Source organism: uncultured Muriicola sp., assembly GCF_947258935.1.
GTDB lineage: Bacteria > Bacteroidota > Bacteroidia > Flavobacteriales > Flavobacteriaceae > Muriicola.
Genome location: NZ_CAMYKH010000003.1, coordinates 1 through 57,671 on the forward strand (window position 1 = coordinate 1; position 57,671 = coordinate 57,671).

General features: G+C 38.7%; 53 protein-coding genes (1 of these 53 running past the window's edge). 9 read left to right on the forward strand and 44 right to left on the reverse strand.

All coding sequences use genetic code 11. The annotated features are described in order from the left end of the window. The coding region (locus Q0X72_RS00590) for a Rossmann-like fold-containing protein (RefSeq protein ID WP_367180399.1) at window positions 1-461 on the forward strand (461 nt) is incomplete at its 5' end. A 41-nt stretch (window positions 462-502) separates the two neighbouring features. Here Q0X72_RS00590 and Q0X72_RS00595 read toward each other — a convergent pair. From Q0X72_RS00595 to Q0X72_RS00730, 28 genes are all read right to left on the reverse strand, one after another. Continuing rightward, on the reverse strand, window positions 503-850 hold the full coding sequence (locus tag Q0X72_RS00595; protein ID WP_297760490.1) for a VOC family protein: 348 nt from the start codon (window positions 848-850) through the stop codon (window positions 503-505). A gap of 70 nt (window positions 851-920) precedes the next feature. Then, the gene (locus Q0X72_RS00600) at window positions 921-1,709 is read right to left on the reverse strand and encodes a class I SAM-dependent methyltransferase (protein ID WP_297760494.1); all 789 of its coding nucleotides are present in this window, start codon (window positions 1,707-1,709) and stop codon (window positions 921-923) included. A 40-nt stretch (window positions 1,710-1,749) separates the two neighbouring features. Then, the gene (locus Q0X72_RS00605; protein ID WP_297760497.1) at window positions 1,750-2,832 is read right to left on the reverse strand and encodes an ABC transporter substrate-binding protein; all 1,083 of its coding nucleotides are present in this window, start codon (window positions 2,830-2,832) and stop codon (window positions 1,750-1,752) included. Next, complete coding sequence (locus Q0X72_RS00610; protein WP_297760500.1) at window positions 2,829-5,774, reverse strand: two-component regulator propeller domain-containing protein; 2,946 nt, start codon at window positions 5,772-5,774, stop codon at window positions 2,829-2,831. The genes Q0X72_RS00605 and Q0X72_RS00610 overlap by 4 nt, the downstream gene beginning before the upstream one ends. Before the next feature lie 137 nt (window positions 5,775-5,911). Next, the gene (locus Q0X72_RS00615; RefSeq protein ID WP_297760503.1) at window positions 5,912-6,421 is read right to left on the reverse strand and encodes a DUF3124 domain-containing protein; all 510 of its coding nucleotides are present in this window, start codon (window positions 6,419-6,421) and stop codon (window positions 5,912-5,914) included. A gap of 170 nt (window positions 6,422-6,591) precedes the next feature. Next, a complete protein-coding gene (locus Q0X72_RS00620; RefSeq protein WP_297760506.1) occupies window positions 6,592-7,086 on the reverse strand; it encodes a hypothetical protein in 495 nt (164 codons plus the stop codon). 24 nt (window positions 7,087-7,110) lie between these two features. Then, entirely contained in the window at window positions 7,111-7,953 is an 843-nt protein-coding gene (locus Q0X72_RS00625; RefSeq protein ID WP_297760509.1) for a C-GCAxxG-C-C family (seleno)protein, read from the reverse strand. A 211-nt stretch (window positions 7,954-8,164) separates the two neighbouring features. Beyond that, window positions 8,165-8,458 carry a hypothetical protein gene (locus tag Q0X72_RS00630; RefSeq protein ID WP_297760514.1) on the reverse strand — a complete coding sequence of 98 codons (294 nt, stop codon included), beginning with the start codon at window positions 8,456-8,458 and terminating at the stop codon, window positions 8,165-8,167. Between the two features lie 3 nt (window positions 8,459-8,461). Beyond that, the gene (locus Q0X72_RS00635) at window positions 8,462-8,857 is read right to left on the reverse strand and encodes a hypothetical protein (protein WP_297760517.1); all 396 of its coding nucleotides are present in this window, start codon (window positions 8,855-8,857) and stop codon (window positions 8,462-8,464) included. A 269-nt stretch (window positions 8,858-9,126) separates the two neighbouring features. Next, window positions 9,127-10,122, reverse strand: a complete 996-nt coding sequence (gene lpxD, locus Q0X72_RS00640; protein ID WP_297760520.1) for a UDP-3-O-(3-hydroxymyristoyl)glucosamine N-acyltransferase — start codon at window positions 10,120-10,122, stop codon at window positions 9,127-9,129. A gap of 222 nt (window positions 10,123-10,344) precedes the next feature. Further along, a complete protein-coding gene (gene arsB / locus Q0X72_RS00645; RefSeq protein WP_297760523.1) occupies window positions 10,345-11,394 on the reverse strand; it encodes an ACR3 family arsenite efflux transporter in 1,050 nt (349 codons plus the stop codon). A gap of 131 nt (window positions 11,395-11,525) precedes the next feature. Beyond that, entirely contained in the window at window positions 11,526-11,918 is a 393-nt protein-coding gene (locus Q0X72_RS00650) for a DUF302 domain-containing protein (protein WP_297760526.1), read from the reverse strand. A 25-nt stretch (window positions 11,919-11,943) separates the two neighbouring features. Beyond that, a complete protein-coding gene (rluF, locus tag Q0X72_RS00655) occupies window positions 11,944-12,684 on the reverse strand; it encodes a 23S rRNA pseudouridine(2604) synthase RluF (RefSeq protein WP_297760529.1) in 741 nt (246 codons plus the stop codon). 34 nt (window positions 12,685-12,718) lie between these two features. Further along, the gene (locus Q0X72_RS00660; protein WP_297760532.1) at window positions 12,719-14,044 is read right to left on the reverse strand and encodes an APC family permease; all 1,326 of its coding nucleotides are present in this window, start codon (window positions 14,042-14,044) and stop codon (window positions 12,719-12,721) included. Between the two features lie 496 nt (window positions 14,045-14,540). Continuing rightward, window positions 14,541-15,716, reverse strand: coding sequence for a P1 family peptidase (locus Q0X72_RS00665; RefSeq protein WP_297760535.1), 1,176 nt, complete (start codon window positions 15,714-15,716; stop codon window positions 14,541-14,543). 118 nt (window positions 15,717-15,834) lie between these two features. Next, on the reverse strand, window positions 15,835-16,938 hold the full coding sequence (locus Q0X72_RS00670; RefSeq protein ID WP_297760538.1) for a hypothetical protein: 1,104 nt from the start codon (window positions 16,936-16,938) through the stop codon (window positions 15,835-15,837). A 228-nt stretch (window positions 16,939-17,166) separates the two neighbouring features. Next, a complete protein-coding gene (locus Q0X72_RS00675) occupies window positions 17,167-17,412 on the reverse strand; it encodes an ACT domain-containing protein (protein ID WP_367180401.1) in 246 nt (81 codons plus the stop codon). A 19-nt stretch (window positions 17,413-17,431) separates the two neighbouring features. Further along, entirely contained in the window at window positions 17,432-17,563 is a 132-nt protein-coding gene (locus Q0X72_RS00680; protein WP_367180400.1) for an ACT domain-containing protein, read from the reverse strand. Between the two features lie 96 nt (window positions 17,564-17,659). Continuing rightward, window positions 17,660-18,109 (reverse strand): DUF6265 family protein, encoded by a 450-nt coding sequence (locus Q0X72_RS00685; RefSeq protein ID WP_297760541.1) that lies wholly within the window; start codon window positions 18,107-18,109, stop codon window positions 17,660-17,662. Window positions 18,110-18,158: 49 nt separating this feature from the next. Continuing rightward, entirely contained in the window at window positions 18,159-18,908 is a 750-nt protein-coding gene (locus Q0X72_RS00690; protein WP_297760544.1) for a type II CAAX endopeptidase family protein, read from the reverse strand. A gap of 174 nt (window positions 18,909-19,082) precedes the next feature. Continuing rightward, complete coding sequence (locus Q0X72_RS00695; RefSeq protein WP_297760547.1) at window positions 19,083-19,946, reverse strand: hypothetical protein; 864 nt, start codon at window positions 19,944-19,946, stop codon at window positions 19,083-19,085. An 83-nt stretch (window positions 19,947-20,029) separates the two neighbouring features. Continuing rightward, complete coding sequence (locus Q0X72_RS00700; protein ID WP_297760550.1) at window positions 20,030-21,445, reverse strand: hypothetical protein; 1,416 nt, start codon at window positions 21,443-21,445, stop codon at window positions 20,030-20,032. A 16-nt stretch (window positions 21,446-21,461) separates the two neighbouring features. Continuing rightward, complete coding sequence (locus Q0X72_RS00705; protein ID WP_297760553.1) at window positions 21,462-22,823, reverse strand: serine hydrolase; 1,362 nt, start codon at window positions 22,821-22,823, stop codon at window positions 21,462-21,464. A gap of 355 nt (window positions 22,824-23,178) precedes the next feature. Next, entirely contained in the window at window positions 23,179-23,619 is a 441-nt protein-coding gene (locus Q0X72_RS00710; RefSeq protein ID WP_297760556.1) for a hypothetical protein, read from the reverse strand. Window positions 23,620-23,766: 147 nt separating this feature from the next. Continuing rightward, window positions 23,767-24,195: a VOC family protein gene (locus Q0X72_RS00715; protein ID WP_297760559.1), complete on the reverse strand. Its 429-nt coding sequence runs from the start codon at window positions 24,193-24,195 to the stop codon at window positions 23,767-23,769. Window positions 24,196-24,260: 65 nt separating this feature from the next. Continuing rightward, window positions 24,261-25,343 (reverse strand): dienelactone hydrolase family protein, encoded by a 1,083-nt coding sequence (locus Q0X72_RS00720; RefSeq protein WP_297760562.1) that lies wholly within the window; start codon window positions 25,341-25,343, stop codon window positions 24,261-24,263. Window positions 25,344-25,430: 87 nt separating this feature from the next. Further along, complete coding sequence (locus tag Q0X72_RS00725; protein WP_297760565.1) at window positions 25,431-26,744, reverse strand: amidohydrolase family protein; 1,314 nt, start codon at window positions 26,742-26,744, stop codon at window positions 25,431-25,433. A 231-nt stretch (window positions 26,745-26,975) separates the two neighbouring features. Then, entirely contained in the window at window positions 26,976-27,788 is an 813-nt protein-coding gene (locus tag Q0X72_RS00730) for a DUF6090 family protein (RefSeq protein ID WP_297760568.1), read from the reverse strand. Window positions 27,789-28,240: 452 nt separating this feature from the next. On the opposite strand from Q0X72_RS00730, the gene Q0X72_RS00735 reads away from it, so the two are divergent. Continuing rightward, complete coding sequence (locus Q0X72_RS00735) at window positions 28,241-29,608, forward strand: hypothetical protein (protein ID WP_297760571.1); 1,368 nt, start codon at window positions 28,241-28,243, stop codon at window positions 29,606-29,608. Window positions 29,609-29,732: 124 nt separating this feature from the next. Here the strand turns inward: Q0X72_RS00735 and Q0X72_RS00740 are convergent, their stop codons facing one another. The 8 genes from Q0X72_RS00740 to Q0X72_RS00775 form a co-directional block, all read right to left on the reverse strand. Next, window positions 29,733-30,692, reverse strand: a complete 960-nt coding sequence (locus Q0X72_RS00740; protein ID WP_297760574.1) for a hypothetical protein — start codon at window positions 30,690-30,692, stop codon at window positions 29,733-29,735. A gap of 170 nt (window positions 30,693-30,862) precedes the next feature. Then, complete coding sequence (locus Q0X72_RS00745) at window positions 30,863-31,420, reverse strand: dihydrofolate reductase family protein (protein WP_297760577.1); 558 nt, start codon at window positions 31,418-31,420, stop codon at window positions 30,863-30,865. A gap of 128 nt (window positions 31,421-31,548) precedes the next feature. Beyond that, a complete protein-coding gene (locus Q0X72_RS00750; protein ID WP_297760580.1) occupies window positions 31,549-32,124 on the reverse strand; it encodes a hypothetical protein in 576 nt (191 codons plus the stop codon). A 101-nt stretch (window positions 32,125-32,225) separates the two neighbouring features. Then, window positions 32,226-32,672 (reverse strand): Coq4 family protein, encoded by a 447-nt coding sequence (locus Q0X72_RS00755; RefSeq protein ID WP_297760583.1) that lies wholly within the window; start codon window positions 32,670-32,672, stop codon window positions 32,226-32,228. Between the two features lie 293 nt (window positions 32,673-32,965). Continuing rightward, window positions 32,966-33,442, reverse strand: a complete 477-nt coding sequence (locus tag Q0X72_RS00760) for a cupin domain-containing protein (protein ID WP_297760586.1) — start codon at window positions 33,440-33,442, stop codon at window positions 32,966-32,968. A 120-nt stretch (window positions 33,443-33,562) separates the two neighbouring features. After that, window positions 33,563-34,009 carry a DUF1801 domain-containing protein gene (locus tag Q0X72_RS00765; RefSeq protein ID WP_297760589.1) on the reverse strand — a complete coding sequence of 149 codons (447 nt, stop codon included), beginning with the start codon at window positions 34,007-34,009 and terminating at the stop codon, window positions 33,563-33,565. Window positions 34,010-34,208: 199 nt separating this feature from the next. After that, window positions 34,209-37,355 carry a glycosyl hydrolase gene (locus Q0X72_RS00770; RefSeq protein WP_297760592.1) on the reverse strand — a complete coding sequence of 1,049 codons (3,147 nt, stop codon included), beginning with the start codon at window positions 37,353-37,355 and terminating at the stop codon, window positions 34,209-34,211. A 149-nt stretch (window positions 37,356-37,504) separates the two neighbouring features. Then, window positions 37,505-39,049, reverse strand: a complete 1,545-nt coding sequence (locus tag Q0X72_RS00775; RefSeq protein ID WP_297760594.1) for a M20/M25/M40 family metallo-hydrolase — start codon at window positions 39,047-39,049, stop codon at window positions 37,505-37,507. A 238-nt stretch (window positions 39,050-39,287) separates the two neighbouring features. Between Q0X72_RS00775 and Q0X72_RS00780 the strand changes: the two genes are divergently transcribed. Continuing rightward, window positions 39,288-39,623 carry a single-stranded DNA-binding protein gene (locus tag Q0X72_RS00780; protein WP_297760597.1) on the forward strand — a complete coding sequence of 112 codons (336 nt, stop codon included), beginning with the start codon at window positions 39,288-39,290 and terminating at the stop codon, window positions 39,621-39,623. A gap of 130 nt (window positions 39,624-39,753) precedes the next feature. Then, window positions 39,754-40,182, forward strand: coding sequence for a hypothetical protein (locus tag Q0X72_RS00785; RefSeq protein ID WP_297760600.1), 429 nt, complete (start codon window positions 39,754-39,756; stop codon window positions 40,180-40,182). A gap of 218 nt (window positions 40,183-40,400) precedes the next feature. Here the strand turns inward: Q0X72_RS00785 and Q0X72_RS00790 are convergent, their stop codons facing one another. The 4 genes from Q0X72_RS00790 to Q0X72_RS00805 form a co-directional block, all read right to left on the reverse strand. Further along, window positions 40,401-40,919 (reverse strand): ferritin, encoded by a 519-nt coding sequence (locus tag Q0X72_RS00790; protein WP_297760603.1) that lies wholly within the window; start codon window positions 40,917-40,919, stop codon window positions 40,401-40,403. Between the two features lie 206 nt (window positions 40,920-41,125). After that, a complete protein-coding gene (gene metG, locus Q0X72_RS00795) occupies window positions 41,126-43,204 on the reverse strand; it encodes a methionine--tRNA ligase (protein WP_297760606.1) in 2,079 nt (692 codons plus the stop codon). 148 nt (window positions 43,205-43,352) lie between these two features. Next, on the reverse strand, window positions 43,353-45,047 hold the full coding sequence (locus Q0X72_RS00800; RefSeq protein ID WP_297760609.1) for a DUF1501 domain-containing protein: 1,695 nt from the start codon (window positions 45,045-45,047) through the stop codon (window positions 43,353-43,355). Window positions 45,048-45,058: 11 nt separating this feature from the next. Then, window positions 45,059-46,567, reverse strand: coding sequence for a DUF1800 domain-containing protein (locus Q0X72_RS00805; RefSeq protein ID WP_297760612.1), 1,509 nt, complete (start codon window positions 46,565-46,567; stop codon window positions 45,059-45,061). Window positions 46,568-46,759: 192 nt separating this feature from the next. On the opposite strand from Q0X72_RS00805, the gene Q0X72_RS00810 reads away from it, so the two are divergent. Both Q0X72_RS00810 and Q0X72_RS00815 read left to right on the forward strand, forming a co-directional pair. Beyond that, window positions 46,760-47,119: a YraN family protein gene (locus tag Q0X72_RS00810; RefSeq protein WP_297760615.1), complete on the forward strand. Its 360-nt coding sequence runs from the start codon at window positions 46,760-46,762 to the stop codon at window positions 47,117-47,119. A 45-nt stretch (window positions 47,120-47,164) separates the two neighbouring features. Continuing rightward, the gene (locus Q0X72_RS00815) at window positions 47,165-47,824 is read left to right on the forward strand and encodes an aspartate kinase (RefSeq protein WP_297760617.1); all 660 of its coding nucleotides are present in this window, start codon (window positions 47,165-47,167) and stop codon (window positions 47,822-47,824) included. 22 nt (window positions 47,825-47,846) lie between these two features. Here Q0X72_RS00815 and mfd read toward each other — a convergent pair whose 3' ends face one another. The 3 genes from mfd to Q0X72_RS00830 are packed head-to-tail and all read right to left on the reverse strand — an operon-like array spanning window position 47,847 to window position 54,405. Continuing rightward, window positions 47,847-51,218 (reverse strand): transcription-repair coupling factor, encoded by a 3,372-nt coding sequence (gene mfd, locus Q0X72_RS00820; protein WP_297760619.1) that lies wholly within the window; start codon window positions 51,216-51,218, stop codon window positions 47,847-47,849. A 52-nt stretch (window positions 51,219-51,270) separates the two neighbouring features. Further along, a complete protein-coding gene (pdeM, locus tag Q0X72_RS00825) occupies window positions 51,271-51,906 on the reverse strand; it encodes a ligase-associated DNA damage response endonuclease PdeM (RefSeq protein ID WP_297760622.1) in 636 nt (211 codons plus the stop codon). Between the two features lie 36 nt (window positions 51,907-51,942). Further along, the gene (locus Q0X72_RS00830) at window positions 51,943-54,405 is read right to left on the reverse strand and encodes a ligase-associated DNA damage response DEXH box helicase (RefSeq protein ID WP_297760625.1); all 2,463 of its coding nucleotides are present in this window, start codon (window positions 54,403-54,405) and stop codon (window positions 51,943-51,945) included. Window positions 54,406-54,690: 285 nt separating this feature from the next. On the opposite strand from Q0X72_RS00830, the gene Q0X72_RS00835 reads away from it, so the two are divergent. Continuing rightward, complete coding sequence (locus Q0X72_RS00835; protein ID WP_297760628.1) at window positions 54,691-55,122, forward strand: TerB family tellurite resistance protein; 432 nt, start codon at window positions 54,691-54,693, stop codon at window positions 55,120-55,122. 26 nt (window positions 55,123-55,148) lie between these two features. On the opposite strand, the gene fbp is transcribed toward Q0X72_RS00835, so the two are convergent. Further along, entirely contained in the window at window positions 55,149-56,156 is a 1,008-nt protein-coding gene (gene fbp / locus Q0X72_RS00840; protein WP_297760631.1) for a class 1 fructose-bisphosphatase, read from the reverse strand. Between the two features lie 112 nt (window positions 56,157-56,268). On the opposite strand from fbp, the gene Q0X72_RS00845 reads away from it, so the two are divergent. After that, window positions 56,269-56,748, forward strand: a complete 480-nt coding sequence (locus tag Q0X72_RS00845; RefSeq protein ID WP_297760633.1) for a GNAT family N-acetyltransferase — start codon at window positions 56,269-56,271, stop codon at window positions 56,746-56,748. After that, window positions 56,745-57,671 carry the 5' portion of an aspartate kinase gene (locus Q0X72_RS00850; protein ID WP_297760636.1) on the forward strand. 324 nt of this gene lie beyond the right edge of the window, so 927 of the gene's 1,251 nt are visible here — the first part of the coding sequence; the start codon lies at window positions 56,745-56,747; its stop codon lies off the right edge, out of view. Before Q0X72_RS00845 ends, Q0X72_RS00850 begins: the two co-directional genes overlap by 4 nt.

Below are 57,671 nucleotides of genomic sequence, written 5' to 3' on the forward strand. Positions count from 1 at the left end.
GGACAGATACAAATCCTAATGCAATTGTAGGATTAACCGAGTTTATGGGCAACACAAAGTTATCCCGAAAGATAGAATTAGATTTTAAACCTCTTTTTGGTAGGTTTGAAAAGCAGACCGAACTAATTGTGTTTAACCCGCCCTGGTTACCGGCATCTCAAAAACTGGATAGTATTGATGAAGCTATTTATTACAATAAGAACCTATTCTCTGATTTTTTTGCAGGGGCAAAACAACGACTTTTACCAGACGGAAAATTGCTACTCATATTCTCTAATCTGGCACAAATAACCAATGTGACCAGGGAGCATCCAATAGAAAAGGAACTTGCCCAAGGTGGCCGATTTCAATTGGAAAGATGCTTTAAAAAGAAAGTGAAGGCCGCTTCTAAAAAAACCAAGCGCGATCTGCATTGGCGTTCTTCTGAAGAGGTAGAGCTTTGGGTACTGACCAACAAGTAAATATTTATTCTACAAGAGTTTTAGATAGTCTTTTCATTATTTTATTTATCGGACCATACTGCTAATTCATTCTCTGAGGGATCAATAAAATGGAATCTACGTCCGCCTGGAAAAGAAAAAATATCTTTTGTGATCTTACCACCAGCGGCTTTGATCTTACTTTTTATCAATTTTAGATCGTTGTGATATAGCACTATCAACGCGCCATTTATAATGTCATTTTCTGTTTTCTCAAAACCACCTTCAAGTCCGCTATCTGAAAAGGATATATACGTTGGGCCATAATCTGTAAAGGTCCAATCAAAGCACTTTGAATAGAATTCCTTCGTTTTTTCAAGATCTTTCGCCTTAAACTCAATGTAATTTATGTGGTTGTCTTTTAGGTCCATAGTTTGATGATTAACCGACTAGAAATAATAGGTGATCAATGTACACAAATGCTCCGGGCATATTGATTCTTTATTTTTTTACCCTGTAACTTGTTAGATAAGTCATTCCGTTAATTGTTGTCTTTTCTGTCTTAAATGTTGAATACAATTTTTGTGAAACTTTGTCGTGGAGCCCGTTGTTCCCAAAAGAATTTAGTAATAGGGTGTAGTTGTCCTTTACAGATAACACTAGATGAGCGAGATCTGATAGAGACATTTCTACCGAAACCGATGTATGTAGCTCCTTTTCAATTTGTATTTGTTTTTGATCCAAACCAGAGAAATTTGTTCGATGGTCATATTCCGATTGTGGATTAGAATCAGCATCAATTTGTAGCATTCTAAGTGCTTCCTCTAGAAACAGTTCAAAATCATAAACCACTATGCCGGAATCCCTAGTACAGACCCTTACCGTTTCATTGAGAATTTGCTGAGATTTTGTGTAGTAAAGAGATCCCGCATATGTCACTACATCAAAAGTATCATCCGCAAATTCTAATTTTTCTCGATGCTGTAATTGGTATGCTACACCTGGGTGTGCGATAGACTTTTCTAACATGTCCTTACTTGGGTCAATACCAATTACCTTTTCGCAAAAATTCGTCAAGGCAATTGCAGAATGCCCTGTCCCACAACCTATATCTAATCCCATTCCATATTTTCCCTGTTCTCCAAAGAATTCAGTTAGGATTTCTGAATGCAGTGAAGGTCTGTATACAGAGTAATGGTATGCGGTACTATGATCATAATCCTTTGTCATGTTTTTCTGCCCCAAGGTGCTATTCGGAATTAATCTTCTACCACTTTCCAGGTACCCCATATGTGCTTACGGGACGATCTGAAGATAGTTGAATCTTTTCTTATTTCCCTTTAACATCATACTTCCTTTGCAATTCTCCCCAGCGTTCCTTCTGGATCTCCTTCATCAAACCAACATTGATCCGGTCAAAATCTGGATGGTTCTTTGGTAACATAAAACTTTGGTAGTGCTCTTTCAAGGTGAAGGGGAGTAGTTTCACCTTTTCATCTAAAGAAAGGCGATTAATATAATACTGCAAAATGGTCCGATCGTATAGCAGTACATCATTTTCTTTTTTGGCAAGTGCTCTTAGTGCAAGTATTGGAGAGGCATACGTTTTATGGACAGGGATATTTTCCTCCAATAAATAGGACTCTCCGGTTGTAGCTCCTACAACCGAAATATTTTTCACCAATCTAATATCCTCGGCATTTTGTATGTCGGTTTGTAATCCACTAATAGTTAGAGTGGAAGCAATTCCTGCAGTAAAACTAGAAATAATGATCACCGCAGTAAACATCCAGATAATTGCTATCGCTTTTCCTATATTCGACTTGGGAGCTTTGTCACCATAACCCACAGTTGTCATGGTTACTGCAGACCACCATAACCCGTCGAAAAGACCTAACACGCCGGGACGAAATTGAAATTTATTGTGCCTTCTTTCAACAAGCCATAGAAAAAAACCAAAAATAAAAATGACAAAAATGAGTAACACTATGATTTCTAAAAAAGGGAGCGAGAAAATATTGCTGACAAAAACGGCCAAGGGAGAGCGGTTTAAGTAAGGGATTGCTACTCCAATACTAGAAATAAAATAGGGCTGAGTCATATCAAACTTATTAACCCGCGAATAATTAACATCCATTGGATTAATGGTTAGATCTATATCCTGATACTCAAGTCTCTTTAAAATACCGACGAAATCAGAATATATTTCATAACGGAAAGTCAGATCGGCAGACTGGGCTATATTTTCCCATAACTCAATACTCAAACCTTCAAAACCATCATCTTCCGTTTTTATTACAAAAGGTGGATTATGGTAAATCCCTACAACAATTGTATCTTTTTCTGCATAGGCCTGCAAATTATTACCCCAAAAGAATAACACGATTAATATGTGAAACCATTGATTCTTCATACCTCTTTTGTTATTTCAGCCTTAATAGAAAAGTAGATAAACTGGGCTAAAATTCTAAACATGACCAGATCATTAGGGTCAAATTGATCTTTCTGGATACTGTAAGCACATAACACTACGGGCTGATCATTCTCTAAGTTAAAAGGAATAAACAATAAAGAACTAAAACGGTAGGCAGCCTTTTCTGCAATGTACATTGTATGCTCCTTATGGAAGTCATTAATTAAGACTTCCTGATTGTTGGACATAGCCCAGCATGTTAAACTGGTTTTAGGGTTGAAGGATTTGCTTCTAAAGGTATAACCACTTCGTTCCTGATTGGAAAACCCCTTATGTACGATTTCATTTTTTTCCTTAAATGCAATTTCAAAAGCATTTATATCAGTAGATTGGTTAACGGCTTTACCCATCGCAGTGATGATGTCATTCCAGGATGCCTTTTTGGGAATTTCCTTGATAAAAAGTTTAAGGGTGTGGATATTCGAATTGGCACTATCCAATTCTTCTTGCTGTTCTCTAAATTCTCGAATCTTTTGATTGAGTTGTGCTTCCTTTATCGCCAACTTTTCATTGGAGTATTTCAAAACTTGTTGCAATCTGCTGAAGCGTTGTTTTACATAGAATCTAAAGTAATATGATATAAATAAGATCAACAGACCAAGCGAACCATAAATGAACCAGGTTTGCAAATAAAAGGGCAGAAATACATTTAACTCAATTTCCAAAGGGGTACTCCATTGGTAGCCTCCAGCTTGTCTAGCTCGTAATTCCAGGTAGTAATCACCTGTTTCAACCTGGGGTAATCCTAGTACATTGTTATTTCCGTTAGATTGCCAGGGCCGTTCTTCCAATATGATCTGTCTATCTTCTTTGGGAACTAGTCTGTATTGGTATTGAACATTTTTAGCCGGAAAGGATAAATTTGTAATGTGCAAGTTGAGCTCATCACCTTTTTTTATTTTTAAAACATCCTTGAAGCCCTTGGTAAATTCACTTTGATCGATCATAATTTTCCTTATCCTAGGCGAATTGGAATATGGAAGGGTTGCCGCAGAACTACGTGAGTATACCAGGCCTTCTGCTGTGCCAGCCCAAAGGCGTCCCTGAGCATCTGTAGTGATACATCGGTAAGCACTAATGACGGCAGGTAATCCTTCTGTCTCCCCTAAAACGGTGGAGGTATTTTGTTGGTGAAAAACCAGTCCTTTAGTGGCCGTGGAGATCCAAATATTATTATTGGAGTAGTGCGTTACTCCCCTTACCTCTTCCTGTCCTAAAATATCATTTTGGATCAGTGTAATTTTTTCAGCATCGTATCGGAGCAAGCCATCTGTAGTTGCTAACCATACGATACCGCGATCGTCAATGGTCAAATCATGGGCTTCAAAATTGAGCATGGCTGTAAAAGGAAGGGCAGGGCTAAGGTTCACAAATTGATCTTGCTCCGGATCAAATCGATACAAGTAACTTTTTTCGCCGATACCAACGGCATATATTTCACCTCGGGCACTTTCTTTTATCGCCAGAACCCTGCTGGAAAAACCTTTCGTCTCATCGTAATACTTAATTTCCCCTTTTGCATTGATTTTTGCGATGCCGATAATGGGTTTATTCAAAGGGGCCTGGCAAAACCAAAGGTTCCCTTTACTGTCCGGGTAAAGATTGAAAATGGCCTCTCCCCGGTCATGGAAATCATCGTATCGTTTAATTATCTTGTTATTGGTATATTTTAATAATTCAACTGTTGGGGTAGATGTGGTAACCCATAGGAACCCGGCCTTGTCTTGAGCAACCGCATTTGCTTGTAATTTGTTATAAACAGGCTCGGCAGTGAATTCATCTTCCTGGGGAGAGATTTCATATAAATAGTTAATGGGTGCCCAGGCTTTCCCATCATTTCCCATAGCTATACTGATAGGGTTATTTAAGGGTAAATTTTTCACGGTTTTGAAAAAGCGTTGCTGGAGCAGCCAAAGTCCGGTATCTGAACCAACCCAAAGTTTATCATTATTACTTTTACTATCCTTAGTTACATAAATTTCATAGATATGTCCAAAATCTAATTCTTCCACCCTGTGAGCTTCATTGGCTCCATATATAGTTTGAGGAGTATCGTTTACATCAGACACTATAAATAACTTTCCTTTCCTGGTCCCGATGATGTATTGATCATTTTGATCTGCATACATCGCAGTAATCTGGTCATTATCTAGCGCAATAGTTTTGAGTGGTTGGAGCTTGTCATCCTGAATTGTATAGACGTGAAGTGCATCGCTACCCACCAAAAGCTGATCCTTGTGAATTAATAGGGATATCCCATTTTTTATATTCAGCTTTTTTTCAAAAGTATCAGTGGCCTTGTCAAAGTAGAATAATCCATCTAATGGACTCAACACCCAAATGCCGCCATTTGGATCGTTATAAATGGCAAGCTTTTCTGCTTTATCCGTTTTGGAAAATCGATAGTTTTTAAAATCTCCTTGTTGCAACCTCCCAATGCTGTGATTGGATTGAGCCAGCCATATGTCTTGATCTTTACCCGGCGTAAAATCATTAGGATAAAAAGGAAGCTCCTTTGTTTCAATTATTGTGCCCTCCAATAATGGAATTACCTTGGGCTGGTTAAGCAAATTGTTAATTTGATAGATGCCCATATCATTAACAAACAGCAAATTATCTCCACGTTCATGGATCTGATGAATGAATTGGCTTTTGGTATGCATGCTAAAAACGTCAAATTGGATTCCATCAAATCGATACAAACCGTTATGACTGCCAATCCATATAAAACCCTCCTGATCCTGAAGTACTGAGGATACCTGGTCAAAAGGGGCTCCGGACTCAGAATTGTATTGAACATAGCTATACTGTTGCGCAGAAATATGAATAGAAATGCCACACAAATAAAGGCAGAGAAGTAATTTGATCAATTTATACAACATCTGAGACTAATATAGAAAAATAATCAGTCGATCTCAGCATACGATCTGAGACCAATGTGTCATTTTATCAACCTGTGTCCAAATGAGTTATAGCTGTTGCAGTAAACCTATTTATACAAATCAAAACAATTGCATTGTTATTTGATCCTTTTTGATTGTGTAGAGAAGGATAATCCTTGCTGCCCCTTAGTTGAACTCATAATTCCTTCGAACAAAGGCACTGGAGAGTTTTTTGGAGTCTTCCATTCAATTAAGAAATTGGATCCTGTTCCGCCTTCAACATCAACTTCGTCTATTATTATTTCCGTTGTTTCCATTGGAGCCATATATATTGGTTGATTAAAGTATGTACGTACAAGCTTTCCGTGAGTATCAAAATATTCTGCTTTAAGCAGGTAAATAGTATCCAGATCGCTTGTATTACGCATACTTACCATGGCGGTCAGATTATGTGTTCTATGTTCAGAATTGCTATAGATCTGCGAATAGATAGAAAGATATGATTTTCCATATTCGAGGGAATCCTTTGAACTAATATCTACCTGTCTTTTAGTCCAATTTTCGGGGTTTGTAGAACTAATTTCCTTTTGCTCATTACACCCAAAAATCAAAATAGTAATTAATAAAATTAGCGTATATTTTTTCATTTCTTTATTTCAATTGACATTCAAGGTTTGTGTATAGTTTGGTGCGTGGTACTAAAGATAGCAAAAGGGACGAACCAATTATACAGCAGCATGGATTTTCTGAAAGGAAAATAAGACGAATTGAATTCTACACATTGTTTGCTCTTGTGATAGCTCTATGATGGGTACTACTAATTACTGAGATTTGAATTCTTTGTTCTAAAATACCACAAGTAATTTAAATCATCATTTTTCAAAATAAAATAAATAGCCACTGATGTTATTATGGTAGCTGGAAAACCCGATCCGATCCCAAGTGGTGTAATTGCCAAGAAAAAAACAACAGCGCCAAAACATGCAAGACGAAATACCCAACCTTTTAGCAACATGCCAATCGCAATTAATCCCTGTCCGAATGCGATAAGCTTAACCATAGTGGTAATGTGTGACTTAAACCATCCATTTATAAAATCAGCGTATAGATCAAAGGGAGAAAAAACTGCATATTCTAAATATTCATTCGGATTATTCTGAGCTGTAGTATAGTTTATCCAGAACGCCCAAAAGAACAATAGAGAAAAAAGCAATCGTGCTAATTTTGGTTTTTGAATAGCGCTAATTAAAAATAGAATAGCAAGGCTATTAGATATTAACCATGGGGTTAAGTATTCTTTTAAAAGTTCCATCTATTTTATTTAGAAAATCATAAATTACGATTTAGCCAGCGTTTCAATCAGTTTACCACAACCACCATTTTTAATAAATTTTGTATGCTCATCTATGCTCTCAAAATGCTCACCTGTTATATCAGAACATAATATTTTTGAATTCGTTGCTTGATAGAATATGTTTAGTGTTTTTTTTGAATATGGGTTTTTCAAAGGTGATTTCTTTAATTCTTCTCTACACCAAATAAGAGATTTCATCCAAATGGCTGCACTCAATGCACCACATGCTGCACCACTTAAACCAAGTCCGCCAGCGAAACCTGCAACCATAATCATTTCTTCATCACTTGCGCCCATTTTTCTAGCAACTTCTGTGGCACAACTCATACATTCATTAGCTGATAAAATTTCTTTGTTTGACACCCCTTCAATTGCTGATTTTACTGCTTCTGGTGCCCATTGCTCAGCAAGGTTAAAACAGTGTAAGAATCTGCCGGAGAAAAAATACTTAGCCATACTCAATTTATTTGAAAAGTCACAATGAGTAATATCGCTGCAATTAATTGTGTTTTCTCTTTTTGAAAATGATGTCATTATTTTTTGTGTGGCATTAACGGCAACAGCAATTGCTTTATTTTGATCTTCGCATGTTCTGTATGCTTCTGCACCTACTGCTAAAGAAGCTCCCCAAAGCATTCCACATTGATGGCCTTTCTGCATTATTCCTCCTGCCAATGAATCAGCAGCACGTTCTTCCAGTTCTTTTTGATGACCAAATTCTCGGTTTAAAATATAGAAAAAGGTACGAGAGCATGTCCCCAACTTCCTAAACACTTTTTTTCCGTCTTTAGGACCATCGTTAATATTATATACAGCAGGATCCATTTGAATGTATTGTGATTTATATCAAGTAAGATATATAGGATTCATACGTAATCCTATGACATTCATCAGTTTACAGAGATGGGTTAAGTGGCCAACGGTCTTGTATCGGCAAAGTAGCGTGCAGATTAGTGCGATCTTATTTGGAAATATAAATGTATAAAAAAACGTAAGTTTTAGTTGCCTGTGCTTGGGGAGTTATTTTATTATAAATTCATTTTTTAACGTATTCAATTAATTCTAAAACTATAAAGTCAACTAAAACAATTACGGCAATTATCAATACCCAATGCCACCATTTTAATTTAATATTCTTTGCAATCTTAATCTCAATAAATGTCCAGAGAGCAAAATAAATATACCAGATCCACCACGTACTGACCTCATAAAAGAGAAGTAAAGCCATTCCAATTGTAAATACAATCATTACAAAAACGAAGCGCTTAATTTCTTTTTTTTGCATTTCATCAGGACCTGTATTCCTGGTTTCTGTTTTGCTGCTTCCCATAGTTTATTTCTGCTCCAATTCTTTGTTCCTTGTAAAGGCATAAATAAGAAAGCCTCCAAATGCAATTGCAAGCAGACCACTTAAAGGAGCAAAGGGTACGACTTCAGGAATAAGTGAGGAAATAAAGTGTTTAAAATTCTCTTGACCAATGAAAATTAAAATAATGGCAGCCAGAATGAACAGGTAACCAAAAAATTTAATTACGCCTGTATATCTTGATTCATTTGCAGCCACGATAAATAAAATACCAAAAACTAATCTCACCACTATAGCAGTTATATATAGCGAGGTGTTTTCCATATTATTTTCTATCCAACTTATAATGATCTCTGGCTTAATTAGCAATGATATACCTAAAAGAAGCATTAGTATTCCAAATAATTTGACAGCTAATTTCATGATAGGAATTATTATAAATTGGTTTATTTTTTATGACCACCAAGGTGTTTGTGTATAATTTGCTATACAAGTTCGCAACCATTGTGTGTTGCCTACGGTATAAGTTAGTAAAAAGGAACTGTATTTAGGAAATAAGACAGGATTTCCATGACACACTTCAATCACTTTCTGGCAATAAATTATCCATAGAATTGCAAGTAGTGATTTATCCGAGTTTGAATTATTCGGCTCAATATCTTGTCAATTTTCAATAGTAAAGTGAAGCAATACTATTGATTTTTCATAAACCGTCTTACAGCGACCCATTGTTTTAGCATATCTCTGGCATCTTGCGCAGGGTACCCTAAAACAGTTTTTCCTGCTTCCACATCATTCATAACTCCAGAGCCCGCACCAACTGTAGCACCAGAATGTATGGTGGTATGGTCTTTTATAGAGGCACTTCCGCCAATAATAACGCCATCACCTAAAGTAACAGAACCTGCAAGTCCGCTATGCCCTGCCATAATACAAGAACGCCCCATAATACTGTTATGCGCTATTTGTACCAGGTTGTCTATTTTACAACCATCACCAACAATAGTAGAGCTGAATTTGGCTCTGTCAACACAAGAATTGGCCCCAATTTCAACGTAATGCCCAATTATGACGTTACCTATCTGTGGGATCTTTACCAGTCCCTTGCCATCGTCACTTGGTCTATACCCAAATCCATCAGCCCCAATACTTACATTGGTATGAAAAATACAATGACTACCAACAATACAGCGTTCACGTATAATAGTCCCGGACCAAACAACAGTGTTTTTACCGATAATGGTTTCATCAAACACACAAACATTTGGGTATAAAATTACACCGCTTCCTAATTCAACATCCTTACCTATATAACAGTTTGCACCAATCTTACAGCCATCACCAATTTTTGCGGTTTTATGTATCACGGCAGTTGGATGTATATCTGTGTCAAAAACAGGTGCTGGCGGATTAAAAAGCTCCAATATTTTTGCCATAGCTAAATCGACATTTTTTACTTTGAGAAAAGCACGGTTGTCGCCAGGGTCAATATCTGAATCATAACTTATAAGGGCAGCGCAGGCCTTTGAATCTGGCCAAAACTTGGCGTATTTTGCACTTCCTATGAATGTGATCTGATTGCTGCTTGCTTTTTGTATTTCCTCGGGCCCTTCAATTTTTTGGCTGGTATTACCGATTAATTCACCTTTTACAATGTTGTTGATTTCACTTATGGAGTAAGATGTCATTTGTAATTGTATGGATTGATTAGATAGTTGTAAAGTAAGCAAAAAAGTGAACTCTGTATTATTTTTGAAATTGAACAGCCTGAAAAAACACTCGTTTTAATAGCATTTATTTTTTGTTGACAATTGTTTGTTATAAAAAGTAGGGGAGTACTCAAAGATAAAAAACCTTGAGCATTGTTTATATACGTTGTTAGCCACTGTATTTTTCTGTTCTGCCTGATTTTAAGCGTGGGCTTTTCCGTAGTACTTTTTCCGTAACCAAAATGAAACCCGAACCAATAAAATCAGCGCGGGAACTTCAACCAAAGGACCAATAACTCCTGCAAATGCTTGTCCTGAATTCAAACCAAAAACGGCTATGGCAACTGCAATTGCCAATTCAAAGTTATTTCCTGCTGCTGTAAACGCAACCGAAGCGGTTTTGTCATATTCTGCACCCGTTGCTTTTGTAAAGAAAAAGCCAATGATAAACATTAAACTAAAATAGATTAGAAGTGGAACAGCGATGATCAATACATCCATGGGAATTTCAACAATCAACTCTCCTTTTAACGAGAACATTACTACTATAGTAAATAAAAGTGCAATCAATGTCATTGGTGAAATAGTTGGAATAAATTTTTTCGTATACCATTCTTCGCCTTTGAGTTTAACCAAAACCAATCGGCTCAAAATTCCCAAAACAAACGGAATACCTAAATATATAGCTACACTTTCCGCAATGGTAATAATTGAAATATCCACGATTGCACCGTCAAATCCAAAATAGGGCGGAAGAACAGTAATAAAGATCCAGGCGTAAAAACTATATGCAAAAACTTGAAAAATACTGTTTAATGCTACTAATCCTGCACCGTATTCGCTACTACCTTCGGCAAGGTCGTTCCAAACGAGGACCATTGCAATGCAACGGGCCAACCCAATCAATATGAGTCCAACCATATACTCAGGATAATCCCGTAGAAATGTGATTGCCAAAACGAACATTAAAACAGGTCCAATTATCCAATTGAGGATTAGTGATATAGAAAGGATCTTTGTGTTTCTGAAAACTTTTGGCAAAAGCGAATAATTGACCTTTGCCAATGGGGGATACATCATTACAATTAATCCGATGGCAATGGGGATATTTGTAGTTCCTCTACTGAAAGAGTTTATGATGTCTGGAAATGAAGGAACAAAATACCCAATTCCTATACCCAACGCCATTGCAATGAAAATCCAAAGTGTCAGATAACTGTCGAGAAAACTTAATTTTTTATTGGAGGCCATATTTTAGAATAGATATGAGAGAAAAGGAAAATAGTTATGCGAATTGGCTTTTCAGCTTGTGGGTAACGGCTTTGCAGATGAACCAATAGCCAAAAGGGCTGTGGTTTAGTTGCGTTGTTGAAATGCGGTTTTTAATTCAAATTCTCTATTACGTTTAAAAGTTTTTGCCGGACCTCCAGAGCAAGGCTCCCTAAAGTTTCGTTTTCAACTGCACCCATAGAAGCAATAGGATCCACAACGGAAACTTCAACTTCTCCATTTTCATGTTCTTCAACTATTACATTACAGGGAAGAAGTACACCTATCTTATCTTCACTTGTCAATGCTTTATGAGCGAAATGTGGATTACAAGCACCTAGTATTTTGTATTTTTTAAAGTCCACATCAATTTTCTTTTTTAGAGTTTCTTTCACATCTATTTCGGTTAATATTCCAAAACCTTCATTTTTCAATTCAGCTGTTACTCGTTCGATTGCATCATCGAAGCTTTTTCCAACCAAGACTTTGTTAAAATAATAGCTCATAGTTTTTAATATTTAATATTTTACACTAAGTGATCTCTTCGTTTGTTTTAGACGAATCAGATAAAAGTTCATGAATCTCACTAAGTTCCTTCTTCGTTAAATGTCGCCATTTACCAATAGGGATATCTAAATTAATATTCATTATACGATAACGTTCTAATTGGCGAACACTGTTACCCAGATGTTCACACATACGTCTGATTTGCCTGTTTAGACCCTGGGTAAGGATAATTCTAAACCGGAATTTATCTATCTGTTCCACAAAACATTTCCTCGTAACTATTCCTAAAACAGGAACACCGTTACCCATTTTGTGTATAAACGATTTTGTTATAGGTTGTTTTACGGTGACAAGGTATTCCTTTTCATGATTATTTCTGGCACGAAGAATTTTATTTACTATATCGCCATCGTTCGTTAACAAAATTAAGCCCTGACTATCTTTATCTAGCCTTCCTATAGGGAAAATACGCTCGGGGTAATCAATATAGTCAATTATATTATTTTTCTCTCTTCGTGTGTCTGTCGTACAAACAATTCCCCGTGGTTTATTAAAGGCAATGTAGACCGGTATATTTTCTTTGCCAGTAATAAGTTTACCGTTTAAACGAATTTCGTCTTTGGAGGATACTTTACTTCCAATTTCCGCGACTACACCATTTATTGTTACCTGCTTTAGCCCAATCAACTTATCAGCCTCTCTGCGCGAACAATACCCAATTTCACTAAAATACTTATTTATGCGAACCAACTTCTTATCTTCCATATGTTCACTAAAATTGCTTACTACAGTTTTGGCTTTATTCTTTTTTATAATACTCTTCCCTTTTTTTGATCCATTTCATCACAAAATAGATTACACATATTGCGGTAATAAATATAACGGTTGATATTATTTCCCATGTACTTAAGCTGCTAAGTAACCAAACAATGGATGCAATGCCAATAAATGGAATTACCAATCCGCCGGGTACTTTAAATGTTTTTTCGGAGACATCCTGCTTCTTCATTCTTAATTTGACAGTAGCTAAAATAACAAAGAGGTAAATAAGAAGTATAGCGGCACTTGCCAGTATGGCCAATTGTTTAAATCCGCCAGAAATAGAAAAAAGAAAGATCATTGCTGCGAAGCAGATTATGGACCAGTATGGTGTAGCAAATTTTGGATGAATTTTACTAAGAAATTTTGGAAATAGCCCGTCATTTGCACCGGCGAATAATACACGGGGAGTATTCAGAACATCGGTGCTAACAGCACCAAAACAGGAAATTGCAGCGGCAATCAAGAGTATAGTGCCGCCTAAAGAACCAACAATTCTTTCTGCAACTGCTGCTAAGGGTGCATCTTGGACAGATTCCATCTGCTGCCCCAGAACACCCAGAGTTACTGTCTGCAATAGCAAATACAGGATAAGTACCAAGGCACCACCAATCATAATTCCCAGTGGAATAGTGCGTTTCGGGTTTTTTATTTCACCACTCACGCCAAGTGCAGTTTCGAAGCCGGCAAATGCAAAAAACAAGACAAGGGTTGTGTTGCCAAATGTATTGATCGTAGGTAAATGTTCCCAATGGAGGTTCCCTTCATTAATAAGGCTGAAACCGAAGATAATAATGCCGATCAATGGGAGTAATTTTATGATAGTAATCCCCTTTATAAAAGCAACGCCTTGTTTTGCACCGCGAATATTTGTGAGTACCAAAAAGGCGAGGAGAACAAAATATAATAAACCGCGTATCCATGGATCTGAGAAAACAGGGAAAATTACGGCAAGGGAATCTGCAATAATATTCATTAGTGCAGCACTACCTAGTATGCTCCAGCCAAAAACGGCCAGCCAGTTCACTATAAACCCTGCAAAATCTCCAAATGCAGCTACCACATAAGCATAACTTCCACCAGAATTTGTAATACGTGTTCCTATCTCTGCATAACAAAGCATTATGGCTGCCATCATAATACCACAAAATACATAAGCGAATATGCTGAAGGCACCCAATTCAACACCTACAATTGCGGGCAAAGCAAAAATACCCGCACCTACTGTTATATTAATAATATTAAGTGACAATCCTGTTACACCTACTACACGTTTTAATTCTTTATCACTATTGGTTTTGGCCATGAATGTTGAGTCTAGTGGATTACGCTATATAAATATAATAGGATAGAAGAATACTTGGCATAAATAAGGGTTAATCCTTTTATTATAAATCAGTTTGTGTTCTGTGAATGGATTTATGATTGCAGTTACGATCTCGGCTATGATTTGCTTGCGCTGTTCGCTACGCTCCGAACGTCAGGCCTTGGCTTGATGATTTATAGCCGTTGTTGGCTACAGAGTTTTCATCTGTATTCGACTTCTAAAAAGTCAAAACATTTGCCCATTTAAATAGAAACATTGTTATAAGTGTAAGTGCGACACCATATAATACCACACCTTGCCAATAGTATAATCTGGATGGCCAATGTTTCCACATTGTAGTACCGTATTCTTTTTTCAAATCGCCACTAGTCAGCTTCCAAATGAGGTAAGCAAATATCGAGAAAATTAGAATTGCAATTAATAAAACCCAAATTTTTTCCATTTTCATTTATCTGTTCTTAATTGTTGTACCACGTTATTTTTTAATTCGATTATATTTTTTAAGTGTTTCAATAAGTAAATCGTGTGGTAAAGCATAAGCTTTATTTCCGTTAATTCCTTTCATAGTTTCGGCTGCGACCATTGCATTGATAATTGCTTCCTCTACTGCCTGAACAGTTGCTTCAAAAACTGGCATTAGTTGGTCATTCGACATTGATTCAACAGTTGCGGATTTATCACGATTAAATGCATTTTCATTTGCAGTTGAGAAGGCCAAAAAAATATCTCCAGAACCATTACTTCCTCGTCCACCTACAATTCCAACTCCTAAAGGAATTCTTTGAGCGATTCTTTTTAATTGGTGTGGTAAAAGTGGAACGTCCGTTGCTATAATTACTATAATTGAACCATCTCCTTCTTGTCTCCTCGATTTTGGTGGTCCGTTGAATTCGTAGTTTAAAGTGTCTTTTAATTCAACTCCAACGGGCACACCAGCAATTGATAAGTTCCGCTTTGCCCCAAAATTGGACTGAACGATTGCTCCAACAGTATAAGTTGAATCCTTTATTTTAAAAACTCGTGAAGAAGTTCCTGTTCCTCCTTTATATCCCAAGCACATCATGCCAGTCCCTCCACCAACATTGCCTTCGGCAATCTTTCCGCTTGATGAATTTGCTATAGCCTCTAAAACATTTTCTTCTTTCACGTGAAAACCATAAATGTCATTAAGGAAACCGTCATACGTTTCGGCTACAACAGGATAGGTGTACCACCAATCTTCTCCGCTATACCAATCTGTATCCACGTACCATTTCAAAACTGCATCTCGAACAACTCCGACACTATTAGTGTTTGTAATCATAATGGGGGTTTCCAAAAATCCAGATTCGGTTACCCAGGTTGTACCTGTCATTTCCCCATTTCCATTTAAGCTATACCAATTGGCATAAACTGGACTGAATTTTTTAGCTTTTCCTCTCGGGAATATTGCAGTAACACCTGTTCTAATGGGACCTTTGCCTACAATATTTTCTCCTTCACCAGATATTAATGTGCTATAACCTACTTCAACTCCTTTAACATCTGTAATGGCATTGAATTCTCCTGTTTTACCAACAAATGGAACACCTAAATCTCTTGCTCTTGGTTTTTGTCCGTAGGATTGGAAACAAATGAGCATTACTATAAAAACGATAAGTGTTCTTTTCATATTGGTTGGTTTTTAATGTGGTACAACTTGTTATATCCGCACTAAAATAGTCTTTATCCCTTAACCTTTCCCGGATAGTATTTCCTTTAATGAATAAAGAAATAACAGGTAAATAGGCTTAGTCATTTTTTTTCAATCCCTTGATCACAATATTTCCAGTCCCCGATCTATCGCAAGGATAGCTAAATGCCTTTAGGGCTTTTTTCGGATCATTTATAGTTTCATAGAACTGATCGAGAAACTTTAGGGTTTGACTTTGGTAACTACTGCTTAGTAATGGGTTGCCGTCGTAGAGTGCATAAAAATCATCTTTCAGTTGATTGAAAGTTTCAAACACCGCCGTGAATTGATTCATTTCCGGCATACAATACCCTCTGTATCTTCGATGTAATGTAGAGCTTAATTTAAGTTCCGGAGCTGGCTTGGCATAAGGTGCTCTCACAATTCCGGCATGATCAAAATCATAAGGTACTGTAACAGGTAAGCTTGTGGAATCTGACAAGATCAGCTTAATATTTTGTCGGTACTGTACTGACCAATCTGTATTACCAATCATATATTCAAAAACAGCCATTTTTAAAAAGTCCGCTTTTTGAGTGCTCTCAGGACGCAGTCCAATTTTCTCCAGGGAGCTAGACAGATTTCGCTTAGCCATCTGCTCTTCTTCTTCCAGTATAATTCCGTAATAGGGTAGCGAGCTTTTGTTTTTTACAGTATCTTGAAATACGACCTTCACCAGCCTCGCTTTAAAACTCTTTGGCGTAATAAGATTATACAATTTGTAAACTAAGTATTCATGAATAACATACTTTTCACCTCGGCAAGGTGTTACCAATTTTACTTTGTCCATACCCTCAAAAACAGAACTTTTTGGGATAGATGAATTTTTAAAATTCAGTAATATTGGAGGGTACTTGCAATTGGAAGACATCTTTCGAAAGTGCCCTCGTGTTTTAATTTTAATAGGGATATTAATTGTTTGTAGATCCGATTTGTATTGAAGAGTTGCCGGGTGGTATTGGGGATCCTCTCCACGGTCTTTGAATACGGTCTTAAAATCGCCTCGCAAATTCAACGCTATTACTTCATCGGTATCAAAAAGATTTGATGACTGGCCCAGGGCAGGGCTCAACAGGAAGAAACACAACAAGAAAAGAAGAGTATGTTTTAATTCTATATGTAAGAACCCATCGAAATTGGTAACTACGGTACTATTTTTCATTAAGGAGGCAGTGGTTAGTTACCCTTAAATATAATCAATTAATGACCTGAAGTCTTTTAGTTATACTGTAAATCATACTGCTTCGTTATGAAATCCTGCTAATGTTCTATGTCTCCATTAAGTTCTTCAGTTCTTTTTATGAAAAAATCAAAAGTGTTTATTTCATGACCAAAGGCAGCCGCAATTGCGTAAATACTTTTGTTAGCGGTTAGGGACACCAAAGCTGAATTATTCTTGTGAAAACTTATTGAGAATTTCCATTGCTTTTTCCGCATCCTTTTTGTCCACAAATATATGGTCATGGAAAAATGCAGCAACAACATTGCAACTAATTCCTTGTTCGGAAAGGGCTGAGGAAAAAGCTGCTGTTAAACCTACCGCTTCTAATGAAGAATGAACAGTAAGTGTAATCCAGGCAGCAACAAATGAATATTTAAGGTTTTTAGCATCTGCCAGTTCCTTTTTAATAATAATAGTGTTTCCTTCCTGTTCTTTAAAAGATTAAAATGGTTTGAGAAATATCTATTGTTGTTAAATCTTTGATACTACAAAAAACATAATCTCCTGGATTAAGTTCTGGCTTCATTTTTGTCAATAAGATTGCAAAATCAATTTCACCGGTCATAGATCTGTCCAATTTTAAAGTAATGCCAATAAATGCTTATCGCAACGGTCTTGTATATGAGCCGTTTTAATGGCTTATATATATTGTTGTATGCTGTTACTTTGTTCTTTGTTTTAGTTGCTTATAAGAAAACCCTTCTCCCTCATCTCCTAATACAGTAACCTCAATTTCATTATTATTTAATCTTTTATATTGAATTTTTTTTGGAAAATCGTGGTCAATATTTTCAAATGATAAATAGTCTTTAATTTCATTATTTAAAGTAAACGGAATTGTTCTCCCCTCATTTTGGTCTGGAACTGTAGCTTCAAAAATGACTGTTTTCCTCAATATTTTTATAGAAAGAGTTTCTGTAATTATTTTTTGACTATCCTTAATCTTATATGAATATCCAATTAGGTCTTTGTTATTGGATAATTCCCAATTTTCATATTGTTCTTTTCCTTCCATTTTCCATGTGCCAATTAAAAAATCAACTCTCGATAATTTGTTTTCTGAGCAGGCAAGTAAAAGGCAAAGAATGCATACGGATGTTAGTGTTTTCATGTTTCAACTTTAAAAATTATGCTCAGATTTATTTTCCCTGTTTTCTGTTTTAATTACTTGCCATATACATTTGTATCATTAGTATGGTATCCATGTAAGCATGTGCTAAAATCAAAATCCAAAGTCTCCTTTTTAATTTGATATAACAGATACCCAAAGCTAATCCCATAAATCCTGTTTGTACCATTCCCATTGGCCCCCACGCGTAATGAATAAGCCCGAAAATAATTGAACTAATGATTACTGCAATATTCTGTGCTTTTTTAGAGTCGGCTCCAATCTGCGAGATTCTCGTTATTAAAAATCCTCGATAAATAACTTCTTCTCCAAATGAAGAAACGATATAAACACCTGCCAATGTTAAAAGTAGCATTCCAATATTATCTTTTAAATAATCATAAGCAGTCATGTTTGCACCTTCTGGAATGCCTGTTATATTGGCCATGATAATAGATCCTATTATAAAACCGGCTAATGCAAGAACAAGAACTAAAAGAGAAAGCAGTAACAGTTTAATGCCGCCTCTCCAAGAAATGGATTTAAAGGTCAATCCAAAGTCTTTCCAACTTTCGTCGCGGAGTTTAAGTCCGATCCAAACGTAAATCAGCATAAGAATATTTGCGATCCAAAGAACTGCTTGTATTAAAGTAGGATTATCTCCAGCGAGAGGAATTATTAGTTTAATGAAGGCATATGCAAGAATGAAAAGGAATAAAATTTCTCCTATTTTAACTAGTTTATTTTTATGCAGTTGATTTCCAAGTTTGGTCAAAGAAGCTTTATTCGCTTTTTCTTTCATGGTTGCATTTTTTTAATTTGAGCATAACGGTCTGGTGTATGATTTGTACGTCAGAGAATCCACAGGATTTTCCGTCGTTTTATATCAGTTATTTAAAGTTAGGAATTAATTTGGAGTAGGGAAGGAGTATATATTATAGAGGTTGTAGGCAGTTTTTTATCTTAAAAGCGATATTTAACTTCCATATAGAGTGTGTTTTCCATCTACGCTAATTTTTCTTACGCGTGTTTTATTTCTTCTAGAAAACTCCATTATCCATTGTGAACCATCCGGAGCATTCAATCCGCCTGTGGGAGACCAAAACGTTTTCGATTCAAAAATCGTTGTCATTTCTCCGGTTGTGTTAATCTTCATTACTTTTCCTGCCCCATAAATTGCTACGTACAGATCCTTTTTCTCATCGGACCACATTCCAGATATATAATGACGATCTGCTACGCCACCTATTGAAATTTTGGAATCTTTTAGATTCTCTGCTATCACCGTTACGTCTCCTTTGGGAGTCACTTTTTTAATTTTCAAATGATCTACTACATAGAGGTTATTATCATATTTTGAAAAATACATCCAGCGAACATCATCGAAATAATGTTCAGTAGCAAAATAGCTCTGACCATTTAATGTTTGTTTTTTCAACATTTCACGGTCACCAGACTTATCTACCCAATAGGTGCTATTTTCTGTATCTCTTACCAGGGTATTGTTGTCGAGAAAACCTTCAATATCTTGTATGGTTTTTTCAAATACGCCATCATTACCTAAACACCAAACGTAGTTTCCCCACTTATCTGTAGCTTCTCCTTCATACCATTGGTGCTCTCCATAAAGATTATCCTCTTCGTCTATATATAGTTCATGTGTATGAACATTTCTAACAGCAATAGACTGCTCACCACTAGTTGATATTTTCCAAACATGATCTAAGTCGGTATAGAATACATTGCCCTTACTGTCCATAACGATCCCAACTCCTGGATGAGCCTCAATAACAGCTGAATTAAAGATGAGACAGAAAAAGAATACTAAAAACCTATACATTTAATATATTTTTCCAAATTACTGCCAACGGTCTTGTATATGGGCCGATTTAATGGCTTATATACGTTGTTGGCAATAGTAATTTATTTATTAATCTCTAATTTCAATTCTTTTGTTGGTACGCTATAAATATCCTCACCGTTTGTGTAAATAAATTGGCTGCCATCGTTTATTATATGAGCACTCCAACCATAAGGAAGCATAGATAATTTCTTTGGTATTGACCATTTTGGGTTATTGAAACCACCTTCATTATAGCTTATAAAAAAGCCTTGATTAGATTTGTTCCCTTCTTCATATCTGGAATAAATAAGAAATCGCTTTTCTCTGTCAACAAATGGACTAAACTCCGTGCCCGCTTTTGTATTTAAGATACTTAATGAATCTCTGATTGTCAGATTACCTTTATTTATTTCACCCTGAACAATATCGCCACTGTTTTTATTCTGATAGAAATAAATCTCTGTTTCACTCAACCAATAAAAATAACCACCCCGAATATTTGATGCTTCAGTCAAGTTAATTTTATTGGACCATTGATTATTTTCCTTACTGATAAGCCATATTTCTTCATCGTCTTCTTTTCTAATACTGTATATTATTTTGTCTCCATTTGGCGATATAGCTCCATTGTATACTGTATCTAGCTCTTCAATTCGAATAGTTTCCGTAAATAAACCATTTTTCGCATAAGCAATAAAGGCTAATTGGTCTGTCCAGTCTGATGTTCTTGTTAGGAACATAACTGATTCATCCGCAGAAAAATTGATAACATTTTCTGATAATTCCCCAGTTGAAACAATCCCTTCGTAAAACTTTCCATTATCAGAAACAAAATTATTATCGTAATAGACTTCCCTTTTATGAAGTTCTCTGATGGTATCTTGCATTATTTTTTTTCTTTCTACCCATTTTCCATTATTATATATAGAATCATATTTGAATATTCTATCATTAAGGACCTTCCCTTTTGTATTTGTAAAGAATATTCTTTTCTCAAACCCATCTTTTGTGTAAAAGGTAGAATCGTAGCCATGTAGTTTATCGCCAATAAATGCAGCGCGGTATGTTTTTTTATCCTTGTTAAGATTATCTATCATCCTATAATAAACCTGGCCAATAGAATCAATCCATTCGGTTATTTTTGTGCTGTCGTTTTCAAATCTTACTTTTTCTATCGAAAAGTCAATAGCACTTTCTTCTCGGTAGCGAGCACCTGTTTGTTTCCGGTGGCTATCATATTCATAGATATAATCTGTTGTTACACGTCCAAAAGAGTCCAATTCCATCCATCTATGTGGTACTCCATCTTCATAATAATAAGTCAATCTATATTGAAAAGGCTCAGCGCTATGTGAAGCTGAATATTTGTAGTAGTTGATTTTTTCAAATCTAAGGGTTGGACCCACTATCTCTTTCTTATTCTCCTTTTGACAGGAAAAATTAAAGCATAATATTATTATAATATATAGTAGATTATTCTTCATTCTTGCGGTCATGTATTTTTGACAACGATTATTCTTTTATTCCTTCAAAACTATTCCCATCATTATTCGTCCAAATCATTTTAATTATTTTCCCCTCATTATCATTTATAAACTCAATATATGAATATAAGGTTCTGCTGAAGAATCGCTTATCTTTTAAAAGTATCAATTCGGAATACCCTCCCTCATTTGCTCTAGCCTGGACCCTCCCTTCAAGTTCCTCAACATATACTTTAAAATTCGGACCAAATGAATAAGTCCCAAGAATCCTTCCTTTGTCAGCTATAAGTTCCTTTTCAGGTGGGATGGTTTTAGCCCTGCTTTTGTATTCTCGCTGGAACACAATTGCGGCAATGTCTCTTCTGAAAAAATCAGCCACACCGGTTTGAATGTTTCCAAGAATGATTATTGATATGTCCGATTTCTTATAGTACAGGTAATCTGCAATATATCCATTGACCCTACCATCATGACCAAAAACTTCCTGGTCAAAAGATTTGTATAAGGATATTCCAAAACCATAATTATTCCCGTAATTGGTAAGGAATTTATCGTACGACTCTGTAGTCAAGAGAGATCTGTTTTTGATTGAATTTATCCAAATTTGCAAATCGTTGACAGTACTGTAAAGAGACCCTGAACCTTTCAATAACTCGGGGTCGAGTAAATCAGTAATTTTAACCCTATCGTAATCCAAAGGGTCATAACCTACAGCAAGATTCGGAATCACCTCATTAATACTATTATGACCTGTAGAGATCATGTTCAACGGTATGAATATATGTTTGGTCAAAAAATCTTGATATGTGACGCCGCTCACCTTTTCAATTATTTCAGCTAAAACCGCATATCCACCATTTGAGTATTGGTATTGGGTTCCGGGTTCAAATTCAAGTTCCGCATCCAAAACTAAATTTGACAATTCAGAAACTGTTTTATTTTGATTTGAAAGTTTATTGAAATTAGGAACATTATAAATATCAGGGATTCCCGATGTATGAGTTAAAAGTTGTTGAATGATAATCCTTTTGGCATTTATGTTATTGGGAAAAAATTTGGATAATGTATCTGTTGTTTTTAATAAACCCTGTTGTTCCATTATTAGTATGGCTGAAGCAGTAAACTGCTTGGAAACTGACCCTATTTTGAATTTGGTATTTTGCTCATTTGGAACTGTGAAGGATTGGTTGGCAAAACCATAACAATTTTCAAAAATGATTTTGTCATTTTCTGAAATAAGAATACAACCGCTAAAATCGCCTGTTTTGACATACGAATTCGTATAGTCATTTATACGTTTAGAAATGGCTTGAGCTTGAGTTTGAATATTAACTAAAAGGATTAATATAACTATAATGTAATTCATTTTCTTTTCTCTAATTGCAGCCAACGGTCCCGGCTGTTATTTGCTTGCGCTGTTGGCTACGCTCGGAACGTTACGCCTGGGGTATGATGGATTATGGCCATTGTTCTATGACGTTTTAGTTTTTTCTTTTTTATAGAATACATAGAGATTCATTGCGAATCCCAGAGCACAGATCACGCCAGCTATTGTACTCATTATGTTTGAATCTGGTGAATAGATTAGTAAAACAATACAAATAAAAAGGAGTATCAGGCTAAAGAAGTAGATCGAAGTAATATTTTTCATTTGCTAGTTATAAATTATTATCTGTTCTTTTAAAATTACATAAAACAGCCTGGAATATGAGCCGTATCCCGCGGGGGATGGCTTATATATGTTGTTAGCTACAGTTATTCTTGATCTTTTCAAGTGCTTTTGGCAATCTTTCTGACATGAATTCCAAATGCTCATCAAGGACATCAATATCAACTGTAAGTGTGTTGGTGTCAGTACCTTCAGTAAGGGTATACATTTCCGTGGCACCCGACCATTTTTTTGTTTCATCATCTATGGGTTGCTCCTTTCCTTTTACCACATTTCCGCAATGCTCAAACATCATAATTTTATTTGGAATGTGTTTTTTGATGATACTGTAGATACCACTTTGATCTGGTGAGAGGAATAGTACTTTACTCCCTTCTTCCCAGTTCTCGGATATGGCATAAGATCCTTCAGAGAATACGCTCGCCCAATTGCGATAAGAGCTATCGCTCCAAAGTGCATCCCAGATCTTAGCTTTCTCTGCCTTAATATCTATCGAAAATTTCAATCGATTAATCATGGTTGTATAATTATAGCCAACGGTTCCGGATACGATCTTGTCACGCCGGGGCTTGATGAATTATGGCCATTGTTGGCAGTAGTTATTTTTATATTTTCCTTCTCATTTATTTCTCTAAGAAGGGGGGGCTTATATCATAATTAGAATTTATTCTGAAAGGTTAAGTTGCCATGAAATGCCATATTTGTCTTCACACCATCCGAATTTTTTACCAAAGCCGTAATCCCCTGAACCTTCGTAGTTGTCTAGAGGAACCATAATCTGGCCTCCATTTGAAGAAAGTTCTTCAAACAAAGTTTGTATCACATTTTCAGAGTTGCATGCAACAAACAGTGATACTCCCGGTGTAAATGACCAAGCGTGATTAAAATTACTTTCGGAAACCATGTACTCTGTACCATTTAATGTAAATACCCCATGTTTGATAAGCTCGGGAGTTCCTCCAGCCTCTCCTTCAGAGTATTTTGTTATGCTTTTAATTTCCGAATGCGGAAAGATAGAAGTGTAAAATTTTATCGCTTCTTCGGCCCTTCCGCATTGATCACCTACAAATGTTAGAAATGTTGTTGTTTTCATTTTATGTTCATATTTTCTTTCAAGTACGTACTCCGCTATTTTTTATACAATGTTGTTTACAGTTTTTATTGATTTTTTACCATTTTGACAAACTCCATATCTTTATTCTTTTCATAAAAGCCTGTTTCGCCTAATAAGTATTCTTTAAAGAAATCTGTTAGTAAAGTTCGGCTGATCTCAAGGGCTTTTTTGGGATCTATCTCGTACCCGAAATTTTTAGGGTAGATATATGGATTGTCGGTCATTGAATTATGCCCAAAGTCGACTAACTCGGTCATATAGATAATACTATTACGATTATCGATAAAACTATTGTAATTATCCACAGCATATTTTAGCGTTCCTGAACCACACATCATTAAAGAAGGAACAACTATTTTCCCTTCGTATCTCACATCCCTCGGCGGTATACCTTCCATAGTAGCTAGTGCTTTTACTTTTTCAGATTTGGCAGTTAATTCACCTGCTATTCGTCCTCCCAAAGAATGACCAAAAACACCAATATTTCTTAAGGTTATTTTACTATCAAAGACATAGGTATTTAGTTCTGTAATTTTATTAATAACGAATAATAAATCTTGATACCCCATTTCGGTTGGCTTTTCAAAAAAAGCATCTACTCGTTCGTACGGACCGGCCATCATTCCACTTGGTGTTTTAAAATCATCAGATGGATACAATGTAAATCCGTCCTGATAAAGCACATACCCTATTTCAGGCATATCTACTGAAGCAACCACAAAACCCTGACTTGCCAATTCTTCGGCAATTGTTGTGTAGAGGAATCTTTCTGTTCCTCTTCCGGGGACAATTAATACCAAAGGGACTTTATCAATTTCTTGGGCAATCGAAGCTCTTAAAAATGAATTGGTCAGTGTTTTTTGGTAATCTTTGGATAGTGAACCATATGGGGCATTTATTAAATTAGAGTCAGAATCCACGGGATACCAAAATTGAGAAATTATCACTCTTTTTTGCGTGAATTCAGGTCGTATTTTCATTTCCCTTGATTCATCTGTCCACTCATAAACCGATGTTCCTACGGTGTAGTTCCCTGTCGGACTAAGCAAATGAACGGTATCCAATTGACAATAGCTTTGAAATGATAAAGCAAAGAGAAGAATTATAGTAAGTGTGCTTTTTATCATTGGATTTTTCCTAATTGTACACAACCGTCTTTTATAACCGTCAGTTTTAATTGCGGATATGCATTGTTGGGCTACGTTTTAAAATTTCTATTTCAATGTTATTCCATTTTTCACTCTCATTTCAATATTTTCTATATTATTCATATCTATTAATGGGTTATTATTTAAAACCAAAAAAGTTGCTTCATAACCATTCTTCAATGCTCCAATTTTTCTATTTGGAAAGATTATTTTCGGAGTCTGTGTCAAAATATTCAATAATTCAAGATTGCTAAAAGCATCAATTTTTTTTACATCATTAATTTCTTCACGAAGAGTCGAATAACCTTGGTCTGCTCCTAATGCAATTACAATGTTGGCTTCCCTATAACGGATCAGCTGTTTTTTCAAAAATTCATTCTTTTTCTGAAGTAGTAAAGTGTCTAAACTCATTTTGGAGCCATCCCATTGGTTAGCATAGTATTTTGCAAATGAAACCGTTGGAGTAATGACAGCTCCATTTTTTCCTGCTAGATCAAGGATCGAATCCGAAATTTGTAACGCCTCTAAATCTGGGTCACCTATGCCTCCTCCATAACCGGGCATATGTGCAAAGTATTTTATATTGTAATTAAGAGCTATTTTAAAATCCGAAACTGTCTCAACGTGGGCAACTATTCTGATATTATTTCTTTTTGCCTTTCTCGCTATTTCGGCCAAAACTTCTTCTGATAACCCATACAAACCGATATTTTTATTCTCAATATTTTTCTTTCTATCAGCTATGTTTGAAAGATAAAGCTTCAGAAAATCAGGTTTATTGGACATTATTTTGCTCCAATTTTCATCAATATCTGAGACTGAATCTATTAGATAATAGGCATCATCCTTTTTTATTGTACTAGATAAAATTTCTTCTTTCTTATCAGGGTCCAGCATGGCTCGCCACGAATAATTGAGTGCTTGTGTTTCATATAAACTATGTGGATGACCGCCGGAACTAGTGATTCCGCCGTGTGCAAACTTAGCATCAATCTTTCCCGCAGAGTTCAAAGAATCCTTGATTTTTAAATAGTTGGAATAGTGATTCGTAAGTACTTGAACATAAAAAGTTCCTTCATCAATATATGCTTTATATATACTGTCAAATTTTGCAACATCGTCAAAATTATGTGTGTGCGCATCTCCAAATGCAGGTATTACATATTTGCCGGTAAGGTCCACTTCAGTATTAAATTTAGCCGAAGTACTAAAATCCAATTCCCCATGTTTAACTACAAAGCTTGCTTTATTAAAATCAACACCATTGAATACATATCCGTTAGAATATTTAGTGACTTTTGTTTGATTTGATTGACAGGCGCCAAAAATCGCCGTAATTATTATGAGTAATTTGATTTCAAAGTTTTTGAGTTGAATCATCTTTTTGATTAATGTTGCCGCGGTCTTGGCTATGATTCCTGCCTGCCATGCCTGCGGCACGTAAACCGGCAGGCAGGTTCGTAAAAGTGAGACCTGGTCACTAAGCGATTAAGCCATTCTTGTTTCTAATAAATGTAAGAAATTCAGAAGCAATGAATATACACATTGTTGTGCCTGCCTGCCTGTCCTCCGTACGAGACTTCGGAAGGCGGGTCGGCAGGCAGAATTTCGTTATTTTTTATGCAAATCAATCTCTTCATTAAGTAATTTTAAGAGTTGTAATGATTTATCTTTGATTGCTTCGTTTCCTGATTTTTGCAGACTTGATATAGTATTCCTATATACAATTTTGTTAATTATCTCAAGTTTGTTTTTCGGTTCATTTATTACTTGAATTAATGTTTTTTTCAGGTCACTATCATCAATTATTTTGTTTTGAAAAGGATAAAAGTCATTAAACTTTTGAATCATTCTATTCGAATTTCCAAACGAAGCAAATCCACCTGTTGAGATGAATGTTCCAGTTGTTAAATTGTCTACAAGATTCGTATTGTTGATATTGGTGTTTCTTGTAAATAAATCAATTTGTTGATTAAAGCTTATCAGTTCCTCTTTTAGTCTTGTATTTTGAATGATATTAATTTGATTTGAATTGAGCATTTGTAAGAGAGTTGTATTTGCATTTGTAAAAGTCCAACGAGTTGTTAAATCATTCAACTTTGGAAATACACTATCCATATCATTAAAGCCATCATTCAATTCGTAATGTTTTATAATATCATTTGAATGGTCGATAATAATATTTTCATAATCAATATAAACATCTAACATATTTATTTGAGTGCTTAAATCGTCCCTTAAATTGTTCAGATATGTTAATTCTTGATTATATAATTTTTGGTTTTCTCTCCAATTGTTTATTGCTAGTGCGATTAAAATTCCAATAACTACCAAAATTATTTCTCCGATTGCATAAACGAAATATTTACTGAATTTGTTATCAGTAATTAATTGTTGTCGAATTTTTCGAAAGAATTTTATCATTGGTTATTTGTTGGTCATAATGAAGAATAACGGTGGGGCTATGGCTCGTGGCGGGCGGTCTTAATGCTGCGTCCGATGGAAACGAATAGCCTGGTTGGGTTCATGAATATTTTTACTTTTTTAGTACTACTACACTAGCCATGAGCTATAGCCGATGTTAGCAACATTCTTTAATTCGTATTTAATTTTAGCATTTTCATTTTATTCTTAAAAAGTATCCTATTTTGGAATAATCGGGGTCTTTTAAGTTTCACTCCTGATCACTTGCCAGGCATAAACCGTTATTACTTACATTTGTTGTTGGCAAAAAAATGATCATCATTTTCTTTGCTTTTTTATGTAAAATGTTCCCCTATTTACAAACAATTCCGGTAAAACGCAATTTTAGCGTTCACATCTTGCATCTAACCTTGCTCTTAAGAGAACTATCAACTTGAATTAACTCTAATCACATGAGAATAATACAACTTTTATTGATTCTGACATTTCTTTCCTTTCATCCTCCTGCAATCAGTCAAACATTAATTGATAATTACAGCCCTCCCAATAAACTCGGTGTGTTTATTGATGGCTGTGAACGGGGAGATGGAGGCTGTGATTTAGATTTTATAAGAACGGAAATTACGGCGGTTGACTTCTACAGGGATAACCAAAAGGCTGATGTCTTTCTGCTGATTAACAGAAACAGATCCGGTGGAGGAGGAAGACAATATCAACTGATTTTTATTGGTCAACAAAACATTCATGCGGGAAGAACAGACACCCTCTATGTAAATAATAGACAGCTTGACACCGACTTTGAAGTGCGGGATAAACTAACCCGGTATATCAAATTAGGTTTAGCTCCGTATGTTGCGAAAACCAAAGCTGGAGAGGAGATCGAAATCAACATGAAGACCGACTCTGCCATTCTGGAAGATTCAATTCAGGAAACTATTGATCCCTGGAATTACTGGGTTTTTAATGTGGGGGGTGATGCTAACATTGAATTAGAGGAATTGAGCAGTGACATCAATATTGGTGGAGACATCAATATTAATCGTATAACAGATGAATGGAAAATATCCCTATCCGGGAGAATAGATGAAAGGCTTAGAAGAACGATTCAAAAAGTGCCAAGAGTAGATGACAATGGCGATCCGGTTCTTGATGGAGATGGTAACCAGATTGTCGATGAAGTTGCGAATAATTTTGATGTTTCAGAATTTGGATTTAATCATCAGCTTGTGAAGTCTATTTCACCCCAATGGTCTTATGGTTATGATATTGCAGGGCGTCAGAACACCCGACTTAATTATCAGTTTCAGACCAGCTTCAGACCGGCGGTAGAGTACAATTTTTTTCCGGAAGCTGTGCAGAATACCAGATTTCTAAGAATGAACTATGGGATTGAACTCAGGAATAATCGATATGTCGAAGAAACGATTAGCGGCATCCTTAAAGAAACCAGGGTCCTCCATAGTTTGAGAATTAGCCTGGGATTTAATAAACGTTGGGGAAACCTAGAGGTGGGATATCGTCTGAGAAATTATCTGGATGATTTTAGTTCTTGGTCCACAGGTTTGAATATTAGAGCAGATGTCCGTGTCACTGGGAATTTATCTTTTTATGTGAGGGCAGAAGGCAACTATGTAAAGGACCAGATTTACCTGGCCTCCGGAGACTTCACCGAACAGGATATTTTGAGCGGGAGGGTAACCCTACCCTCAGCTTATATCATCGATACCAGATTTGGATTTAATTATAGGTTTGGTTCTAATCTCAATAACTTCATAAACCGAAGATTTTTTGGAAGGGCCAATTTTGTTGGGACTGATTAATTTATCATTATTAATTTTAAATTGTTGCTAACGGTTCCGGCTATGATTTGCTTGCGCTGTTCGCTACGCTCGGAACGTCACGCCTGGGGCGTGATGAATTATAGCCGTTGTTAGGCAACGTTTTTTATTCAAATATTTTTTCCAAATTCAGATATTTCGTCTCTACAAAGAAAATGCTCCATTCCCCATATTCATAATTTCCTAAATTCTCTGCGCGACTAAAAAAGAAATATTTACCGTCTCTCGAGAATCTCGGACTACTTTCTTCGTTTTTTGAATTCACTAATTGTCCGATTGGTTTTGCTTTACTCCATCCATTTTCAGTCTTTTTACAAACAAAAATATCTTCGCCACCACTTCCACCAGGCGCATCGTAAGAATTGAATAACAAGTATTTACCATTGGGTGAAATTACTGCTGAATAAACCCAAAATTTTTCATCGTCCCAAATTCCGTCTATCGCTTTTGGTTCAGAAAAATCTTCTCCGTCAAATTTTGTTTCATAAAGTTTTATACTTTTTGTTCCACGCATCATAGTTGTGAAATAAAAAGTTTCGTTATCATTCGTGAAAAAGAAATTATTGTTTGAGGAGGGCCACTTTTCATTTTCTAATTGAACAGCATTAATTGGTTCGGGTAAGGGTTTTGGTTCACTCCAACCATTAACTGTTTTTTCCATCATCCAGATGTTCATATCGAAGTTTCCTTTATTTGGTTTGTCAGGTATTGGACGTTCTGAACCAAAAAATAAATATTTTCCGTCTGGTGTTATTGAAGCAGTTTCATCTCGGTCAATCGAGAAGTCGGCAAGCATAGGCTCTGTCCATTTTCCATTTTCGATGTTACTAACGTAAATTTTTTGCTTTTTTTCAGGTGCTCTTCTTGAAAAGTAAACTGTTCGTCCATTCTCTGAAAATGTAAGTTCAAATTCACTATTGTCATCTGTAGAAATTACTCCTTTTGCAAATTGAATAGGACTTGAAACTACTTCTTTAGAGTACTCAACTCTTGGAATTTCAGTTTCAGTTTTACAGCTGAAAAGCCCAAATACTGAAATTATTAAGATGATATTTATTCTTCTCACATTTGTTTGTTTTAATGTTGCCTAACGGTCTCGTATAACCGTCAGTTACGGGTTAATATGCGACAATTTTCGGTTTAGCACTGACTTTAGCAATTCCGAGTGGATTCGGACCTAGTCGTCCCGATAGCTATCGGGACGCCGTAATTGCGGTTATACATTGTTAGCCACAGTTATTCTTCTTTATTTATTTCATAAACCATCTCAACCATTCCATCTTTAAATGCTGTCACATCTTTTAAATGCAATGGGATTTCCTTATCAATGTAATCAAAAAAGAGTTTTCCATTCCCCAAAAGCGTTGGTATAATTGTAATAATTATTTCATCCGCTAATCCAAGTCGAAGAAATTCTTTTGTCAGCATAGTTCCGCCAACCATCCAAATATTATTGAATTTAGGTTTCAATTGGTCAGATAAAATTTCATTCAAGTCGCCAGATAGAAACTGCACAGTTTTTTTGTCCGATTTCAGGTTTCTTTCTGTGAGTACGAAAACAGGAACTTCTCCATAAGGCCATCCAAGTTCAACAGCATGCTCATAAGTCCGTGAACCCATAACGTAACAATCTATTGATTTAACGAATTCAGCAATATATTCCTTTGTCAGCTCTATTCCTTTTTCGTAGGTATCTTTTGAACGCATCCAAGAGACAGTTCCATCTTTCTTTGCGATATAGCCATCAAGACTGGAAACCATATGAATAGTTATTTTCGGATTTTTAGTTTTCATTGCTCTAATTGTGGCTAACGTTGATGTATAAGATTAGTTGCGTGTTTTAATCATTAAGGTTAGCAAATAAATCGCAGATAGAAAGTCCGCGAGGACTTTCGTAAATTGGCTAAGACAAGCAATTAATTTTATACGGTGTTAGCACTTGTTTTTCTGTTTAATACTTTAATTCCAAGTGTTATTAAGACTATTATTAATGCAATAAAAAATATACTTGTTGAAATGCTTTTTATAACTGACAATATATTAGTTGTATAAACTATAGTCTCTTTCAATTCGGGATAGTTTTTGAGCATTGAGATAATTCCGATATTTTCCAAATAATCTGCAATTCCGGCAATTATCGGTATTAGGCAGAGATAAATATATGGGGAATTTAATTTGTTCAATTTTTTCAAGAAATATCCCAAAAGCAAACAGTAAGAAAGTCCGAATAGTAGCGGGTAAATCATATCAACAGGTATTTGGTTGGTTAGATATGTCAAACGTCCATTTTCTCCAAGCGAAGTAAATAGTTCACTTACATAATTCAAATCATATCCTGTGGGCATCATATCCAATAATTTCATTCCGTCAGAGAATTCCATTGTTTTGGGAATTGTAACAGTCAGCATAAAGGTGTAAACAAGATTGGTCAAGATAAAAAGACCTAAAACCTTTTTTCCTGAAATATTCTTTTCTATGAAATTTATTAATCGTTTCATTTTTTTCTCAAATAAGTGCTAACGGTTTGGCTATGCGCAGTGTCCCGTAAGGCATTGCGTATAGGTGTTGTTGTGCGTTCGTGTTTTACATTTCACTATTATCATCTCAAGACCTTGATGTTAAATTCTTTTCTGATTTCAGAAATAGAAGTATCTAAATAGGGTTCATAGTTAGTCCAAGGCCATGGTTTGTTCATTTTCTTTGATCTTACAATAAGCACTGGAATGGATATTAAGAACTTGAAAATATTATTTACAACATGTGAAAGACTAAAATTTCTAGATAATTCATAGGCATTGGCTTTTTTATAAGCACTGATGTGTTTCCAAAATCCTAAAGTTGTACCAAATATTGTCCATATTTTGACAGAGCCCTCTCCGTAAAGTGATATGTCACAACCAAATAAAACGTGAGCAATATCATGAGACCTAAAGAAAGATTTAACTTCTTTAGGAATTCCTTCTTTCTTGTGACTGAGATGGCTTTTGTATTCTTCATAGAACCCCTCTAAGCCTTGTCTAAGTGTGATATTTATTTCTTCTATCATTTCCGTTGGATTTCTTCTGACGAACGATATATTCATGACGCACAACGGTCTTGGCTATGATTCTGTTTTGGTTGAGTAGTTTTGTGCCGTGGGCTGCGCCGAAACGAACCGCAAACTTGCTGAGGCGCTTTAGATGGTGAACAAAACTGCTAAGCAAAAGGCATCAAGCCATTTGTTTATTTAAAAGTAAGATAATTTTAGAAGTTGCGATCCACCCAAAATGAATTATAGCCGTTGTTGTACGCTGGCATTTTTTAAATCGAATTTACTGCCTGAACATTTTTTGGTAATAATTAGTCTCTTTTTAGCTTATCAGCCACCTTATCATAATATTCTTGAGTTAGTACCTCTGTCCAAATAGTAGGCTGTTCACCGCCATAGAAAGCCAAGTACGTTACATCACTGTCCTTGGTAGAGGAATGCCAATGTTCGATATCTTTCTCACACTTAATTACGTCACCTTCTTTCAGAATTGCAGGTTCTTTTCCTCTCTCCTGATAATAGGCTTTGCCATCTACGATTATTAAAACCTGCACAGAACTATGTTTATGCCAATCCAGGGTTGAGTTGGCTCTAAAGGTTGCTTTCGTAATGTTATAACCTAAGTCGGCATCATCATGAATTATGGCATTCAACCAAGCTTCTCCAATGTAATGCGTATTTGGTGCCTTCGTACCCTCCGTGAGATAAGAGGAAACGGTATAATCAGAACTTTGGGCAAATAGACATAGAGGGGCTAAAATAAATAGTGTGAAAATTGAATTTCTCATTTTATACTTTTTAAATTAATTATTTTATTTGGTCGTGCGGAGTTCAATGCTTGCGCACAACGGTTGGGCTATGGGGCGTGTCCCGCAGGGCATGCACTATAGCCCTTGTTGTGTGTAGCTTTATTTATTATATTTCTTCCTGCAAGAGCACTCGTTATGTTCATTTATGTATTTTATAGACTCTATACAAAGTTCTTTGAGAACTGGAATATTGATGTCTGCAAGTTTGTTAGCATAAATACAGGCTTTTCCCATTTTGAATTTTCCGAGGTCAGTTATGATTGAATTACTTTTTTCTGTGTCAGAATAAATATAGAGCGAAAAGGCTGCCTTTCTCGGGGAGAATCCAAGAATGGGAGCATCGCCTTCGTGTCCGCTTTCGTATTTGTAATGATAACTACCGAAGCCGATAATTGTCGGTCCCCACATTTTGGGTTCTTCGCCCGTAATGGCTTGTAGTATATTTATCAATTCGTAACTGTCATTTTTCTTTTGTTCTGAGTTAGCAAATGAGTTTATAAACTCGTAGACATCCGCGTCTGTTTCTTTCGTTTTCGTTTTTGCCATAACTCCGATTTTGATTACTGTATTAAAATCTTTTCCATCTTTTTGTCTTTCGCCAATTCTCCTAACGATGACTTTACAAGGTAACGTGATTGCCCTGTCGTCTAACATTGCAGGTACCGTGTTCGCGTATGGTTTCGTTGCGTAGAGACTAAGATAGAGAATAAAGAGAAACCCACTGTTCAGCGGCAATGGTTTTCCATTACTCCTCCATTATAATAGCAGGCAGGTTCAACGACTTATAAAGTGCATTATACGCGTTCATCCCTGACGATACAATATCATTTTTCTCTTGTTCAAAAGTGTTCCATTGCCCCAGCAGATCTGCCAGGCGTTCCTGTGCACCCTTTGTAACCTTAGGCTCTGCAGCATCTACATAATCCCGCAGGTTCATAAACTCAGCATTTAACTGGTTGTGGAAATTGATCACATCCTGAAAGGTCTTTTGCTTAGGTTGTATTAAGTTTTCCTCCCAGGTATTGATCCGTTCCAGCAATTCCTTGCCTTTGGCTACCAGGTCCGCAGCAGCTGCATTGTCCTTAAGCAGTTTTTCATAGGCAGTAAGCTGGTTTTTGGCAGACCGCATCTGGTTTACCGCCTCATGCATATTCGTAATAGCAGACGCAATTTGATCCAGGACCTTTTGCTGCTCTGCATATTCGGCCGCCGTGGCTGCTACCTTCGGATTAGGTAAGATATTGGCGGTAGTCTCAGACACCGCCTCCCCTAAAGTAAGCCGTATGCCATAGGTGCCGGGGGCAACCCGCGAGCCTTCGTAACTTCCATAGACAAAAACCTTGTCTACAGAAGGCAGATCGTCCTTCCTGAAATCCCAGGTAAAACGGTTGTACCCTTTCTTCGCCGGTAAGATTTCAGGTTTTGATGGCCCACCCGGCCAGGAACTAAAATCTTCAGGCTTTTTACTAGAGTAGGTTCTAATTACCTCATTATTTTGAAGCACTTCCAGAGTGAGCTCCGTACTATCCAGCTTTTGTCCCAGATAATAATCTATTGTTACCCCTTGCTTTGGATTCTGACCAAGGCCGGGTACCGGTTTTTCTGTGCTCCCGCCAAAAAGTAAATAGGTGTTTTTAGGTTGTACAACTGCTACCGTTGCAGAAGTCATTGGAGCACTTTGTAGGGCACCAACATCATCTAATATCCAGAAAGATCTTCCTGCCGTTGCCACTACCAGGTCATTGTCCTGGAAGATCATATCATTGATAGGAACCACCGGTAAATTGAGTTGAAAAGGTTGCCAGTTCAGTCCGTCATTCAGTGAGATATAAAGTCCGGTTTCGGTACCGGCATATAACAAGCCTCGCCGCTTGGGATCTTCTCTAACTACCCTTACAAAGGTGTGTGGATCCGTAATGCCATTCACGATCTTGGTCCAGGTCTCGCCATAATCTGAGGTTTTATAAATATAAGGTTTAAGGTCCATGGTCTTATAACGCATCACCGCTACATAGGCGGTGGCAGGATCGTGCGGAGAAACTTCAATGCTATTTACTATGCCTTCACCCAGATCCTTAGGGGTAGCATTTACCCAGTTCTCTCCTCCATCTTTGGTAAGGTGTACAAGGCCATCATCCGAGCCTGCCCAAAGCACCCCTTCTTCGTGCGGCGATTCTACCAGGTACATGAGGGTGTTGTAATTTTCTCCCCCGGCTGCTTCGTTGGTATACGGCCCACCACCAGGGCCCTGTTTGCTTTTGTCATTCCGGGTAAGATCCGGGCTAATGACTTCCCAACTTTGGCCTTCATCGGTACTCTTAAATACGACGTTTCCTGCATGGTAAATGGTGCTCCTGTCATGTGGGGAACTGATGATAGGGGCATTCCAATTATAGCGGTATTTAAAGTTGACCGGGACATTCCCAAGGGCTAGCTCCGGATATTCTTTAATAGATTTGCCTTCTCTGGAAGCCTTTACCCATTTCTCAATAATGCCCTGATAGCATCCTCCATATATTACTTTAGGATCATCCGGATCAAAGGCGAGGTAAGCACTTTCACAACCGGCAACAGAATACCAGTCTTTCCAGTCTATTCCCCGATCATTGGTTCGGCTGGCGATAGAGATAGCCGAGTTGTCTTGCTGACCTCCATAGACCCTATAGGGAACCTGATTGTCTGTAATGACCCTGTAGAACTGCGCAGTGGGTTGTATGGTCTGTGTACTCCAGCTTTCACCTCCATTGTTGGATACATTGGCGCCTCCGTCATTGGAGTTGATCATTTTCTGATTGTCCTTGGGGTGGATCCACAAATGGTGGTTATCCCCGTGAGGCGTAGAGAGGCCGGAAAAGGACTTGCCCCCATCGATCGATTTCATCACAGGGGCGTTCAATACATAGACCACATTTTCATTTTGGGGATCTGCGAAGATCTCCATATAGTACCAGGAACGGGCAATATTTACCCTGTCCTTATTGATCTGCACCCATTTTTTGCCCGCATCGTCTGAGCGGTAGACGCCTCCTTTGTCTCCTTCTGCTTCGATCACTGCAAACACACGTTCCGGGTTGGCTCTGGATACAGAGATCCCTGCCTTACCAAATTCCTTTGGTAGCCCTTCCTTCATTTTGTCCCAGGTGGTGCCTCCATCCGCAGATTTAAAGAGGCCAGACATGGCGCCACCAGATTCCATGGTCCATGGATAACGGCGGTGTTGCCACATGGCGGCATATAAAATAAGAGGGTTCTTCATGTCCATTGACAAGGATGCGGCCCCTGTAGTGGTATCGAGATAGAGGACCTTTTCCCAGTTTGTTCCACCATTGTTAGAACGGTAAATTCCACGGTCTTCCGTAGGGCCATACTGGGCACCCTGTGCGGTGACAAAGATGATATCCGGATTGGTTGGGTGAATCACGATGTCTGAAATATGTCTTGTGTTATCCAGGCCCATATGGGTCCAGGTCTTGCCAGCATCGGTAGATTTATATACGCCATCTCCCATAGAGGTCATAACCCCTCTGGCAGCGTGTTCTCCCATGCCTGCAATAACGATATTCGGGTTGCTTTCAGACACTGCCAACGCTCCTACACTCCCTGTTTTTAGAAAGCCATCAGAGACGTTTTTCCAGGTGATGCCATCATCGGTTGTTTTCCAGATACCGCCTCCGGTACTGCCCATATAATAGGTCATAGGCTGGCCCACAACCCCGGTTGAAGTTACACTTCGGCCACCCCGAAAAGGCCCAATATTACGCCATTGGAGGCCGTGAAACAGCGAGTCTTCCAGCACAGGTATGGGAGCTGCGTTTCGAGATTTTCTTCTCTGACTTTCAACAGAAGAAGGAAGTAGTAATAGTCCAATGATCAGGAGTTGAATAAGTTTCATAGCAAGTGTTTACAAAGTTATGTTATTGGATATTTTTTTGGGAGTTACCTCTATTCTTTTACAGAAGCAAAAGTCATCTGGCGGAATTTACACCCTGTATTTTCATCCCATTTATTTTGGGTTGGTTTCATAAATATGATGGTTTAGTTTTAATTCCCTCCTTCCCGGGTAGGCGATCTAGGAGTAGGCCAGTTGCGTCTTTCACCCGTTCTTGGATTGATAGATAGTACTGCTTTTTCTCTGGAACTTCTTTCCGGATCTTCACTGGCCATATAGGTGAGTATAGCTGTTAGGATCACATTGTTGCGAACATCATCAAAAACGATCTTGTCATAGGTATCCAGGTTGGTGTGCCAGGTATAGTTTCTGTAGCTCCAACTCAGGGAGCTAAGTGAAAATGCGGGAACACCGGCAGCCACGAAGGAGGCATAGTCCGAGCCACCACCACCAGGATTTCCCGGAAAGGTCGTTTCTATATGTTTGGTAATGCTTTCGGGAACCGTTTCCATCCATCGGCCCAGATAGGCATAGGAATTTAAAAATCCTTGTCCGGACAGGTTTACTACCCTTCCGGTGCCATTATCCTGATTGAATAAGGCTTGCAGGCCTTCTACAACCTCCGGATGGTCCTCTACAAAAGCGCGTGAACCATTGAGGCCCTGTTCTTCGCTACCCCACAATCCTATGATGATAGTGCGTTTTGGGTTTGGGTATAATTTTTTGAGGATACGTGCGGTTTCCATCATGGTGATGGTGCCTGTACCATTATCTGTAGCGCCGGTTCCCCCGTCCCAGGAATCAAAATGGGCAGAAAGGATAATGTACTCATCCGGGAATTCTGTACCCGGAATAGTGGCAATTGTGTTAAAAGTAGGTACCCTGCCTAATTCCTTAGACTCTGCCACTACTTTTATAACGGGGTTGCCACCGTGTTCCACCATACGGTAGAGCATGCCGTAGTCTTCCAGGGAAAGGTCCACTACCGGAATTTTTTTAGTGTTGGCACTAAAGATCTTGTTGGCTCCAAAGCCGTTGGACCAGCGAGATTGGATGATGCCCAAGGCACCAGCTGCTTCGAGGGCCTCATTGATGGTTCTGCTGCTATAGCCAGTAGCTCTGATCTTTTGGCTCCAGGCCTTTTCGAGTTCATCGCGTTCCTTCTTCATTTTTTCAAAGGACTCTGGGGTAGCAAATTCTTCCCAGTTATAATCTGGTCGGCCTGTGGGTTGGGGCATGGAAACAAGTACAAATTTTCCTTTAACGTTAGACACCCAGGTTTTAAAGGCCAGGGAATCTGCCAGGGTAGGGATGGTTATTAGTCCGGCAGTAATTCCTTTAGATGAGGTGCCGGGGCTCCAGGCCAGTTGTCTGCCAGTTAGAGATACTACGCGTGGTGATATCATATCTATATGGGTGATACCGCGTTCCCATCCGCGCCACGTTCCCCATGTTTCATTTGTTGCAGAAATACCCCATTTGGCATAGGTTTTCACGGCCCAATCGTGTGCATTTTTCATTTGAGGTGTTCCCACCAGTCTGGGGCCAATAATATCCATTAGCTCATGTGCCAGGACGGTGAGTTGAGAATTCTCATTCGCCTCTTTTTCTATGGCGGTTGCTATATCTTGAGCGGTTTGCGCGTGTACACATATAAAACTGATCAAAAAGATAAAAAGGGTGCATAGTTTTTTCATGGTGAGGGTCTAGTTTTATAAAGAGTCCCTAATATAAAAAGAAAACCCATGCTGCGGAACAATAGGCGCTTTATTAAATGCTCATTTGAATATTCTAATACGTATACAAACGACTACAAACGATAACAAACGAAAATAAACAAGTAACAACCAACTATTGCTTTTTATGAGTCTATGTTTGACGTGTCGGATATAGCAACCGATAGTATTAACTGTTTAACCTTAAAATTTAGTAATCATGAATGCACTTAAAAACAAAGTACAGTTGATTGGAAACCTGGGGCAGGACCCGGAAGTAGTAAATCTTGACAGTGGTAGTAAACTCGCGAAATTTTCTATAGCGACCAATGAGACCTACCGGAACACCAAAGGAGAGAAGGTCACGGACACCCAATGGCACAATATTGTCGTATGGGGCAAACTGGCAGATGTGGTGGAAAAGTTCCTTTTCAAAGGAAGCGAAGTTGCCGTAGAGGGTAAATTGATTCACAGATCGTATGAGAACAAGGATGGTGAAAAGCGATTTATCTCGGAGATCAAATGTAATGAGCTTTTGATGTTAGGGAAACAATAAAAAGGTAACATCTGGTCGATAAAGGGGGCATTTTGCCCCTTTTTCTATTAATAACGTAAATGTTTTACTATCTTTTATATCCAGTTATTTCGAATTTCCTAGAAAAAAACGGAGTAGTAAATAAGGACTGATGAAACGTAGTATAACACTCTTACTCATTTTAATTACCTGCCTTCCGTGGGGCCTTCGCGCACAGGAAGAGAAGGGAGGAGAGTCTGTGATCAGTTTCTATCGCAGTATGGCAATTGAAGATGCTCTTTTGGAACAATCACTCAATTTTGCCCTGGAAGAAGATGAAATGGATTATTGGAAAGATCAGCGCAATTTTGAAAATAACTTAAAACAAGAGAATTATACAGCTTACAAAACCTATATTTTCTTTAAAAGTAGATCTTATCTGGAACATAAGCAGGGCTGTGATATTGCAACCAAACATGGCAAGGGTTATAAAAAGCAGGCGTCCTTCTACGCTACTCATGCACAAAGATCTCTTAGCGATAAGGATATAGCAGCCAAGGATCTCATTGTTTCTCCATCTTTGGTATCCCAAAGACACTAGTAAGTAAGAATTTAAGCCACTTTTTTCAACACGTCAATACAGGGGCAGCGTTTACAGCGCTTAGATCTGCACTTTTTGTATTTGTCGCAACACTTAGATTTACATTCCTTGCAGGAAAGGGCCCGCATCAGAGCCTTCTGTGCTTTTTTTGCCTTATTTTTTTCTTTTTTCTTTTCCCCCATAAGGTTGCTGTAGGTGCGAAAATAGATTGTTATTTCTTACTCGGTCGTATTGGAGTCAGCGTTCCCTGCCGTGATTTGCTGCACATCCCTGTCAAACAGGTATAATCCCCCTTTATCATTCCCAATAAGGTTTATCTTGTCCAATATATTTCTAGCCAGAGCTTCTTCCTCTATCTGTTCAGCTACATACCACTGTAGGAAATTGTGGGTAGCATAATCCTTTTCTTCCAGAGATACATGAACCAGCTCATTGATGCTCTTTGAAACAAAAATCTCATGTTCGTAGAGTTCCTGAAACATTTTCTGGAAGCTGCCGAAGTCTTTATCAGGTGCTTTAAGATCGCTGATATGGGCGTGTCCGCCTCGTTCATTGACGTATTTAATCAGTTTTAGCATATGCATTCTTTCCTCATCGGAATGTCCGTACATAAACAAAGAAATCCCTTCCAGTCCTTTTACCTCAGCCCAGGATGCCATAGATAGGTACACCTGCGAAGATTCTGCCTCTAAACGTATTTGTCCGTTGAGGGCTTTTTCCATATTTTTAGTCAACATATCTTATGTTTTCTATAAAAATACACAAACATGTATTTTAATTCAATGACATTCATCAGTATTAACCCGCTAAGGGTCATAAACATTTATCAGGATGACGCCTTCAGAAAAAATACTTACTGAGCCAACCGAAGGGTATTAGCATGGGCTACTTACAAAAAACAAAAATATTTGAATTCACTTTATGGTTATATACATCGCCTTCACTAGCTGATAGTGGCGCCATTGTCCACCTCAGAATTGTCCGGATTTAGAAATACCAGTTTCCCTTCCTCACTTTCGGTCATAAGGATCATCCCCTGACTTTCAACGCCTCGCAGGGGTCTTGGGGCCAGGTTAACCAATACGGTCACTTTTTTACCTACGATCTCTTCAGGAGTAAAACTTTCGGCGATCCCGGATACAATAGTTCTTACATCTATGCCGGTATCTACTTTGAGGACCATCAGTTTCTTAGTCTTAGGCATTTTTTCCGCTTCCAGGATGGTCCCTACACGCATATCCATTTTAGAGAATTCTTCAAAACTGATCGTTTCTTTTTGAGGCATAACATTTTTATTTTCAGATTCGTTGGCTTTTTTAGTGGCTTTTAATTTTTCGAGTTGAGCGGTGATCTCCTCATCTTCGATCTTGCGGAATAACAATTCTGATTTCCCCAATACATGTCCGGAGGGAAGTAACGATGATTGGATCGCAATGCTCTCCCATCCTAAAGAAGGTTTGCAGTTCTCTAATAAGAGCATTTTCTTAAGTTTTGCAGAGGTAAACGGCAGAAAGGGTTCACTAAGGATCGCCAGGGCCGTAGCCAGTTGCAGGGCGGTATTCATAATTGTAGCCACCCTTGCCTCATCTTCCTTGATCACTTTCCAGGGCTCCTCATCTGCCAGGTATTTGTTCCCTAATCTGGCCAGGTTCATTAGTTCTTGTCCGGCTTCCCTGAAGCGGTAGCGTTCAATAGAATCAGTAATAGAGGCTGGAAAGTTTTGCATGGCCTTTAAGGCATCATTATCTGCCTGGGTAAGTTTCCCGGTCACAGGTACGACGCCATTATAATATTTTTGGGAAAGCACTACAACACGATTGATAAAATTCCCGAAGATAGCAACCAGTTCGTTGTTATTACGCGCCTGAAAATCGGCCCAGGTAAAATCGTTATCCTTGGTCTCCGGAGCATTAGCGGTAAGGGTATATCTGAGTACATCCTGAGCATCCGGAAAGGCTTCTAAATATTCATGCAACCAAACGGCCCAATTCTTTGAGGTAGACAGTTTTTGTCCTTCAAGATTTAAAAATTCATTGGCGGGGACATTCTCGGGGAGAATGAAATCTCCGTGGGCTTTTAGCATGCTGGGAAAGATGATACAGTGAAAAACAATATTGTCTTTCCCTATAAAATGGACCAATTTGGTATCCTTGGATTGCCAGTAAGGTTTCCAGTCCTTTCCTTCTCGTTGTGCCCATTCTTTGGTTGAGGATATATATCCAATAGGCGCATCGAACCAGACATATAAAACTTTCCCTTCACCTCCCTTTACTGGAACAGGGATCCCCCAGTCTAGATCGCGCGTCACCGCTCTTGGTTTTAGTCCATCATCTATCCATGATTTGCATTGCCCGTATACGTTGGGTTTCCAATCCGATTTATGATCTACCAGGATCCACTGTTTAAGAAAATCTTCGTAGCGGTCCAGAGGTAAGAACCAGTGTTTGGTCTCTTTTAAAGTGGGAACTGCGCCAGACAGGGTAGACTTTGGATTGATCAGATCTGTGGCATTTAAAGAAGAGCCACAATTTTCACATTGGTCGCCGTAGGCTTCTTCATTTCCACACTTGGGGCAGGTACCGGTCACAAAACGATCTGCCAGGAATTGCCCTTCTTGTTCATCGTATAGCTGGGCGGTGGTCTCCTCAATAAAATCGCCTTGCTTGTACAACTTTACAAAGAAATCGCTGGCTGTTTGATGATGAATTTCGGCTGAGGTACGGGAATAATTGTCAAAAGTGATCCCAAAGTCCTGAAAGGATTGTTTAATGATCCCGTGGTATTTATCGATCAGTACTTTGGGGGAGACTCCTTCCTTTTTGGCCTTCATTGGGATAGCAACACCGTGCTCATCACTGCCACAAACAAATGCTACTTCCTTGCCAATCAACCGCAGGTAACGGGCATAAATATCCGCCGGGACATAGACCCCGGCCAAATGGCCTATATGGATAGGACCATTGGTATAAGGAAGCGCCGCCGTAATAGTGTATCGGGCAAATTTTTGGGATGCTGCTGCCATCAAGCTCTTTGATTAGGGCACAAAAATAACCATTTTTTAATGCCCCTTCCCCTGAGGAGAAGAAAAAAGAAAACCCTCGTATGTCCAGGCGCAAAGTTTGATTCTTGAACCGGAAATACGAGGGTTGCTATAGCAAAGTAGGGGCAGCTTATGCCACCATTACGGATTTAGACATTTTTTTATCCTGCACCTGGATACGGTAGATGTATTTTCCGGTGGACAAATGACTTGGCATTCGTTCACGGATGTTGATCTCTACAGACCCTTCAAACATCATTTCATTGTAAATGGTCCCCACATTCTGACCCAGAATATTGTAGAGTTGAATATCTACATGTGCACTAAATGGCATTTCAAGATATATATGCGGTGTTTGTTGTGTTGGATAGAATGGTTTGTGAACAATAGCGTTCAACATTTCTTCACTAGGATCTTCAGCATTAGGATCCATGGGATTCGGTGGTATAAACGGCTCATCGCTATACGCAATATCCGGAAATTCAACACCACTACAATTAAATCCTAGATTCACAGGAGCGTACGGATGATCTAATAAGTGTTGTTCCACAAGAGGAATAGGTACACATAACCATTCTGCCAGGACAGTGGCATATAGATCCCTAAAGTCCATGGTGTATTCAAGATTTCCTCTTCCGTTCGGATTCTCCAATGAAGGATGATCTCCAACAAAGGCACTTCCATTTAAGCCTGAGCCAAAGAAAAGGGTAGGAGCTGCTTTTCCGTGATCGGTACCATTAGAACCGTTCTCAAAGATCCTTCTACCAAATTCGGAGAAGGTCATACTCAATACCTTATCATCTTGTTGCGTAAAAGCAATATCCTCGTAAAAATTGTTGATGGCAATAGACAAGTTAGACATAAGTCGCTCGTGTGCCAAAGGCTGGTTTCCGTGTGTATCAAAACCTCCCATGGAGATCATATATACTTTGGTTCCCAGATTTCCTTTTATCAATCTAGCAAGCAGCGCTAATTGTCTGGCAAAGCCATTATCCTGGTATTGTACCTGGTTTTGACCTCTTTCATACGCTTCATGAATAAGTCCGGAGTATTCATAGGTAGTATTCGCTACCCCTCTCAGGAATCTTAACTGATCTCCATACATACAATCATTAAAGAGGGCAGGATCCAAACTGTATTGCACTCCGGTCTCGGCGATCTCTTCCAATTGATCAATGTTAGAAGTTACAAAGGCGTAATTGGTCTCTTCGCCCTGAAAAACTAAACTACCAAAGTTGCCTATCTGAATAGCAGCAGGTGACGCTGGTGGATTCACCAGATAATCTGGGTAAATATTTTCAAAATAACGTCCCATCCACCCGGTATTCAAACCTGAAAATCCTGTGGTGGTAAGATCTGTATTTGCATAGATGTCTGATCCTGTAAAATGCGAAAGACTCTGATTTTCATATCCAACGCCATGGACGGCCTTAAACTGACCTTCGCCCCACATAGGTTCCAGGGCATTCATATAAGAAGGTACTCCAAATTCGTCTGTAAGCTTTAGCACCTTACTTTCGGGAATATAGATATTAGGCCTGGCATTGGCATACAGATCGTATTGCTCAATAGGGACCACAGTACTTAATCCGTCGTTACCACCAGAAAGCCTGATAAGAATAAGGATGTTATCTGTATCTGCATTAGCAATGGCCGCTGTAAGGGGTGAAGGAGCTGAGGCGGTAAGCATATTGCTTCCCAGCATCATAGATCCGGATCCGGCAATACCGAGGGCTTGCAGGAATGAACGTCTACTCCAGAACTTGTGTTCCTCGTCGTGACCGTTTTGATTCTTTATATTAATAGGGATATGATTATTGCACATAACTGTAGGTATTATTTAAGTTGAAACTCAGGTTGTCTAGACAAATGCATTAGCAGAAGAAATACTTGCTGCGGAACTTCCGGACTAACCGAAAGCATCCAAAGGCCTAATCCACCAGGGATATAGTCCGATCCGTAATACTCTTCAGGGACATCTTCGATCTTAAAGACCGACATGGCATTTTCGAAATCCTGAGCAGTAAGCAGTCCAATAGGTGTAAATTTATTTACCAGTGCCCGTACCACGGTCTCTGGATTACTGGTGTTACTATCTGCCATTCCTACTGCATCCATAGCCAGGGTTCTGAATTGTTCAGGATTCCCCTGGAAAAAGATCTCAAGAAATACTTCCACGGTTAACCATCTACCAATAATAAAGTTGGTATTGATCCAGGTACGGTCTCGCTGCCATCCGGCAACGTCTACAGGATCGAACAATTCCTGACTGAGCATTCTCGTAGTATCTATGACATTGAGTATAGTATTATCATTATATGCAAAATTGGTTTCATTGATGAGGTTAAGATAAATATCGAACGGACTTTTAATGATAACGCCAATGGCCTCATCATCAAAGAAATGCTGACTCTTAAACAATTGAGAAAGTACAGGTGCAATTTCAAAATTGTTGGCCACCATGGTGTTAGCCAATAGGGTAATAATGTTTTGCGCATTACCGGCATCGTCATCAGAATCCGGGTGAACAAAGAACTCATATAATTTTTGGCAAATAAATCTGGCGATTTCATTGGGACGTTCCTGAAAAAGAATGTCTATAACATCGTCATAGTTCCAATTTCCGGTTTGTCCCAAAATGGTTTTTGGTCCGGCATCGAATCTGGTGGGATCAAAAGTAACCTGTTCACAGCCTAATTCGCCGCGTTCAACATAACCTGTTAAGGCTTTGGCCGTTTCAATAATATCTTGTTCTGTATACCCGTTCCCTTCTCCAAGAGAGAAAAGTTCATAAAGTTCCCGTGCGTAATTCTCGTTAGGGTTGTTACCGTTATTGTAAACACCATCCAAATAATAGAGCATGGCGGAGGTTAAACCAATTTCACTCACAAAGGTCTTAAAGTTGCCAATAGCGTTTCTCTGCAGACAGTTGGTGTAGTAGTACAAGAAACTGTTACAGTCATACACATCTAGTTCGGTGACAAAATGATTGCTCCAAAAGAAACTCAACCTGTCTCTAAGATTATTGGTCAACAAGCCATTGGTATAGGCGACGGCCCATTCTTCCTGCTGAGCTCTTCTGATTTGGCGAGCCAGATCATCGTCTGCCGGATAATTGCTGTTATTCCAGTCTGCCCAGGCGGGAGCCGCAAGAGGAGGCATGGTTAAAGCTTCATTTATTAGAGCGTCTACCAACGTTCCGGCATTTTGGCCTACGGCCGTATCAATAGTCTGTACTGAGGCACTAAACCCAAGTCTTCTGTACAAATGCGCGGCCCTGACTTTATCCAGGGGTGTTGTGTATAGCGCTAATGTAGAGGTGTTACAATTAACGAAGTATTCCATAGTCAATTATTAGGCTTTAAGAACGTTCATGTGCGTAGGGGCAAATTCTTAACGCTTAATCCATTCGCTTAGTATGGAAATCCAGAAATTTTCGATATCCGGAGACCTAATGTACAATCTATGAGCCAAAATAGGCGGTTACTGACCTCATTTTTCGATGAAATGCGCTAATTTGTTAATTTTTTGTGCACTATGGCATCACACAATGATTTTGGAAAAAAGGGGGAGGAACTGGCTGCGGAACTACTCTTAAAGAAGGGATATAAGGTCCTTAGGAGGAATTACAGATATTTAAAAGCGGAAATCGACATTATTGCCCAAAAAGGGAGTATTCTGGCAGTGGTGGAGGTAAAGTACAGGCGTTCTGATCACCTGCAACCCATCACTGCTTCCGTAAATCGAAAAAAAATAGGGCTGCTTATCATGGCTGCAGATCACTATGTTCAGGAAAACGATCTGGATGTTGATGTACGCTTTGATATTATTACGATCCTGGGGCAACCCTCGGGATATAAAATAGAGCATCTTAAAGAAGCCTTCTCTCCGTATTAAATATTGTTTTATTTATAACATATTGTTATTTTTGAAAGAAAAAGAATGAAGACCATTTCTTCCGTTGTGGAGCATTACATAAAGAAAAAGCCATTTTTACAAAGTGCATTAGCACAAGGAATCATAAATCTTACTTCTTTATCCCGACTCATAAAGCCCGAAATAGAACTTGAATTAGGGAAGGATGTCCGTAACGGAGCTATTGTTATGGCTTTAAAACGGCTTTCGGACGACCTGGAATTCCGTGCTACACACAGGATCATTAAAGTGTTAAAGAATATTGGTGAAATTACGGTACGTTCCTCACTAACAGATTTTACATTCTTGGTCTCAGACACTATCCTTGAAAATCAAACACAACTTTTAAAGGAAGTCACAAAGAACAAGGAGGTCTTTTATACCTCTTCAAGAGGCGTCAATGAATTAAATATTGTGGTAAGTGATAGCCTTGACGATGTTGTAGAATCATTATTTAAGGGTGAGAAGTGCACCCAAAAAGCCTCTAACCTCTCTTCCATTACAGTAAAACTCCCTGCTGAGAATGTCTCCGTTCCCGGTATTTATTATTTTATTTTCCAACGCCTGGCGTGGGAAGGGATCGTACTATACGAGGTTATTTCCACAACAAATGAATTTACCATCATTGTCAATGATGAACAGGTAGATATTGCTTTTAAGACCATCAAGGATCTTAAGACATTGTAAAACACGCAATTAACTACTCACCTTAAGGAGTAGCCTGAGTTTTGGTTTGAAGTTGGCCAGCCAGAGGTTGGAGCATTTCAAGTGCAGTAGAAGTAGAATAAATTTTTTCAAACACCAACAAGAGTCTCAGTCCGTTACGGGTTTGTTTTTCCTTGATCTTGCAGGAGGCTGGATGAGCTTGAACATACTGAAGGACCTTGGTAAAGGCCGTACTCTGATAGAAACTTGAATGTTGGTCGGCTACAAAGTATCCCAATAGTTTCCCTTTTTTCATCACAACCTTTTCCAGACCAATACTACTGGCTGTCCATTTGATCCTTACCGAATTTAAAAGATCTTTCACGGTTTCGGGTAATGGGCCAAACCTATCCTTTAAATGAGCCTGGTACTTTTGTAGGTCCTCTTCGTTCGTTATTCCGTTTAATTCGGTGTAGAGGTTTAGGCGTTCTGTTATATTATTGACATAGTTATCCGGGAACAATAGTTCAAAATCTGAATCGATCTGTGTCTCTTTCACATAGACCTTTTCTGAGCCATCCTCAGGTTCATAAAGATCTTTAAATTCATTCTCCTTTAATTCCTCAATGGCTTCTGCCAGGATCTTCTGGTAGGTCTCAAAACCGATCTCATTAATAAATCCGCTTTGTTCTCCCCCAAGCAGATCTCCGGCACCTCTTATTTCAAGGTCTTTCATGGCTATATTAAAACCACTTCCTAATTCCGTGAATTGTTCCAGCGCCTGTATGCGCTTTCTGGCTTCTGTTGTCATTGAATCGAAGGGAGGGGTAATAAAATAACAAAACGCCTTTTTATTACTTCTGCCTACACGGCCCCTCATCTGATGGAGATCACTTAATCCAAAATTATTTGCATTATTTATAAAGATGGTATTCGCATTGGGAACATCGAGCCCACTTTCAACAATAGTAGTAGAGACAAGAACATCAAAATCGCCATTCATAAAACCAAGCATAAGGTTCTCCAGTCTTTTTCCTTCCATCTGCCCGTGACCTATCCGTATTTTGGCATCGGGTACCAGGCGTTGTAAAAGTCCGGCCACCTCTTTAATATTCTGAATACGATTATGGATAAAAAACACTTGCCCTCCACGTTGAATCTCATAAGAGATGGCATCTCTGATCGTGGCCTCATCCAAACGTATTACATTACTTTCTATAGGATAACGGTTAGGGGGAGGGGTGGTAATGACTGAAAGGTCTCGCGCAGCCATAAGACTAAACTGTAGTGTTCTGGGAATGGGTGTGGCGGTAAGCGTTAGCACATCTACATTCTCCTTGATCGATTTTAATTTATCCTTTACAGCCACTCCAAATTTCTGTTCTTCATCCACAATAAGGAGACCGAGGTCCTTAAAGACCACATTTTTGTTCACCAATTGATGGGTGCCAATAATGATGTCTACTTTCCCGGATTCCAGATTTGCGAGGGTCTCTTTTTTCTCTTTTGCTGTGCGAAACCGATTCAGATAATCTACGCTCACCGGCATATCTGAAAGACGCTCCTTAAAGGTGCGATAATGCTGAAAAGCAAGAATGGTAGTAGGTACAAGTACGGCAACCTGTTTCCCATCATCCACCGCCTTAAAAGCTGCCCTGATGGCAACTTCTGTTTTACCAAACCCAACATCGCCACAGATTAGCCTGTCCATGGGCCTGTCTTTTTCCATGTCGCGCTTAATATCCTGGGTGGCCGTGATCTGGTCTGGTGTGTCCTCGTAAATAAAGGAAGCTTCCAATTCGTGTTGCAAGTAACTATCTGGCGCATAGGCATGACCTTTATCTAACCGCCTTTTGGCATATACATTAATCAGATCGAATGCGATCTTCTTGACCCTCGACTTGGTTTTTTGTTTTAATTTTTTCCATGCAGCAGAGCCCAGTTTGTATATTTTTGGTGCCACACCATCTTTCCCATTGTATTTGGAGATCTTATGCAGGGAATGTATGCTTACATAAAGGATGTCTCGTTCCCCATACATCAATTTAATGGCCTCCTGTTTTTTGCCTTCTACTTCTATTTTCTGCAGACCTCCAAACTTCCCTATTCCATGATCTATATGGGTTACATAATCGCCCGTGGAGAGTTTATTCAATTCTTTCAGGGTAATGGCCTGCTTTTTAGCATACCCGTTCTTGATCTGAAACTTATGATAGCGTTCAAAGATCTGGTGATCTGTATAACAAGCTACCTTAATGTCATCATCGATAAAGCCATCGTGAATGGGCACCACTAGTGTTTGATAATGCACCGTCTTTCCTATCTCGTCAAAAATATCATGGAATCTTTTTGCCTGTTCTTCGGATGAGCAAAAGAGATAATTCTGGTATCCCTTAGCTTCATTATCATTCAGATTGGCTAAAAGGAGGTCGAATTTTTTATTGAAGATAGGCTGAGGTTTGGTATTGAAGGAGATCACCGCAGCTTCATTGGCGGTCGTCTTTCCTTGAAAGGTGACCATGGCAAATTGTTCCAGTTCTGCTTCGAGCAGGGAGCTATTGATAAATAATTCCTTGGGCTTGGCGTGTTTTATGTCCGTACTAAGATCAGCAAAGGCCTCATTGGCTTTTTTGAAAAAGGATGTAATACGCTGGTGAAGTACGTCCGGGTCGTTTACAAATAGAACGGTGTTGGGATTGATATACTTCAGAAAGCTCACCCTGGATTCTTTCATAAATTTATTCTCCACATTAGGGATGATGGTGATCTTTTTTACCTGCATTGTCGAAAGTTGAGTTTCTACATCAAAGGTCCGGATGCTATCTATTTCATCCCCGAAAAATTCGATTCTATAGGGCTCATCATTGGAGAAGGAAAAGACATCTACTATCCCCCCACGAACCGCAAATTCACCTGGTTCTGTTACAAAATCTACTCTGTGAAACTGGTATTCGAACAATACTTCGTTTAGGAAATCTAAGGAGAGAATGTCTCCAATTTTGATCTTCTGGGTATTTTTATCCAACTCTTTCCTGGTCACCACCTTTTCGAACAGAGCATCGGGATACGTGACGATGACGGCTGGTTTTTTTCTGGAATTGATACGGTTCAGAACCTCAGCCCTGAGGAGTACATTGGCGTTGTCGGTTTCTTCAATCTGATAAGGTCTGCGGTAACTCGCCGGATAGAAAAGGACATCTTGCCCTCCTATCAGCTGTTCAAGATCGTTGAGGTAATACGCAGCTTCTTCCTTATCTCGCAGGATCCACAAAAAAGGGTGATCGGAACTTTTGAAAACTTCTGCCAACACAAAGGATTGTGCCGAACCTACAAGTCCTTTGAGATGTGTGATTTTTTGGGATTGGGATATAGCTCCCCCTAGTTTCCGCAGTTGGGGAGACTGTTTGTACAATGGTGGGATGGTGCTTTTTGTCACCTGCTAATTTTGTGCAAAGATAAGGCGAGAACAGTGGTCTGGCAATGGCCGGTTAAATTTTTATGACCATGGCATCTGCAATGGCATATACTTCGTCTGCCCCCTTCTTTTTTAGCACATGTGTTCCTGTGAAGGCACCAAATGCCGGCAGGATCATTTGATGTTTGTTCTTAAAGAAACAGGGCAGGCGTAAAGATTGTCTTCCCTTTCCACTTAATCTAATAGCGGGATGTATATGTCCGGAAAGGTTGAATAGGCCAGCTCTTTCTTCCGGATAATGAGTCAACAAAAAAGGTCCCCATATAAGCTCTGCTACCAGTGAGATACCTAAGTTCTCATATTTGACTGGGGAAATAATATCATGGTTCCCGGCTATCAGCAGAATTTTTGCAGGAGTTTTCAGGACCCAGGTTTCAAATAATTGCCACTCCTTGTTAAGGCTGGAATGAAAGAGATCGCCCAAAAAACAGATCGTTTTGGGTTTGTAAAGTGAGAGGGAGTCTTGTAAAACTTCGAAATTTTTTAGGATCACCTCTTGAGGGACGGCTGCTCCATATTTTCTGAAATGCGTCACTTTTCCTAAATGAACATCACTGATCAGCAAAACCTCTTCCTCTTCCCAGAATACTACTCCCGAGGGGTTCAATACCAGGTGTTGTTCGGCAATAAGGATACGCTGGGAGGTCATAAGATCAAAGATAGTAAATGCCGATCTGTGAATACATCATTTTATTAATAGGGCTGTCATTCGTTTTATTCTGTCTGCCAACTTTTCGCTGGAGAGCTTTTCCCGCAGTCTATCTGTGATGATTGGGAATGAAAATGGTGTTGGATTTTTGCACGCTTTCCAAACGATCTCTTGCCTGCCTATCCTTTCCAGGGCCAGTCGTAAACGACCCTCTTCCAATTGGTGTTCAAAGGTCTCACGAAATGCCTGAAGAAAAAGCAGGTTATCTGGTTCGTAATCCCTGAATACATCGAATAGCAATTGGGAACTGCTCTGCAGGTGTTTCATTTTTACACCTTTATCTGGGTACCCGGTAAAGACCATACCGCTTATAACTGCAATATCCCTGAATTTTCTACGGGCCATTTCAGTGGAATTCAGGCTATTTTGAAGATCCTCAAACATATAAGAAGTAGTAAAGAGGTCATTGTCAATAACAGCCTGGATGTCTATTTCTTTATCGGACAAAAGCTCGAATCCATAGTCGTTAAAAGCCAGGGAGAAAGTAATGGGAGAAAGAAGACTTATGCGGTATCCCAATAAACTGCCCATTGCTTCATGAACAAATCTTCCTTCGAAAGGATAAATGATATGATGGAATCCGTCACTGCTCTTAAAGGTTTCAATAAGTAACTCATCCGGACCGGGGACTATGCTTTCTTTTTGTTGTCTTTCAAAGATTGGAGCTAGGGCACGAATGGAATCTGATTGTTGGTCTGAATGTAGCCTTGCGGAATACAATTCTTCTCTGAGCAATTGCGACATTTGGGCTGATAAGGTGAGTCGGCCACCCATCCAGCTCGGCACTTTACTCGTCTTTTTTGAGGAATTACGCACCAGGGCCTGCATCTCTTTGATCCTGATAAATTCCAGGTTCCTTCCGGCAAATGTAAATACATCGCCCGGTGTTAACTTGGAAATAAAGGATTCTTCAATAGATCCTATATACCCACCTTTTTGGTACCGAACAGTGAGGTTGGCATCGCCAACGATTGTTCCTATTTGAAATCTATGGCGCATTGCCACTCCTCTGTTTTGAACAACAAATCTGCCATCATCGGCAATTTCTACTTTTTTATATTCATCATAGGTTTGTAGACTCTGACTTCCCAGGACGATAAAGTTTAACAGCCATCGCCATTTGTCTTCGGTCATTCCCTGATAGCAAAAACTGCTTTTAACTTCTTGGTAGATCTCTGAAGGGATAAATCCGTCTGAAACTGCCAGGGTAGTTAGGTACTGAACCAGTACATCAAAGCTATTGAGATAGGGCATTCTGTCTTCAACTGCCTGTTTTATAACAGCCTGTTGCAGTGCCGATGCCTCTACTAATTCAATGGCATGGGTTGGCAAGAAATAGATAACGCTCTCTTTTCCGGGTCTATGGCCACTGCGCCCTGCTCGTTGCATAAACCTGGCCACCCCTTTTGGGCCTCCTATCTGTATTACAGTTTCCACCGGAGCAAAGTCGACCCCCAGATCGAGACTGGAGGTACACACCACCGCTTTTAATTTTTCATTCCTGATGGCTTCCTCTACCCAAATACGGGTGTCCTTATTAATGCTGCCATGATGCATGGCCATTTCACCTGCCATCTCAGGGTATTTTTCCAGTATCTTTTGGAACCAGATCTCACATTGGCTCCGGGTATTGGTAAAGAGCAGGGTGGTCTTACTTTTTTTTATAATGGGGATCACCCTGTCCAAAAGGCGCAGTCCCAAATGTCCTCTCCACGGAAAGGTTTCTATATGCTCGGGGATAATGCTGATCACATGAATTTTTTTATTCAATGCAGCCCGGATCAGGATTGAATTTTGAAATGCCTTACTCTCTGGGCCAAGCAATACTTGCCTGGCTTCTTCCAGGTTTCCTATGGTTGCCGATATCCCCCAGATCCGTAAATTGCTCGATAGCGTTTTGATCCTGGAAAGTGCCAATTCCATTTGTACGCCTCGTTTGGTGCCCAATAGTTCGTGCCATTCATCTACTACCACAGCATTACATTTTTTGAACATCTTGTCATACCCTTTGGTGGCCAACAACAATTGCAGGCTTTCCGGAGTAGTGATCAGCAGATCGGGCATTGTCTTACGCTGTTGGGCGCGTTCCTTGGTAGAAGTATCTCCTGTTCTGATCCCAACAGTTAGGGGAAGATCCAGGTCTTTTATTATTCGTTCAGCAGACTGTCTGATCTCCTGAGATAATGCGCGCAGGGGAGTGATCCAAATTGCTTTTAACCCCTTTGAATGAGATGTTTTATATGATGAATTCTGATTAATATAGTTCAGAACAATAGGAAACCACAAGGCATAGGTTTTACCACTCCCGGTGGGGGCATTAAGAAGACCATTTTTTCCTGCTAAAAATGCCTTCCAGGTTTTCTTCTGGAAAGGAAACGGTTTCCATCCCTGTTCCCGGAACCATTGTTCTGCAATATAGAAAAGCTCGTCCTGGGTCATTATAGAATGCTTTTTGTATCAATATGGTCATCTATCATATGTCCGGATTTATATGCTGCAATGCGAAATGATCCCATAAAGGGTTGGAGTTAAAAGCAGGAGTTTCATAGCAAAACGAAGGTACAAAAACCATGTAATACTTTTGAAGGATCATAACGACTTGTAGCAAGAAATAAAAGGAATACCAGAAATATTTGATGGGAGATTATTTTAAAAATAATGAATGTTTTATTGAAATAATCCCTTCCAAAAAAAGTATCTTTGTATGATAGAATTTATTGTAATATGCCCATTTTAGATTTATACGGACACAGTGAAAAACGAAAAAATTTGGCCCACTTTGCTGCCATAGCTTCCTTGGCAGCGATAGATGGGGAAATTAATCCTGCAGAGCAGAAAGTGATCGATCGCTTCGCCGTAAAATTAGATATTTCCGGTGCTGAATACAGGGAGGTGATGAAGAAGGAGAATAAATATCCTATTGAAGCCCCTTACGAGTCGGAAGAGCGTTTAGAGCGCATTTATGATCTTTTTAAGATCATCTATGCGGATCATGATATTGATGAAGATGAATATAGAATGATAAAGAAATATGCATTGGCCCTGGGATATTCACCGGCTAAGGCAGAAAAAATCATAAAAAGGTCTATTATCTTGTTCAGAGGAAAATTCGATTTTGAAGACTACCTATACGTTATGAAACGCAAGAAAGATTAATTACTACCTGGTATAGTAATTTGCAATTAGGCTTTAGCAGCCATAAATTCTTCGGCTTTTTCCACCATCTTCCTGCTTCCACAAAAGAAGGGAACCCGCTCATGAAGCTCAGTGGGTTGAATCTCCATGATTCTTTTATATCCATTACTGGCTTTTCCATTGGCTTGCTCTGCCAGAAATGCCATGGGGTTACATTCATAGAGCAGACGTAATTTTCCGTTAGAGGCTACACTGCTTTTGGGATACATATAGATACCGCCCTTGATCATATTCCTGTGAAAATCGGACACCAATGAACCAATATACCTTGAGGTATACGGTCTGTCCTCTTCTTCTAGTTGGCAATATTTAATATAATCCTTAACCCCTTGAGGGAAATGAATGTAATTTCCTTCATTCACAGAATAGATGTTCCCGGTTTCCGGGAATTCCATATTGGGATGAGAGAGGTAAAAAGTACCAATGGCCGGATTTAACGTAAATCCGTTGACTCCGTCCCCGGTTGTATAGACCAACATAGTGGAGGTTCCGTAAACGATGTACCCTGCCGCCACTTGATTTATTCCCGGTTGTAAAAAATCTTCGAGAGTCACAGGAGTGCCTATGGGTGTAACCCGTCTGTAAATAGAAAAAATGGTGCCTACAGACACATTCACATCAATATTTGAAGAGCCATCTAAGGGATCTATGAGTACAATATATTTGTTTTGGTGATTTTCATCATTGCTGTTAACACTGATAAAGTCGTCTTCCTCTTCAGAGGCAATTCCACAGACGATCTCTCTGTTCTTTAAGGTCTGAATAAACTTGTCATTGGCCAGAACGTCTAACTTCTGCTGATCTTCTCCTTGTATATTTGTGTCGCCCACGCCGCCGAGAATGTCTATCAACCCAGCTTTGTTTACTTCGTGGTTTACTACTTTGGCTGCCAGACGGATAGCGTTGATCAACTTAGAAAGCTCACCGGAAGAATACTGAAAAGAGGACTGGTTTTCGATGATAAATTCTCCAAGAGTAGTATTCTTTTTGTCCATTAGGGGGCTTGTGTTATATATATACAAATATCGAACATTTTGTGAAACTAAAACGTTTTCGACAGGCTTTCGTTTTATAAATTTATAACTTTGTGTTTTATTTGTAACAATTATGAAAAATACCATCCGAGATGCCATGGCAGAGGACATGCCTCAGGTTTTGGACCTTATAAAAGAACTTGCAAAATTTGAAAAGGAATCGAATGCAGTAGATGTAACTGCAGAGGATTTGGTAAGGGATGGATTTGGGGAAGCACCTCTCTTTAGTTGTTTTGTAGGTGAAATAAATGGGGAAATTGGGGGGATGGCCCTGGTCTATCCTCGGTATTCTACCTGGAAAGGTCCGGTGCTCCATTTGGAAGACCTTATTGTAACAGAGCAAATGCGTGGAAGTGGTCTGGGTACTGCTTTACTTGCCAAGGTGGTACAGTATGGTTACGAGATCAAAGCAAAACGGATCAGCTGGGAGGTATTGGACTGGAATGAACCTGCTATATCTTTCTATGAGCGAAAAGGGGCGAAGGTAATGCGAGACTGGGATGTAGTGCAATTAGATGAACAAGGAATTCTAAACTTTATTAAGAACTTATGAGGATCTTCAAATTTGGAGGAGCATCTGTGAAGGATGCCGATGGACTAAAGAATCTGGTTAAACTGTTACAAGAGGTTGGGTATGAGGATACCTTTCTGGTTATTTCGGCCATGGGGAAAACCACAAATGCCATGGAAGGCGTTGTCAATGCATATTTTCAGGATAAGACCATGTTGCCGGCATCCCTACAAGAGGTAATGGACTATCATTTGAAGATCCTTAATGATCTCTTCGATTCGCCTAAGCATACAATTTACAAGGATGTACAATCTCTATTTGAGGAGGTAAAGGGATTCCTGGCATGGAACAAATCGCCCAAATACAATTTTGTATATGACCAGGTGGTAAGCTACGGGGAATTGCTTTCCACTACTATCCTCAGTGCATATCTGAATGAGGTGGGCATCCGCAATACCTGGCTCGATATTCGAAATTTTATCAAGACCAATAACAACTACCGCGATGTGGATGTTCAATGGGAAAAAACGCAGGAACGCCTTGCTCAGGGATTGGAAAAGGGAAAATTATATGTGAGTCAGGGGTTCATTGGGAGCGATGAAAATAACTTCACAACAACCCTGGGAAGAGAAGGTTCTGATTATACGGCAGCTATCCTGGCTTTTTGTCTCAATGCCCAATCGGTTACCATTTGGAAAGATGTACCGGGAGTATTAAATGCAGATCCCAGGTATTTTACGGAATCTCAATTGCTCAACAAGATATCCTACCTTGAAGCCATTGAACTCGCATTTTATGGAGCCTCTGTAATTCATCCAAAGACCTTGCAGCCCCTCCAAAGGAAGGAGATCCCCTTGCTTGTTAAATCGTTCTTGCACCCAAAGAATCCAGGGACCATGGTGGGTAAAGGAGAGGGTATTGATCCAAAGATCCCCTGTTTTATAGTAAAAAAGAATCAGGTGCTG

What these genes read in the sequence shown, in the direction of transcription:
- Q0X72_RS00595 (WP_297760490.1), bottom strand. Translation starts at nt 850, where the DNA reads ATGGACCTAAAAGACAACCACATAAATTACATTGAGTTTAAGGCGAAA.
- Q0X72_RS00600 (WP_297760494.1), bottom strand. Translation starts at nt 1,709, where the DNA reads ATGGGGTACCTGGAAAGTGGTAGAAGATTAATTCCGAATAGCACCTTG.
- Q0X72_RS00605 (WP_297760497.1), bottom strand. Translation starts at nt 2,832, where the DNA reads ATGAAGAATCAATGGTTTCACATATTAATCGTGTTATTCTTTTGGGGT.
- Q0X72_RS00610 (WP_297760500.1), bottom strand. Translation starts at nt 5,774, where the DNA reads ATGTTGTATAAATTGATCAAATTACTTCTCTGCCTTTATTTGTGTGGC.
- Q0X72_RS00615 (WP_297760503.1), bottom strand. Translation starts at nt 6,421, where the DNA reads ATGAAAAAATATACGCTAATTTTATTAATTACTATTTTGATTTTTGGG.
- Q0X72_RS00620 (WP_297760506.1), bottom strand. Translation starts at nt 7,086, where the DNA reads ATGGAACTTTTAAAAGAATACTTAACCCCATGGTTAATATCTAATAGC.
- Q0X72_RS00625 (WP_297760509.1), bottom strand. Translation starts at nt 7,953, where the DNA reads ATGGATCCTGCTGTATATAATATTAACGATGGTCCTAAAGACGGAAAA.
- Q0X72_RS00630 (WP_297760514.1), bottom strand. Translation starts at nt 8,458, where the DNA reads ATGGGAAGCAGCAAAACAGAAACCAGGAATACAGGTCCTGATGAAATG.
- Q0X72_RS00635 (WP_297760517.1), bottom strand. Translation starts at nt 8,857, where the DNA reads ATGAAATTAGCTGTCAAATTATTTGGAATACTAATGCTTCTTTTAGGT.
- lpxD (WP_297760520.1), bottom strand. Translation starts at nt 10,122, where the DNA reads ATGACATCTTACTCCATAAGTGAAATCAACAACATTGTAAAAGGTGAA.
- arsB (WP_297760523.1), bottom strand. Translation starts at nt 11,394, where the DNA reads ATGGCCTCCAATAAAAAATTAAGTTTTCTCGACAGTTATCTGACACTT.
- Q0X72_RS00650 (WP_297760526.1), bottom strand. Translation starts at nt 11,918, where the DNA reads ATGAGCTATTATTTTAACAAAGTCTTGGTTGGAAAAAGCTTCGATGAT.
- rluF (WP_297760529.1), bottom strand. Translation starts at nt 12,684, where the DNA reads ATGGAAGATAAGAAGTTGGTTCGCATAAATAAGTATTTTAGTGAAATT.
- Q0X72_RS00660 (WP_297760532.1), bottom strand. Translation starts at nt 14,044, where the DNA reads ATGGCCAAAACCAATAGTGATAAAGAATTAAAACGTGTAGTAGGTGTA.
- Q0X72_RS00665 (WP_297760535.1), bottom strand. Translation starts at nt 15,716, where the DNA reads ATGAAAAGAACACTTATCGTTTTTATAGTAATGCTCATTTGTTTCCAA.
- Q0X72_RS00670 (WP_297760538.1), bottom strand. Translation starts at nt 16,938, where the DNA reads ATGAAAAATAGTACCGTAGTTACCAATTTCGATGGGTTCTTACATATA.
- Q0X72_RS00680 (WP_367180400.1), bottom strand. Translation starts at nt 17,563, where the DNA reads ATGACCGGTGAAATTGATTTTGCAATCTTATTGACAAAAATGAAGCCA.
- Q0X72_RS00685 (WP_297760541.1), bottom strand. Translation starts at nt 18,109, where the DNA reads ATGAAAACACTAACATCCGTATGCATTCTTTGCCTTTTACTTGCCTGC.
- Q0X72_RS00690 (WP_297760544.1), bottom strand. Translation starts at nt 18,908, where the DNA reads ATGAAAGAAAAAGCGAATAAAGCTTCTTTGACCAAACTTGGAAATCAA.
- Q0X72_RS00695 (WP_297760547.1), bottom strand. Translation starts at nt 19,946, where the DNA reads ATGTATAGGTTTTTAGTATTCTTTTTCTGTCTCATCTTTAATTCAGCT.
- Q0X72_RS00700 (WP_297760550.1), bottom strand. Translation starts at nt 21,445, where the DNA reads ATGACCGCAAGAATGAAGAATAATCTACTATATATTATAATAATATTA.
- Q0X72_RS00710 (WP_297760556.1), bottom strand. Translation starts at nt 23,619, where the DNA reads ATGATTAATCGATTGAAATTTTCGATAGATATTAAGGCAGAGAAAGCT.
- Q0X72_RS00715 (WP_297760559.1), bottom strand. Translation starts at nt 24,195, where the DNA reads ATGAAAACAACAACATTTCTAACATTTGTAGGTGATCAATGCGGAAGG.
- Q0X72_RS00720 (WP_297760562.1), bottom strand. Translation starts at nt 25,343, where the DNA reads ATGATAAAAAGCACACTTACTATAATTCTTCTCTTTGCTTTATCATTT.
- Q0X72_RS00725 (WP_297760565.1), bottom strand. Translation starts at nt 26,744, where the DNA reads ATGATTCAACTCAAAAACTTTGAAATCAAATTACTCATAATAATTACG.
- Q0X72_RS00730 (WP_297760568.1), bottom strand. Translation starts at nt 27,788, where the DNA reads ATGATAAAATTCTTTCGAAAAATTCGACAACAATTAATTACTGATAAC.
- Q0X72_RS00735 (WP_297760571.1), top strand. Translation starts at nt 28,241, where the DNA reads ATGAGAATAATACAACTTTTATTGATTCTGACATTTCTTTCCTTTCAT.
- Q0X72_RS00745 (WP_297760577.1), bottom strand. Translation starts at nt 31,420, where the DNA reads ATGAAAACTAAAAATCCGAAAATAACTATTCATATGGTTTCCAGTCTT.
- Q0X72_RS00750 (WP_297760580.1), bottom strand. Translation starts at nt 32,124, where the DNA reads ATGAAACGATTAATAAATTTCATAGAAAAGAATATTTCAGGAAAAAAG.
- Q0X72_RS00755 (WP_297760583.1), bottom strand. Translation starts at nt 32,672, where the DNA reads ATGATAGAAGAAATAAATATCACACTTAGACAAGGCTTAGAGGGGTTC.
- Q0X72_RS00760 (WP_297760586.1), bottom strand. Translation starts at nt 33,442, where the DNA reads ATGAGAAATTCAATTTTCACACTATTTATTTTAGCCCCTCTATGTCTA.
- Q0X72_RS00765 (WP_297760589.1), bottom strand. Translation starts at nt 34,009, where the DNA reads ATGGCAAAAACGAAAACGAAAGAAACAGACGCGGATGTCTACGAGTTT.
- Q0X72_RS00770 (WP_297760592.1), bottom strand. Translation starts at nt 37,355, where the DNA reads ATGAAACTTATTCAACTCCTGATCATTGGACTATTACTACTTCCTTCT.
- Q0X72_RS00775 (WP_297760594.1), bottom strand. Translation starts at nt 39,049, where the DNA reads ATGAAAAAACTATGCACCCTTTTTATCTTTTTGATCAGTTTTATATGT.
- Q0X72_RS00780 (WP_297760597.1), top strand. Translation starts at nt 39,288, where the DNA reads ATGAATGCACTTAAAAACAAAGTACAGTTGATTGGAAACCTGGGGCAG.
- Q0X72_RS00785 (WP_297760600.1), top strand. Translation starts at nt 39,754, where the DNA reads ATGAAACGTAGTATAACACTCTTACTCATTTTAATTACCTGCCTTCCG.
- Q0X72_RS00790 (WP_297760603.1), bottom strand. Translation starts at nt 40,919, where the DNA reads ATGTTGACTAAAAATATGGAAAAAGCCCTCAACGGACAAATACGTTTA.
- metG (WP_297760606.1), bottom strand. Translation starts at nt 43,204, where the DNA reads ATGGCAGCAGCATCCCAAAAATTTGCCCGATACACTATTACGGCGGCG.
- Q0X72_RS00800 (WP_297760609.1), bottom strand. Translation starts at nt 45,047, where the DNA reads ATGTGCAATAATCATATCCCTATTAATATAAAGAATCAAAACGGTCAC.
- Q0X72_RS00805 (WP_297760612.1), bottom strand. Translation starts at nt 46,567, where the DNA reads ATGGAATACTTCGTTAATTGTAACACCTCTACATTAGCGCTATACACA.
- Q0X72_RS00810 (WP_297760615.1), top strand. Translation starts at nt 46,760, where the DNA reads ATGGCATCACACAATGATTTTGGAAAAAAGGGGGAGGAACTGGCTGCG.
- Q0X72_RS00815 (WP_297760617.1), top strand. Translation starts at nt 47,165, where the DNA reads ATGAAGACCATTTCTTCCGTTGTGGAGCATTACATAAAGAAAAAGCCA.
- pdeM (WP_297760622.1), bottom strand. Translation starts at nt 51,906, where the DNA reads ATGACCTCCCAGCGTATCCTTATTGCCGAACAACACCTGGTATTGAAC.
- Q0X72_RS00830 (WP_297760625.1), bottom strand. Translation starts at nt 54,405, where the DNA reads ATGACCCAGGACGAGCTTTTCTATATTGCAGAACAATGGTTCCGGGAA.
- Q0X72_RS00835 (WP_297760628.1), top strand. Translation starts at nt 54,691, where the DNA reads ATGCCCATTTTAGATTTATACGGACACAGTGAAAAACGAAAAAATTTG.
- fbp (WP_297760631.1), bottom strand. Translation starts at nt 56,156, where the DNA reads ATGGACAAAAAGAATACTACTCTTGGAGAATTTATCATCGAAAACCAG.
- Q0X72_RS00845 (WP_297760633.1), top strand. Translation starts at nt 56,269, where the DNA reads ATGAAAAATACCATCCGAGATGCCATGGCAGAGGACATGCCTCAGGTT.